This is a genomic window from Williamsia sp. 1138 (genome assembly GCF_002095435.2).
Lineage (GTDB): Bacteria > Actinomycetota > Actinomycetes > Mycobacteriales > Mycobacteriaceae > Williamsia.
In genome coordinates, this window is sequence record NZ_MJEJ02000028.1 from 1 (window position 1) to 57,216 (window position 57,216).

Below are 57,216 nucleotides of genomic sequence, written 5' to 3' on the forward strand. Positions count from 1 at the left end.
TGCGGGTAGTGCAACTCGAACGCAGGCCGCTCCGACCGAATGCGCGGGAGCTCGGTGAAGTTGTGTCGCGGCGGCGGGCAGCTGGTCGCCCACTCCAGCGAGTTACCGAAGCCCCACGGGTCGTCGACGGTCACGACCTCGCCGTAGCGGTAGCTCTTGAACACGTTCCACAGGAACGGCAGCGTCGAGGCACCGAGGATGAACGCACCCACTGTCGACACGATGTTCAACGTGGTGAACCCGTCCGACGACAGATAGTCGGCGTAGCGACGCGGCATGCCCTCGTTACCGACCCAGTGCTGCACCAGGAACGTGGTGTGGAAGCCGATCATCGTCAGCCAGAAGTGCATCTTGCCCAGCCGCTCGTCGAGCATGCGTCCGGTCATCTTCGGGAACCAGAAGTAGATACCGGCGTAAGTCGCGAACACGATGGTGCCGAAGAGCACGTAGTGGAAGTGCGCGACGACGAAGTAGCTGTCGGACAGGTGGAAGTCCAGCGGCGGGCTCGCGAGCAGGACGCCGGTCAGACCACCGAAGAGGAACGTGATGATGAAGCCGACGGAAAAGAGCATGGGTGTCTCAAAGGTCATATGACCTTTCCACATCGTGCCTATCCAGTTGAAGAACTTCACACCCGTGGGCACCGCGATCAAGAACGTCATGAACGAGAAGAACGGCAACAGGACCGCGCCGGTGGCATACATGTGGTGCGCCCACACCGCCACCGACAACGCAGCGATCGCCAGGGTTGCGTAGACCAGACCGCTGTAACCGAAGATGGGCTTGCGGCTGAAGACGGGGAAGATCTCCGAGACGATGCCGAAGAACGGCAGCGCGATGATGTAGACCTCGGGGTGACCGAAGAACCAGAACAGGTGCTGCCACAAGATCACGCCACCGTTGGCCGGATCGTAGAGCTGGGCGCCGAATTGTCGGTCGACCTCCAGACCCATCAGAGCGGCGGTCAGCAACGGGAACGCCAGCAGGATCAGGACGCTGGTGACCAGGATGTTCCAGGTGAAGATCGGCATCCGGAACATCGTCATGCCGGGAGCGCGCAGGCAGACCACGGTGGTGATCATGTTGACCGCACCCAGAATGGTGCCCAGACCGGAGACGGCCAGGCCGAGGATCCACATGTCGGCGCCCGCACCCGGAGAGTGCACGGCGTCGGTCAATGGGGTGTAGGCGGTCCAGCCGAAGTCAGCGGCGCCGCCGGGGGTGATGAATCCGGCCACGGCCACTGTCGAGCCGAACACGAACAGCCAGAAGCTGAAGGCATTCAACCGCGGGAACGCCACGTCCGGGGCGCCGATCTGAAGCGGGAGCACGACGTTGGCGAAACCGATGACGATCGGCGTCGCGTACATCAGCAGCATCACGGTGCCGTGCATGGTGAACAGCTGGTTGTACTGCTCGGTCGACAGGAACTGCAGACCCGGAACGGTCAGCTCAGAGCGCATCAGCAGTGCCATCAGGCCACCGATGAGGAAGAACGCGAAGCAGGCAACCAAGTACATGATGCCGAGCAGTTTGTGGTCGGTGGTCGTCAACATCTTGTAGATGAACGACCCCTTGGCCCCCGTGCGCTCGGGGTAAGGCCGTACCGGAGCCACCTGAGTAGTGGGCTGGTCTACCGCGGTCACTGATCCTCCTACCTGCGTGGCCACTCCGGAACGCCGCCGGGCGAGATGCTCTCCCGCCCACGACATGAGGGCACGGCGATGAATGTGCGCTGTGGACGATCGTATCCCCTCGCGAGAGCGCCGTTTGAGTGGGTCCTACGAAGTGTCGTATTTGTTTTGGGCAACGACCTGGGCACGTCGGAGCCTGGGCGGTCGGCGTGCTCGCGAGTGCTAGTTTGTTCGAGAATTCAACCCGTGTCCGGCTGCCCGCAGAACCGAAAGAGTCCTCCAGTGAGCTATGTGATCCGCCGTCCGCGCGGCTGGGCGGCTGTGGTCCTTGCCGCGCTGGTCAGCGTGGCCGCCAGTGGGTGTATCGACTCCGAGGTTCCCGGTGGCGAAGGCACGATCACCACGACGACCACCCGGATCGCATCGGTCGACCTGGTCGATCCGGCGCGAGACACCAACCTCACGTGTCAGCCGACCGCACTCGCCGACGCCGGTGCTCCCGATCCAAAGCGGATTGTGGTCGCCGACCCGAATCTGCTGGATGCCCTGTGCGCCTTGGGTCTGCAAACCCGGGTGGTGGCGAGCACCACGATCGGGGGCTCGTTGCCGACTTTCATGGGCGATGCGGTGCACGACCTCCCGACCATCGGCGAGAAGAGCCGGCCGAATGTGGCCATGGCGACGGCGGCGAACCCGGACCTGGTGCTCAGCACCGGCGACTCCCCCCTCGATGGCGCCATGGGGTCCGTCGAGGTCGTCTCGATCGATCCCGCACAGGATTGGGAGAAGCGCTTTTCGGCCGTCGCTGCAGCGGTGGGCCGGACGGGCGCGGGCAAAGAACGACTCCAGGCCTACCTCGACGGGTCCAGGGCGGTCGGTGACCGTATCGGTGCCCGCTATTCGCAGGCATCCCTGGTTCGTTTCGCCAAGGATTCCGAGATCGTGGCGGGCACCGACGCTTTTGCGGCCCAGGTCCTCACCGACATCGGGGTCCAGCGGCCTCCGGGGCAGCGTGAACCCGAACCCACGATCATCGACGACAAGAACTTCGAGATCGCTGACGGCGACGTCGTCTACGTCAGTTTCCAGGGCGCCGCCGGCGAGAAGTACGGCACGTCTGTGATGGAGAGCGACCGTTGGCTGGACATGGGCGCCCCGAGCTGGCGTCGAGTGCTGATCGTTGCCGACGAGGTCTGGTACAGCGCGGGCGGCCTTTCGGCTGCGAACGTCATCCTGGGGAATGTCCGCGACTCCCTGAACTGATCCGCAGATCATTCATTCGCCGTTGCCGGGACACCGGATGGGGTTGGAATCACCCTGAGGCCAACCCTGTGCCCCTTCTGATGCGCCCATGAGCATGAGTGCATGACTGTCACCGACGAATACCTGGAGAACAACCGCGCCTACGCGGCGCAGTTCTCCGGCCCTTTACCCCTTCCGCCGAGCCGCCATGTAGCAGTTGTCGCGTGCATGGACGCCCGCCTCGACGTCTACCGCATTCTCGGGCTCAAGGATGGTGAAGCGCACGTCATCCGCAACGCAGGTGGCGTCGTCACCGACGACGAGATCCGCTCGCTCGCCATCAGTCAGCGCCTTCTCGGCACCACCGAGATCATCCTGATCCACCACACCGACTGCGGAATGCTGACGTTCACCGACGACGAGTTCAAGCGCGGCATCCAGGACGAGCTCGGGGTCAAGCCGCCGTGGTCGGCCGAATCGTTCCCCGACCTTCACGAGGACGTCAAACAGTCACTCGCCCGCATCGAGAACTCCCCGTTCGTCACCAAGACCACGTCGTTGCGCGGCTTCATCTTCGATGTGGCCACCGGAAAGCTCGACGAGGTCGCTGCCTGAGCTACTCCCCCAACAGAATTCGCGCCACCTACGACGAAACGCGCCAGTTGCAACTGGCGCGTTTCGCTGAAGGTGGCGCGAATTCTCGGGCTGGCTAGAAGTCCCAGTCCTCGTCTTCGGTGTTGATGGCCTTGCCGATGACGTAGGAGCTGCCCGATCCCGAGAAGAAGTCGTGGTTCTCGTCGGCGTTCGGTGAGAGCGCCGACAGGATTGCCGGGTTCACGTCCGTCTCGTCGCGCGGGAACATCGCCTCGTAGCCGAGGTTCATCAGCGCCTTGTTGGCGTTGTAGCGCAAGAACTTCTTGACGTCTTCACTGAGGCCGACGTCGTCATAGAGCGCCTCGGTGTAGTCGGTCTCGTTGTCATAGAGCTCGAACAGCAGCTCGAAGGTGTAGTCCTTCAGTTCTTGACGACGCTCGGCCGATTGGGTCTCCAACGCGCGCTGGTACTTGTAGCCGATGTAGTACCCGTGCACGGCCTCGTCGCGGATGATCAACCGGATCAGGTCGGCGGTGTTGGTGAGCTTCGCGCGCGACGACCAGTACATCGGCAGATAGAAACCGCTGTAGAAGAGGAACGACTCGAGCAGCGTCGAGGCGATCTTCCGCTTGAGCGGGTCGTCGCCCCGGTAGTAGTCCATGACGATGCGGGCCTTGGTCTGCAGCTGCTCGTTCTCCTCGGACCACCGGAACGCCTCGTCGATGTCCTTGGTGGAGCACAGCGTCGAGAAGATCGAGCTGTAGCTCTTGGCGTGCACCGACTCCATGAACGCAATGTTGGTCAGCACCGCCTCTTCGTGCGGGGTGCTCGCGTCAGGGATGAGGCTGACGGCACCGACGGTGCCCTGAATGGTGTCGAGCAGCGTCAAGCCGGTGAAGACCCGCATGGTGAGCTGCTTCTCGACCTCGGTGAGCGTGCCCCACGACGGGATGTCGTTGGACACCGGCACCTTTTCCGGCAACCAGAAGTTGCCGGTCAGGCGATCCCAGACCTCGGCATCCTTCTCGTCGGGGACGCGGTTCCAGTTGATCGCCGAGACCCGGCTGACCAGCTTGATCGGCGCGCCGTCGGCCGGACTGTGCGGGATTGATGAAGTCGTCATTCGGGTTCCCAACATTAGAGGCGGTGGTGGCTAACTCGAGATCAGTCCACCGCGGCCGGCACTGGACGACCCGCCTTGATGAGACCAATCATGCCGCCCGGGGCAATATCTGAGCAGCCATGTTTACGATCTGGCTAAAAGATACATGACTGTTATTCAGAAGACCGAGAGTTGGCCGAGAACACGCGCACGAAATATCGACGAGACTTGCTGAAACACAACGAAAGTGGCGACGAGACGAATCTCGCCGCCACTGGGCAGGTGATAAATCACTCAGGTAAGTGCAATCCCTCACCTTCACGTAGAGATTGACTCCTGCGGTTCCACTTCTACCCCGCCAATTCGTTCCCGAGCTGGCGCGTAACGAAGCGTGTGAACATCGCCAGCAGATTGTCCGAGTTGGCAATCGCTCGGTACGTAACATTCAGATTGGTCAACCGGCCGCGCTCCAGGCCGGGCTGGCGCTTGAGCAGCCGCTTTGGAGTCGTGTGCAACTTCCCGTCTGACGCGTAGACCGCCTGTTCCGCCTGCGCGTACGTAAGTAATGTTGTCTCGTAGTAGCGGCCTGCAGACATCAACGTTGATCGACGCGCCCATTGCGTCGGCACCAGGAGGAGTGGCTCATCATCAACTACGGGAAGGTTGACTGTAACGATCATCCATTCGCGCCGGTCCACGTCCCAGACCTGCCGTCGTACCGCTTCAACCCTGTTCGATCCTGCCGTGAATTCAGGGTGAGCGAGAACCATCTCATTCGTGAACTCGACGAGAATCGAATAGACAATCCGCGTGGTGATGTCCGACGTGATGTCGTTCCCGATGCCCTCGATGAACAGGGGCAGCTCCTCCAGACGCCCAAGTACCCCCAGATTCAGCAGTGCGTTGAGGTCGTTAGTCAACGCACTCCAAATCCACGCGCCAACGTCGCTGGCACCACCATGCCCGCGAAAGCCTGACTCCGCCATACCGAGTCGCGTCTCGAACGGTTCAGCAAACTGGCGGAGCAATCCCGCTCCGCGCGCACGGTCTGCGGCAGATGCAGACATCGCACAACTGGCTACAGTCCCGAAGAAGGTGTCCAGACAGTCGACGGCCGTGGCGGCGTGAACGGAATTTGATCCGACGACGCGGATCGCGCACGGATCGACATAGATTCGATTGTCACTCTCGACGTCGATATCGAGAAAATCGACGTGACCTGCGATTCCATAGTGCTCAGTAATAGTTGGCATAGCACAATCCCTTCGGTTGGGGCCCGAAGAAAGGATTGAGGCAAGATGCCTCAGATGAATCCGGTACGATTGAGTCGACTGCTGAAGTCACTCCGCGCCTTCGGGCCGGGTGGGCCTGGCCCCGTTACAGCGGGGTCAGGCCCAAACATTCGGTCGTTCTAATCAGCTCACAGCATGCATGAGACGCAGTTCTCCACTTCTGTCCCCTCGAGCGCCATCTGACGCAAGCGGATGTAGTAGAGCGTCTTGATTCCCTTGCGCCACGCGTAGATCTGCGCTTTGTTCACGTCGCGGGTGGTGGCGGTGTCCTTGAAGAACAGCGTCAAGCTCAGGCCTTGATCAACGTGCTGAGTGGCCGCGGCGTAGGTGTCGATGATCTTCTCGTAGCCGATCTCGTACGCATCCTGGTAGTAGCCCAGATTGTCGTTGTCCATGAAGGGCGCCGGGTAGTAGACGCGACCGATCTTGCCCTCTTTACGGATCTCGATCTTGGCGGCCACCGGGTGGATCGAGCTCGTCGAGTGGTTGATGTAGCTGATTGAACCGGTCGGCGGCACGGCCTGCAGGTTCTGGTTGTAGATGCCGTGTTCCTGCACGCTCGCCGTGAGCTCACGCCATTCGTCCTGCGTCGGGATCGCGATCCCGGCCTGCCCGAACAGGTCCCGAACCTTGTCGGTCTCGGGCTCCCAGGTCTTCTCGATGTACTTGTCGAAGAACTCACCGGTGGCATACTTGGACCGCTCGAAACCACCGAACGCCTTGCCGCGTTCCTTGGCGATCCGGTTCGAGGCCCGCAGGGCATAGAACAGCACCGTGTAGAAGTAGATGTTCGTGAAGTCGATGCCCTCTTCGGATCCGTAGTAGATCCGCTCACGAGCGAGGTATCCGTGCAGGTTCATCTGGCCGAGGCCGATGGCGTGCGAGGAGTCGTTGCCCTCCTGGATCGACGGCACCGAGGTGATCGCGGTCTGATCCGACACCGCGGTCAATCCGCGGATGGCGGTCTCGATGGTGTGGGCGATGTCCGGGGAGTCCATCGTCTTGGCGATGTTGAGTGACCCCAGGTTGCACGAGATGTCCTTGCCCACATGCGAGTAGGTCAGGTCATCGTTGAACGTCGAAGCGGTCGAGACCTGGAGGATCTCCGAGCACAGGTTGGAGTGGGTGATCTTGCCGTCGATCGGGTTGGCGTTGTTCACCGTGTCCTCGAACATGATGTACGGGTAGCCCGACTCGAACTGCAGTTCCGCGAGGGTCTGGAAGAACTCGCGTGCCTTGATCTTGGTCTTGCGGATCCGCCGATCCTCGACCATCTCGTGGTACTTCTCGGAGACGCTGATGTCGGCGAACGGCACGCCGTAGATGCGCTCGACGTCGTACGGGCTGAACAGGTACATGTCATCGTTGCGCTTGGCGAGCTCAAACGTGATGTCCGGGATCACGACGCCGAGCGAGAGCGTCTTGATCCGGATCTTCTCGTCGGCGTTCTCACGCTTGGTGTCGAGGAAGCGGTAGATGTCGGGGTGGTGCGCATGCAGGTAGACCGCGCCCGCACCCTGACGGGCCCCGAGCTGATTGGCATAGCTGAACGAGTCCTCGAGGAGCTTCATGATCGGGATGACACCCGAGCTCTGGTTCTCGATCTTCTTGATCGGCGCACCGTGCTCACGGATGTTGCTCAGCAGCAGCGCAACTCCGCCGCCGCGCTTGGACAGCTGCAACGCCGAGTTGATCGAGCGACCGATCGATTCCATGTTGTCTTCGATGCGCAGCAAGAAGCACGACACGGGCTCCCCGCGCTGCTTCTTGCCGGAGTTCAGGAACGTCGGGGTGGCCGGCTGGAAGCGGCCTTCGATGATCTCGTCGACGAGGTTGCGAGCCAGTGCGGTGTCGCCGTCGGCGAGGGTCAGCGCCACCATCGACACCCGATCCTCGAACCGCTCGAGGTAGCGCTTGCCGTCGAACGTCTTCAGCGTGTACGAGGTGTAGTACTTGAACGCGCCGAGGAAGGTCGGGAAGCGGAACTTCTTGCTGTAGGCGTGGTCGAAGAGTCCCTTGACGAACTCGCGGTCGTACTTCGCCAAAACCTCTGGCTCGTAATAGTTTTCCTCGACGAGATACTTGAGCTTCTCTTCCAGGTTGTGGAAGAAGACGGTGTTCTGGTTGACGTGCTGCAGGAAGTACTGGTTCGCTGCTTCGCGATCCTTCTCGAACTGGATCTTGCCGTCGGCGTCGTACAGGTTGAGCATCGCGTTGAGTGAGTGGTAATCCATCTCACCCGGGTCACGCCCGGACGGGTCGGCGTGCGTCCCGGACTTACTGCCCGACGCGTCGACTCGCACATCGGTTACTGGGGTTGCGGTTGGCGACACTGTGCTGGCTCCTGTGCGAGTTGATCATGTGCGAATTGGCGGAGTCCGGTCTGGACTCGCTCGACGTCCTCGGTGTCACCCATCAGTTCGAACCGATAGAGATAAGGCACCTGACATTTGGCCGAGATGATGTTGCCGGCGAAGCAGAACTCTTCACCGAAGTTGGTGTTCCCCGCCGCTATGACTGCGGTGATCAAGGAACGGTTGTGTGGGTTGTTCAGGAACTTGATGACCTGCTTCGGGACGAAGCCACCGGGTTCGCCCGAGGCTTTACCGCCGCCATAGGTGGGGCAGATCAGCACATAAGGCTCATCGACGGTGAAACTGCCGTCATGGTCGATCAGCGGGATCCGGCACGCTCGCACACCGAGCTTCTCGACGAATCGGTGCGTGTTCTCCGAAACGCTCGAGAAGTAGACGATCAGCGGCGCCTCGGAGAACCCTGCGGGTGTGGTGTGTCCGGGAATCTTCCCCATATCCCGACCTCCACGATGTTGCTGACGGGTAGAGCTGAGAACGATGGATCAGGCAGCTGCTGTGACGAGCGCCTTGATGCGATCGGGGCGGAAACCCGACCAGTGGCTGTCACCGGTGACGACAACAGGTGCCTGCAGGTAGCCGAGGGCCATGACGTAATCGCGGGCATCGGAGTCTTCGGTGATGTCGACGATCTCGTACGCGAGACCGTTCTTGTCGAGGGCCTTGTACGTGGCGTTGCACTGCACGCACGCGGGCTTGGTGTAGACGGTGATCGTTGCGGTGGCCGAAGTTGTCATATCCCCAGAACTCCCTCTTGACGTGCCGATAGTCGGTTGACGCGACCTGCTCAAATGTGTTTCAAATCTTGATTCTGTCGGCTTGTCGGTGCTGTTCCTCAGGTTCAACCCCTGGCGGCCGTTCAGTGTTCCAAACACTACACCTAGTGCCTGACATTCGGGAACAACACAACACGTTGCGAATGACATTCATGAAAGTCCCAGGTCGCGTGTGTGCACCAGCGTGAATTCCGGCGTGTCTCGGCGTGTCGTGCGTCACATATGCAGGAGCCGCATGATGCGGCGGACACAAACGTCCCCGCCAGTGGTGTCCGAGGACGAATTTCCTCGGACGCCACTGACGGGGACGGCTGTGGGGTGGCTCAGGCAGACACCTCGGCGGTTGCGGCAGCGAGCACCGCGACAGCCTGGCGCAACTGCTCGACGACCTCGGGAACGTCGGTGACAGGCCGACCCTCGAGCCGCCCGATCGGGAGGTGCAGTTCGATGTCCTCGACCACACGGCCGCCGGCGATACCCACCGAGCGACTGGTGTCGTCGTGGGACCATTTGCCGCCGAACTGCGCCAGCGCAGCACCCAGGACGCCGACGGGCTTACGCGTGATCGCACCTGCACCGTAAGGACGGGAGAGCCAGTCGATCGCGTTCTTCAACACCGCCGGAATCGTCCCGTTGTATTCGGGGGTCGAGATCAGCACGGCATCGGCGTCCCCGACGGCCTCGCGCAACCGGACGACCTCGGCAGGCACCGGTTCGACGTCGATGTCCTCGTTGTAGAAGGGCAGCAACTCCAGGCCCGCATACAGGCCGACCTCGACGCCGGCAGGAGCGTTGACCGCAGCCACCTGCGCGAGAGAGCGGTTGATCGAGTCCTTCCGCAGACTGCCGACCAGCACCAGGATCTTCGTGTTGTTGTTGTCGTCCATGACTGCTTCTCCTTCGTCAGGGGCCGTTGAGCTCCCGGTCCTCATACATCTATCACTTGACACGAATCTAAACGGACCGTGGTCCGAATCTATTCCCGGTTTTGGCACCCGTTACAGTCAGGGTTGTGTCAACGCCCTCTCGGCACCCGTCGCAGGGTGTGAACCCCCAGCAGACCGACGACAGCCCTACGCTGCCGGTCTTCGGTCTCGGATCACCCACACCCGCCACCGCGCCCCCCGCCGCAACCGACAGGGCGCTGCCTCTGTCGAATGTGCATCAGCATGTGTTCCCGCTCCCCGAGTCAGGTGAATCCGAGCGTGCCGACGCCGCCCGCAACCGTCAACTACTCATGGAGGCCGCAACCCGCCTGATCGAATCGCAGGGGGCCTCGGCCGTGACCATGGACGCGGTCGCCCGCGAGGCCGGCGTCGGCAAAGGCACCGTCTTCCGTAGGTTCGGCAACCGGACCGGCCTGATGCTCGCACTGCTCAACCACTCCGAAACGCAGTTGCAGCAGGCGTTCTTGACCGGGCCCGCGCCGCTGGGTCCCGGGGCGCCCGGCGAGCGGGTCGACCCGCTCGATCGGTTGATAGCGTTCGGACGAGCACGTCTGGCGACGGCGTCGGCACACCTCGACATCCTGCTCGAGGCCGAGGACACCGGCCCCCAACGCTTCACCCATCCCACCCGCACCGTTGTTGTCATGCACACCCGAATGCTGCTGACGCAGATGGGTTTCCGCGGAAACCTCGAGGTGATGTGCATGGCCGTGCTGGCGCCGCTGGAGGCACCTTCGATCCACCATATGCGCACCAACGACAGAATGTCCGTGGACGAGATCGGCGACCACTGGGAGAACCTGGTCCGCGCGCTACGCCCTCCCCCCTGACCCGTCGTTCAGGTCGGCGGTTCGATTCGGCTGCCGGCCAGGTCCGGCGCCATGCCATCGTGCGACACCAGGGCATTGTCCCGGGACAGGGTGGGTCCGGCTGCGAGCAGCGATACGATCGACCACGGCGCCGGGGCCGGGGTGTCCCCGAGCCCGATGGTCGCGGCCGTGTCCAGATCCGCGATCCCGTAGCGGACACCTGAATCATTGACATAGAAAAGCGATTCCGCGCGGGTGCTGTCCGGCTCGGATCCGGTGACCTGGATGAGATGCCCGCGCCCCGGTTCGACGAAGACCGCGTCCAGGCCCGGTCCGGCACCGTCGGCGCCGGCCAGAACCACCGGGACCTCGCGCGTACCCAACGGCAGGGTCGACCCGAGCAGCAACCGCGCGTCCGCCTCGTGATCGTCGGCGGACCTCGACCACGCGTGACACAGCACGGGATCGGCCTCGACGTCGGTCCACTGCGGCGCCTTGGCCGGGAACTCGTCCACCGGGAGAAGGCTCACCGTCTCGACACCGGTCAACTCTGCCGGACTCACGGTCGGGACGCTGTCGGCCCCGGTGGGATCGGCCTGTCGAATGATCTCGGCCGCGACCTCCCCGATCGGCTGCACGCCCTGCGCCAGAGCGACGTAGAACGTCGACTCCCCCGTCAGCGTCTTGGCGTTGATCACCGCACCGATGGGGATGTCGCGACCCAACGCCGAGGGGGCACCCCGATTCGGTATGGACGGCACCACCAGCGGATCGATCTCCGGCAGCGCGTTGAGCACACCGGGGCTGATGGGTCGTACGTCTACTTCGTCGATGTCCAGGGCGCGCCGCACCGGGACGCTGCCGACGTCGACGCGAGACCGCGAGCCTCCCGCGACGAGAAACACCTCATCACCCGCAGACACCAACACCGCTTCCCCACCGCCTGCCGCCCGGATCCGGTCGCCGAGCTCGGGCGCGGTGGTCGCGGCGACCGTGCTCACCTGTCCGGCCACCACGGTGTCGCAGACCGTCCAGTTCGACTGCTCCTTGTCCGCGGGGCCGGGCAGAGCAACAGGCGCGCCCGGGATACCCAGGAGCGGACCCCGGGGATACCCGGTGAGCTTCTTCTCGCTCACCGATTTCGGCGAAGCGTCGCTACCGGTGATCAACCGGGCAGAGGTCAAGTTGAGCACCGGATGCAGACGACCGTCGACGACGACATACGTCGCGCCCGCCTTCTTGCTCACGATGATCTTTGAATCCCCCACCGCGCCCTGCGGTTTGATCAACCCGTAGACACCGAATCCGGCCACCACGAGTACCGCGAGCACCAGACCGACCATCAGTGAACGCATCTGCGAACGCATCGGGTCGTGCAGCATCCTCACGTCGCGCCGGATCAGCGCATGCTCGAGTCGGCGCAGTAAAAAGCGATAGCCGTTGACCTGAGCCTTTGTCGTCAATTGAGCCGGCACAGCCGTACCCCCCGTCCTCCCGCGGTGTAGCGTATAGCAGCATCGCGGGGGACGATGGGTGTGGGGGATTTCATGAAGATCGTGGTCGCGATCGAGTTGTTGATCGCGGGGGCGCTGATGCTGTCGTACGACGCCGGCGCCCTGTGGTGGTGTGCCATGGCACTCGCAGTCCTACTGTCGCTGCTGCTGATCGCACTGCCCGGACGGATGTCGGGGGCACGGCGCATCGGCCTTCGCCTGGGTCTGTGGCGTCGTCAGGTGTTCGGGTCGCCCGAGTCCGACGGCTCCAAGCCCGATCAGGCCCCTTTCGACATCCCGGTTCCCGAGGCGGGTCCGATCGGCGCGCGCTGGGACGGCGCGTGCATGGTGACAGTCGTGCGTATCGACACTCCCGCACCGGGTTTGAGCTTCCTCGACCCCGCTGGATGCACCGGCGGCCCCTCCGTACCCCTGTCGACCCTGGCAGATTGCGTCGAACAATTCGACATCGCCCTGGAATCCATCGATGTGATCAGTCACGGGATCCGCACCCACGGCACGGGTCGGGTGGCACAGGTGTACCGACGCACCCTGGGACCGCTTCCCGCCACCGCGTACCGGTCGGTGCTGGTGGTGCTGCGGCTCGACCCCACGCGGTGTCCCGATGCCGTCGCCCGCCGCGGCGGCGGTTCCGAGGGTGCACTGCGTACCGCCATCGTCGCCACCCGGAGGGTCGCGAACCGGATCGCCGAACGCGGACTGTCGGTGAGCATCCTCTCCGCGGCCCAGATCACCGCGGCGACAACACAATTGGCTCACGGGGCCGACTCCGGCGCCGCCAGGGAGGATTGGGACTCGGTCACCACGGACCGACTCCGGATGCGGACCTACGCGGTCGATCCCGAGCATCTGGCGACGACCCTCGGCTCGGTGTGGGCGGTCCCCTCACTCTCGACCACCCTCACCCTCAGGCTGAGGTCAGCGGGCGACGGCACGACGTCGCTCCGTACGCTCGTCCGCTTCAACACGCTCGGCGACGACGAGCCGGCCATCGACGGACTGATCGACCTCGTCGGCCGTCAGCGTGCCGCCCTCGCCGCGAGCCTTCCGGTCGGTGCAGCGGACACATTGCCGTCCGTCGGCGAACAGACGCACACCCTCGAATCGCTGGCTGCCCTGCGCTTGTCGGCAGCCGGCTGCGGCCAGCTCATCGGTGCCGATCACGGTGGCCGCGCCGTCGCCGTCGACCTGCTCGGCGGCGGTCCACACAACGTCGCCATCAGTGGCGGTCTGCATCTGGCCCAGCAGGTGCTGCTGCGGGCGATCGCGGTGGGCGCCCGCGTGCTGGTCCACACCGACGATCCCGCGGAGTGGCACCAGTTCGTGACGGCGGTCGGCGACCCCGGATTGTTGACCCTCGCCGGTGGCCGGGTCCCGCCGGGACATTTCACGGTGGCGGTCTTCCACGGGATGACACCTGTCGCGGTGGACGCGCCCACGATCATCACGCTGTTGCCGCCAGGAGTCGACGGCGCAGAGGCCGACGTTCGGCTGCAGCAGAACCACGCAGCACCACAGGACATCTGGATCGGCACGCCCAGCGGTTCGACGATGGTGACCATGGTCGCCACGCCAGACGAGATCGGATTCATCGGGCACAGCCTCCCATCGATGGCACGCCAGGGCTGACCAGCCGGGCCCCGGCCCGATCACACCTGAGGGTCTGAACCCGGTCGACGTGACCTCGACGGAGAAATGTCAGAAGTTCCCGGGCACGAGAGTGCGGAAGAATGTCGAGTGGGCCGAAGCCGCGTGCACCACGACGTCGGGTTCATCGTCGCCGATCCAGGCCGCAGATCCCTGCGGTACGAGTAGATGCTTGGCCGATCCGCGCAGTTCGATCGAGCCCGAGGTACACAGCAGGATCTGGGGGCCGGGGACATCGAACAAGATCGACGACGGCCGGCGCATACCGGTTCCGTCCAACTCCACCTTGGACAGCCGGAACTCCGAAGCCGGTGCCTGATAGATCAATTCGGTGTTGACGGTGTGCACAGTCGGCGCGATGTCCGCCGGGGCGACCGGAGTGAAATCGAGCACGCGAAGCAGTTCCGGGACGTCGACGTGCTTCGGTGTCAACCCGCCGCGTAAGACGTTGTCGGAGTTGGCCATCACCTCGATGGCAGTACCACCGAGGTATGCGTGGAGATTTCCCGCCGGGAGGAAGAGTCCCTGCCCAGGCTTCAACGCGACCCGGTTCAGCAGCAGCACGGCGAGAACACCGGGATCCGTCGGATAGTTCTCACCGATCTCGAGAATGGTCCGGGCCACCAGCGCGAAGTGCGTCTGCCCTGATTCGAGGTAGCGGATCGCCCCGGCCAGGACAGCCGGGATCAGCACGGACAACGCCGATTCCGGAAGGGTGATCCAGGTCGTGAACAAAGCACGAAGTCCCTGCGGATCAGGTTGCCCCGCAAGCATGCCCAGATGGCTGTCCAACTCGGGTACCTGCAAGACCCGCAGCAACTCGACGGTGTCGGCGATGTCACGGAAACCCGCGAGCGCATCGAAATCGGTGAGCGCAACGACGAGTTCCGGTTTGTGGTTGTCGTCGCGGTAATTGCGGTTTGCGGCACCCAGCTCGATCCCCCGCGCGTTCTCGCGGGCGAATCCCTCCTTCGCCTGCTCCAGGCTGGGATGCGCCTGCAGGGACAGCGGTTCTTCTGCAGCGAGTACCTTCAGCAAGAACGGCAGCCGACCGCCGAACCGGTCAGCACACTGTGCGCCGAGCTGACCCGCGGGATCGGCGTCGATCACCTCGAGCAGCGTCGCGATGGAATCGCCGTCGTGCGCGGGCGCCGGCGCGGCCGGGTGCGCTCCGAACCACAACTCCGCTTCGGGGTGGGCACTCGGGGTCGGCAGTCCACGCAGATCGGCCAGCGCTGTTCGCGACCCCCACGCATACGGTCTGACCACGCCGTCGAGCAGGCGCATCAGCGTTCCCCCACCAGTCGCAGATAGGCACCGGCCATGTCGGCCCGTAGCGCGAGGATCATCAGTGGCACAAGGTCTCCCAATCCAGGCGGGCCCGACGGCGGCGCCTGCCCGGTCGGCGCTGCGGCGGGACCGCTGATCTGAATGTCGACCTCTGGCAGGGTCGCGGTGAGGCGGCGGGCAAGCCATTCCCGGTCGGGGGTGGTGAGCACTTGGACTCGTACCGGTTCGGCGGCAGGGCCGTCGATCTGCGCATCGTGGAAGATCGGATCGTAGTCGACGGGCGATTCCGTGCGGTGCAGCAGCGGCCCTGCGGCCACCACGTCGTGCACATCCGTTGCCACACCGATACTTCCAGCGCTCGCGAAGAACGTCCGTGCCGCGTGTGACGCCACGGCCATACCGGCCGGGGTCTCGGCGGTCCACACGGTCGGTCTGCCGACCACACGGGCTGCGAGTTCCTTCGCCGCGTTGTGGAACATCTCGTTACCGGGGTGGTTGCCCGCCGCTTCCCGGTCGAGTTCGTCGGCCAGCTCAGGCAGCTTCGCCCGCTCGCCGGACATGCGGACCGCGTCCAAGCTGTCGAGCACTGCGACGAGCACCGACACGTAGTGCGCGAAACGGAAACGTTCGAGCACGCGTATCCGCGGGGACATGTCGAGCACCGGCCCGCCCAACGATTCCCGCAACGGTCCCTCGAGCGGCCCGGCGACGACGACCTCGGCTTGTCTGCGACCTGCTCTCGACGCGGCCTCCGCAAGACGCGGATCACCCGCGTCGTCGCCGGCGACGACCACCACATCCAACGGCCCGATCCACGACGGCATGGCGGCCGTCTTGATGAGCGGCACATCGATGTGCGGGCCGACCAGGGCGAGCACCAGATCCGTCGCGCGCCCGGCAGTCCCGTCGCCGCAGACGACGACGACCGCGCGAGGCCGCAGATGCCGCAACGGCTCGAGCGTGCCCTCCTCGCGCGCCGCGACAACAGCACGCACCTGCGCTCCGGCCAGCGCGGACGCGGGCAGCAGACCTTCGACGTCGGCATCCGTCAGGGCGGCGACATCGTCGAGATCGGGAGCTCCGGTCAGCATGTCACCAGCCTAGTGCTCCAAGCCGATCAGGCGGCGTCTCACACGCATTGCCACCGGCCGTCGAGGTCTGCCCGGCGACGATCTGCTCTCAACCCCGGACCACCCCGAGGATTCGCTCCACCAGCGTATTCACCCTCGACGGCGACGCCGCTTCCACATTGAGACGCAGCAGCGGCTCAGTGTTCGAGGCGCGCAGATTGAACCACGATCCATCGGTCAGGTCGACCGTCACGCCGTCCATCCTGGTGGTGCCCGCGGTCTCGTCGGCGAAATCCGCCAGCACCGCCGCGGTGCGGGCCGCCTGGTCGTCGACCGTGGAATTGATCTCGCCCGAGTTCGAATACCGCTCGTAGCGGGCCATCATCTTCGACAGCGGCTCGTCGGAGGCACCGAGGGCGGCCAATACGTGGAGCGCGGCGAGCAGACCTGAGTCGGCACCCCAGAATTCGCGGAAATAGTAATGGGCCGAATGCTCCCCGCCGAAGACCGCGCCCGTCTCGGCCATCTGTTGCTTGATGAACGAATGACCAACTCGCGTGACCACCGGCGTACCGCCCAACTCGCGGACGAGTTCGGGAACCGCCCGTGAGGTGATCAGATTGTGGATCACGGAGGCGCCGGGGTTCTTCGCGAGTTCGCGCTCGGCCACGAGCGCGGTCACCGCCGACGGCGACACCGGTTCGCCCAGCTCATCGACCACAAAGCAGCGGTCCGCGTCACCATCGAACGCCAACCCGATGTCGGCGCCCGTCTCTGTGACATAGGCCTGCAGGTCGATCAGATTCTTGGGATCGAGTGGATTCGCCTCATGGTTGGGAAAGGTTCCGTCGAGCTCGAAGTAGAGTGGCCGTACGGTGAACACCTCGCAACCGCCGAGGACCACCGGAACTGTGTGACCTCCCATGCCATTGCCCGCATCGACGGCGACCGTCAAGTGCCGCAGACCGGAAAGATCGACGAGCTTGTGCAGAAACGCCGCATAGTCCGCGAGTACGTCGCGCTCGGTGAGGGTTCCCCTGGTGACCTCCGGCGCGGATACTCCATTGACCAGTTCCGCCGAGATGGTGGCGAGACCGGAGTCCTGGCCGACCGGTTTGGCGCCTGCCCGACACAACTTGATGCCGTTGTAACTCGCGGGGTTGTGACTCGCGGTGAACATCGCTCCGGGTCGGTCGAGATCGCCCGATGCGAAGTAGAGCTGATCGGTGGAAGCCAGACCGATCATCGTCACGTCCAGCCCCTCGGCCAGCGCGCCATCGGCAAACGCCGCGGCGAGTACCGGCGACGACTCACGCATGTCGTGACCGATCACCAGGGCGCTCTGTCCTTCGGCCCGCATCAGACGCGCGAACGAAGCGCCCACCGCACTGACGAAATCCTCGTCGATCTGACTCCCGACCAGTCCACGCACGTCGTAGGCCTTGATGACAGCGCTCACGAGCTCGGAACTGAAGACCTTGGCGGGACCACTCACAGGTTGGCTCCTTCTTGTCATGTGCGGGTGCGTGATCGGGGACTCGAAGAGTCCCGCACGTGTTCAACCCTAGTCGGGTCGGGGTCCGCTTTCAGTGCCGCGCGAGAGATCGCGGGCAGCGGAGTCGCCGGACAACCATGACCGAACTGCAAAGTCAGCACACCGAGGACCCGACGCCATCCTGGTACTCCCGGGTGCGTTTCGCCGAGTTCACCGCGGCGCGCTTCGGGGCCACCAAACTCAACCTGGTCCTCGTGCGCCGGGTGACCGTGACGATCTGGGCGCTCACGCTCCTGGTACTGCTCAGCACCAGGACGATGTCGTTCAGCAGGTCGTACGTCCTGCTCGCCATCGCGATCGGACTCGCGGCAGCCTCGATCGGGCGCCGCAACATCTTGTCTGTCGTCCGCGACTGGCTACCGTTCGGCATCCTCCTGGCGATCTACGACTCCACCCGTGGCATCGCGGCATTCCTGGGGATGCCGACGCAGTGGGCATGGCCGGTCGATGCGGATCGCTGGATGTTCGGTGTCGTGCCGACCGTCTGGTTGCAAGAACACCTCAAGATGTCCGAGCCCCAGTGGTGGGAAGTCATCACCAGCGCCGTCTACATGTCGTATTTCATCGTCCCGTACGCGTTGGCCGGCTACCTCTGGCTACGCGATCGGATTCAGTGGAAGAAGTTCGTCCTGCGCTTCATCGCGATCTTCTTCCTGGGGCTGATCGGGTACATCATGGTCCCCGCGGCGCCACCATGGGCCGCGGCGAAGTGCACCACGGCAGAAGTCGTGGACGGCCCGGCCTTTCCGCCGTGCATCACCGAGCCGGTCCAGGACGCTCCCGGCGGCGGACTCCTCGGCCCGGTGGAGCCGACCAACCCCGGCGCGGCGCCCTACACCGAACGGATCTCGAGCCGCGGCTGGGATGTCTTGCACTTCGGCCCGGTCCGGACAGTTCTCGAACAGGGGCAGGAGAAGTCCAACCAGGTGGCGGCGATCCCGTCGCTGCATGCGGGTGTGACCGCGCTGCTCGCGATGTTCATGTGGTCACGCACCAAGACCCTCGGCCGGACGCTGTTCACCGGCTATGCGCTCATCATGGCGTTCACGCTCGTCTATTCGGCGGAGCACTATGTGATCGACGTGCTGCTCGGCTGGGGCCTGGCCGCTCTGGTGATGATCGGCAGCAACTATGGCGAAAAAGCGTGGTACCGGCGTAAGGCCAGGAAAGCCGTCGACAAGCCGGAGGCCGGGATGGTCGAGCTGGCAACCGCTGCGATGAGGACGCCGGGTGAACTCAGTCGACCGGATCAGGCAGGACTCGAAGATGTCCCCGGCGGCCGGGTCGTGGGCGGGGAAGCGGATCGGGCCCGCTGAGGGACTCCTCGCGACGACCGTGTGAGCGGATGCGCGGTCCGGATGCGTCGGACGAGGCGACCGGAGCCGACCGCGGAACCAAACCGCCGCCCGAGGCCTCACGCACGACGTCGGCCAACGCGGTCAGATCGTCCTCGTCGCGTAGCGGCGGGGCGAACCCGCCCTCGCTGCGCAGCATCTCCCAGCCCCGCGGAACGGTGATCCGCGTTGCGTGGGTATCGCACAGATCCCAGGAGTGCGGTTCGGCCGATGTGGCCAGCGGCCCGACGACAGCGGTGGAATCTGAATACACAAAAGTCAGGGTTGCCACAGCCGGATTGGCGCAGCCGGGCCTGGAACACTGACGTGGGAGCCTCACGGTAGGAAGATTATCCCGACCACGCGGCGGGTCGAAGCAGGACACACCGCAGCCGACTGCTTAGACTTGCGGTCTATGGCTCACATTCGACCTCCGCAGGCCCGCCCACGGCGTCGCCGTAGTGGTCGCGGTGTTCCGCGGGTCAGGGATCGTCGTGGTCGTGGGTTGCGGTCGACTCTGCTCCCGCCGCATGTGCCCGCGTGGACGAGTCGGGCCCAGAGCTTCGACGCGATGGTTCTCGAGGCATTCGCCGAGATCGATGCCCGGTGGCACAGTCGGCTGACCGGATTGGACCTGGCTGTCGACGACGTGCCGCGAATGTTGCCGAGGGATCCGGACACGGTTCAGTGGCCCGCGGAGGTCACCGCAGATGGACCCATCCCCCTTGCCAGGCTCATCCCGTCCGGCATGGACTCGGCGGGCAGGGCCACGAAGGCACGGATTCTGCTGTTTCGCAGACCGCTGGAGAGCCGCGCGACGAAGGGTGCAGATTTGCTGGACCTGATCCATGAGGTGCTGGTCCAGCAGGTGGCAGCACACCTGGGTGTCGACGAAGACACCATCGACCCGCCACAATGACGTAGCGGGGATGAGTGCCGCACGCTCAAGAGTTGTTGCGGTACAACGAGTTCAGACTTCGAAAATCAAACGATGCCGCGCTTGATACGCCGGCGCTCGCGTTCGGACAACCCGCCCCAGATACCGAACCGCTCGTCCTTGTGCAGGGCGTACTCGAGGCATTCCGAACGCACCTCGCAGCCCTGGCAGATGCGTTTTGCTTCCCGCGTCGATCCACCCTTTTCCGGGAAGAAGGCCTCCGGGTCGGTCTGTGCGCACAGCGCACGATCCTGCCACTGATCTTCGATGTCTTCGAACATATCGTCGAATGCGGAAGTGACCAGGCTCAGGCGAGGTCGATCATCTAGTTGGTCTTCGGTTGCGTTCGATTGCGAATCGACTTGCGGTTCAAGGCTGTTGGTAGCCACGTGTTCAAGAGCCATCGTCCCGCCTCCTCATCTCACTTCGAATTGTGCAGTTGGTCAATCTGATTCGAACAAGTGATCGATCACCAAGTCCTGCAACAATTCTCGCTGTCAAAACTTGGAATGACACTGATGTGATTAGACACGGTTTCAGGTGCCCAGGTCAAGCTCAGCGGGAAATTGCTTTATCACCCTCGCTGCCGATTCCTGAGTCTCGACACGGGGTTGATGCACAAATCGCCACCGAAAAGTGCACCCAAGAGTATCGAACAGTTCGAACACACCCCGAACTCCGGTCGTACTCCCGACACCCCTGTGGTCAACGTTACGTGTAGTCGGCTCGGTGCGAGGCACTTCGGAAGACCGCCTACCCTGGTTCCCTGTGAAGGTGACGGTTCTCGTCGGTGGCGTCGGTGGCGCCCGGTTTTTACAAGGGGTACGCGAGCTTTTGGGACCCACCGCATTCCCAGAGGTGCTCGCGTCCGGACGCGTCCCGTCTCCGCATGAGGTGACGGCGATCGTGAACGTCGGCGATGACGCGTGGATGCACGGGGTGAGGATCTGTCCTGACCTCGACACCTGCATGTACACCCTCGGTGACGGCATCGACCCCGAGCGGGGCTGGGGCCGGCGGGCGGAAACCTGGCACGCCAAGGAGGAATTGGCCGCCTACGGCGCTGATCCGGATTGGTTCGGCCTGGGCGACCGCGATCTGGCCACCCACCTCATCCGGACCCAGATGCTCGACGCGGGATACCGCCTCAGCGACATCACCGCCGCACTGTGCAAACGATGGGATCCAGGTGTGCGACTGCTGCCGGCCACCGACGACCGCCACGAGACGCACGTGGTCGTGACCCGGCCGGGCAGCGGCGACGCCGCAACCGAAGAAAAGGTGGCCATCCATTTTCAGGAGTGGTGGGTTCGGTACCGCGCCCAGATACCGACCGACGGTTTCGCCCAGGTGGGTTCTGACGACGCGAAGGCCGCCCCCGGCGTGCTCGAGGCGATCGCCGACGCCGACATCATCCTGATGGCGCCGTCGAACCCTGTCGTGAGCGTGGGCGCCATCCTGTCGGTTCCCGGTGTGCGCGGCGCGTTGCGGACCACGAGCGCGCCCGTGGTCGGCATCTCCCCCATCATCGACAATCGTCCACTGCGCGGCATGGCCGATGAATGTCTGTCGGTCATAGGTGTCGAGACGACGGCCGAAGCGGTCGGGCGGCACTACGGCGCCCGGTCGGAGAACGGGGTGCTCGACGGCTGGCTCATCGCCACCGGCGACACCGCCGACGTGCCCGGTGTCGCGGTACAGTCCGTACCCCTGCTGATGACCGATCCGGCCACGACCGCCCAGATGGTCCGCGCGGCCTGCGATCTCGTCGGTGTGTCCTATGAGTGAGAACACCGCAGATCTCGGGGACCACGCTGCTCCCGGCACCCTGGAGATCCTTCCCATCACGGGCCTGCCCCGTTTCCGCAAAGGCGACGACCTCGCCGGTGCGCTGGCATCCGCGGCGAGCTGGCTGCGCGACGACGACATCCTGGTGGTGACGAGCAAGATCATCTCCAAGGTCGAAGGTCGCATGGTGCCTGCGCCGACCGACCCCGACGCCCGCGATGCCGCCCGGCGCGCACTCGTCGACTCCGAGGCGGTCCGCGTGGTGGCCCGCAAAGGCCGGACCCTGATCACCGAGAATCGGCTCGGCATCGTGCAGGCCGCATCTGGTGTCGACGGCTCCAACGTCGACGGTGACGAGTTGGCGCTGCTGCCCGTCGATCCCGACGCGAGCGCCGCAGCGTTGCGCTCAGCGCTGCGAGAGCTCCTCTCGGTGGAGGTGGCCGTGTTGATCACCGACACGATGGGACGGGCCTGGCGAGTCGGACAGACCGACCAGACGATCGGGGCCTCTGGCATCGCCGTGACGCACCCGTACGAAGGCTCGGTCGACGAGTACGGCAACGCGCTCATCGTGACCGACATCGCGGTCGTCGATGAGCTCGCCGCCGCCGCCGATCTGGTCAAAGGCAAGCTCGGAGAGATACCGGTCGCCGTGGTGCGGGGTCTGCGCCCCCGCGAAAATGGCACCACAGCAAGGGATCTCGTCCGTCCCGGAGCTGAGGATCTGTTCTGGCTCGGAACCACAGAGGCCATCGACCTCGGTCGCAGACAAGCCCAGTTGATGCGCAGATCGGTCCGCCGTTACGCCAGGGCCCGGGTGCCGGCCGACGTCATGAACGAAGCCTTCGCCGAGGCTCTGACCGCACCTGCTCCCCACCACAGCCATCCGGTGCGGTTCGTCTGGCTCCGCGACCGCGATCGCCGCGTGCGACTGCTCGACGCGATGTCGGCGCGCTGGCGTGCCGATCTGACCGCCGACGAAAAGTCGGCCGAGTCGATCGACAAGCGCGTGGCCAGGGGCCAATTGCTCTACGACGCACCCGAGGTGGTCATCCCGATTCTCACCTCCGACGGCCGGCACGAGTATCCTGATGCAGTCCGCAACACCGCCGAGCACACCATGTTCACCGTCGCCGCCGGTGCAGCGGTCCAAGGGCTGCTGGTCTCGCTGGCAGTGCGTTCGGTGGGTAGCTGCTGGGTCGGTTCGACGATCTTCGCACCGGATCTGGTCCGCAGCGAACTGCAACTACCTGCGGACTGGGAGCCTCTGGGCGCCATCGCCGTCGGATATCCCGATTCCCCCGATGACGGGCCGCGGCCGCCGGCCGAGATCGAGAACCTGGTGGTCGAGCTGTGAGCGCGGAATCACTGCACCAGTCGGCCACGGAGCTGCTCACCACGTGGGCCACGTCGGATCCCCACCAGGACTCGCTGCGGCACACCGTATTGGCGTTCCTCGCAGCGGCACCCCTCGGATGTCTGCGGGCGTGCGAGGCCGGACACATCACGGCGTCGACCATCGTGCTCAACACCGCCCGGACCCATGTCCTGCTGACGTTGCATCCGCGAGTGGGTAAGTGGATTCAGCTCGGCGGCCACTGCGAGGAGTCCGACGCCTCGATCGTCGCAGCGGCCACCCGCGAGGCGCAGGAAGAATCCGGCATCGCCGATCTGGTCGCCGAACCGCAACTGGTGCAGGTGCACACGCATCCCATCACCTGCTCGCTGGGTATTCCGACGCGCCACCTCGATCTGCGGTTCGTCGCAGTGGCGGCAGACGGTCCCGAAGGCGCGCTGCCCGACTTCGTCCGCAGCGAGGAGTCGGTCGATCTGGCCTGGTGGCCGATCGACGCACTCCCCGAGAACACCGAAGTGCCGGCAATTCCCGACCTGATCGCCGCCGCTCTAGCACTCGCCTGACGGCGCAATCAGGGCACGCTCAACGGTCGAAAGGGCACGCTCAACGGTCAGAAGGGCACGCTCGACGGTCGAAAGGGCACGCTCGGCGCTCGAAAGGGCACGCTCGACGGAAGGCCACCTGGGGGCGGTGAGTAGGACGAACGCGCCCCGCCCGCGTGCGGCCCGCGTGTTCTGGACGAGGGAGCGAGGGAGCGCAGCGACTGAGTCGACTGAGGAAGAGCACGCGATAAAGGGCCGCACGCCCCGCGTAGCGAAGCGGAGCGAAAAAACACAGCGGCGACCCGACTACGAAACTAGACCACGCCGACCCGTTAGACCCTGACACCCTTACCGATGGCAACGACGCCGCCACTGCTGATGGCGAAGCGTTCTCGGTCGCGTTCCTCGTCGACTCCGATGATCTGACCGGGAGATATCACGACGTTCTTGTCCAGGATCGCTTTGCGTACGACGGCGCCTTTGCCGATCCGGACGCCGGGCATCAGGACGCTGCCCTCGACGGTGGCGCCTTCTTCGATCATCACGTTCGAGGAGAGCACGGAGTTGCGGACGGTTGCTGCGGAGACGATGCTTCCCGAGCCGACCATGGACTCCTGTGCCAGGCCGCCTTTGACGAACTTCGCCGGGGCCACCAGGTAGTCGGCGGACCCGTGGATCGGCCAGCGGCGGTTGTAGAGGTTGAAGATCGGGTGCACCGACACCAGGTCCATATGGGCGTCGTAGAAGGCGTCGAGGGTTCCGACGTCTCGCCAGTACCCGCGGTCACGGTCCGTGGCACCCGGGACCTGGTTGTCCTTGAAGTCGTAGACGAATGCCTGATTGCGCTCGACGAAGGCCGGGATGATGTCGCCGCCCATGTCGTGGTCGGAGTCGGGATTGTCGGCATCGGCCTTGATCGCGGCCACCAGAGCGTCTGCGGTGAACACGTAGTTGCCCATGGACGCGAATGTCGCGTTCGGGTCGTCCGGGGTGCCCGGCGGGTCGGCGGGCTTCTCGAGGAACTGGGTGATGCGGCCACTGTCGTCGGAGTCGATGCAGCCGAAGGCGGTGGCCTCCTCCCGTGGAACGCGGATACCCGCGACGGTGCATTCGGCACCGGAGGCGATGTGCGCTTCGACCATCTGCTCCGGGTCCATCCGGTAGACGTGGTCGGCGCCGAACACGACGATGTACTCGGGTTCTTCGTCGTAGACGAGGTTCAGCGACTGGAAGATCGCGTCGGCGCTACCGGTGTACCAGCGCGGGCCCAGGCGCTGTTGCGCGGGGACGGGGGTGATGTACTCGCCGTTGAAACCGGACGGCCGCCACGTCTGCGAGATGTGCCTGTCGAGTGAGTGCGACTTGTACTGGGTGAGTACACACAGGCGCGAGTAACCGGCGTTGACCAGGTTGCTCAGTACGAAGTCGATCAGTCGGTATCCACCACCAAACGGAACCGCAGGTTTGGCACGGTCCATCGTCAAGGGAAAGAGTCGTTTTCCCTCGCCGCCGGCGAGGACTATCCCGAGCACGTGGCGCTGTGAAATCACCCCTTAAACCTATCCGGCATCCGACGTCGCGGCCATAGGACCGGCCGATCCATCGAAATCGCTTGCCACGTCGGAACAATTCTTTGAGATTGTGTCGAGGCAATTTTGCCGCGCACTTGGCGCCGACACCACCGGCCCACTAGCGTTTGGAGTATGCGCGTGGCAATGATGACCAGGGAATATCCGCCCGAGGTGTACGGCGGCGCCGGCGTACACGTCACCGAATTGGTCGCTCACCTGCGTCAGCTCGCCACGGTGGACGTGCATTGCATGGGTGCTCCCCGCGAGGACGCACACGTCTACGGGGTGGACCCGGAACTCGTCGGCGCCAACCCCGCGATCACGACGCTGTCGTCGGATCTGCGGATGGCCGTCGCGGCCGAGGGCGCCCAGGTGGCTCATTCACACACTTGGTACACCGGGATGGCCGGTCATCTCGCGGGGCAGCTGCACGGTATACCCCATGTCCTGACCGCACATTCACTCGAGCCCCGCAGGCCGTGGAAGGCCGAGCAGCTCGGCGGCGGGTACCGGGTGTCGAGCTGGGTGGAGAAGAACGCCGTCGAGTACGCCGACGCGGTGATCGCCGTCAGCTCGGGCATGCGGATCGATGTCTGCGACGCCTATCCCCGCCTGGACCCCGACAAGGTCCACGTGGTTCGCAACGGCATCGACACCGTGAAGTGGCGGCCCTCGAAGGCGCCCGACGAGGCGACGTCGGTGTTGCGCGAGATCGGCGTCGACCCTGATCGCCCGATCGCGGTGTTCGTCGGCCGGATCACGCGGCAGAAGGGCGTTCGTCACCTCGTCGCCGCAGCCCATCACATGGATCCCGAGCTACAGCTCGTCCTGTGCGCCGGAGCTCCGGACACCCCGGAGATCGGGGCCGAGATCGCTGAGGCGGTCGACCGACTCTCCAGTGCCCGCGACGGTGTCTTCTGGGTGCGTGAGATGCTCCCCCTGGAAAAGATCCGCGAAATACTCTCGGCTGCAGACGTTTTTGTCTGCCCGTCCATCTACGAGCCGCTCGGCATCGTCAATCTCGAGGCAATGGCCTGCGGGACGGCGGTCGTCGCCTCGGACGTGGGCGGCATACCCGAGGTGGTTCGCGACGAGGTCACCGGGCTCCTGGTGCACTACGACGAAGACAAGACCGACGACTTCGAACGCGACCTCGCGACGGCGGTCAACCGGGTCGTCGCCGACCCCACACTGGCCACCGCCATGGGCGTCGCCGGGCGAGAACGTGCGATTGCCGAGTTCTCGTGGGATTCCATCGCCGAACAGACCATGAAGATCTACGAGTCGGTCACCGAATCGGGTTGATACACCGCGGCCGTGACCGATACCGTGACCGTCATCGGGTCGGCGTGACCGGTCAACCGTGAGGTCACATCTTGTTCGGTCAGGTGGAATGCCGACGGGCCCATCAGCACCACGTCGACAACCTGGTTGTGGGACAACGTGATCGGATATTCCAGTAACGATCGTGCGGTACGGGTGAAGTGACCGGCCATGCTGTTCCCGATCCGCACCGACTTGTCCTTGTCCACGCCGATCATCCCGACGGCTCCGACGATCTCCGTCAGGTGGCGCGGCGTGGGAGACACCACCACCAGTCGCCCGCCGGGGGCGAGGACACGGGCGAACTCGGCCACGTTACGCGGCGAGAAAACAGACAACGCAACGTCGATCACGCCGTCGGCGATCGGTAATGGTTGCCAGGCGTCGGCGACGATCGCACCGATCGGGCCTTCGAGTCGACTGATCTGCCTCGCGGCGAGCTTGGAAAGGTCTACCCCTACCCCGCGCCCACCGCCGTGGCGCACCGCGGCAGCGAGGTAATGCCCGGTGCCCGCGCCGACGTCGAGGACGGTGGCCCCGTCTGCACACTCGGCGCCGACCGCGCGCAGGATGGGGTCGAAGAATCCGCCGTCGAGGAATCGCGTACGGGCGGCGAGCATTTCGGTGGTATCCGAGTGAAAACTGTTGCCGGCGCCGCCCAACAGGGTGACATACCCCTGCCTGGCCAGGTCGAAGTTATGCCCCTGGCCACACCAGAGCGTGCGATCAGCAAGCTCCAACGGGGCCCGGCACACCGGACAACACAACAGATCGACCACTGCGGAAAGCACGGTCGATCGTCTCCTTCTTGTTGATCTGACTCCGCTACGAGGCGGTGGTCACCCCACGCAATTCCTCACCCAGTGCAGCTGCCTCATCGGCCGTCAGCTCGACTACCAGTCGGCCGCCGCCCTCGATAGGTATGCGCACGACGATTCCTCGCCCTTCCTTGGCTGCTTCAAGGGGACCGTCCCCGGTCCGTGGCTTCATCGCCGCCATCTCTGCTCCCTTCAGATTCGCTGCCGCAGTCGGCGTCGAAGTCTGATCTTATTAGGTTGGTGCCATCAATCGTTGGACACCGCGCGGTTCGCATTGCTTTGATTCGGATTCCATACTACGGACCCGGCTCAGGTTATTCTGCCTCTTGCGCTGGGCTTTCGATCTCGTCCCGCGCCTGCAGGTCGTGCAGGGCGGTCCGTAATTCGTCGATCTCGCGTGCCAACTTCTCGAGCGCCCAGTCCACCTCACCGGCCTTGTAACCCCGGGTCACCTGTGCGAAGCGAAGTCCTCGGACGTCGTCGCCGGTGATACCCGCCCTTGGCAGCCGCGTCAGTGTCGTCCCTTTTTCCAGCGGTGGCAGATCCTCCGAGCGTCCGAAAACCCGCCAGACCACCGCAAACACGACCCCGATCACCGCCACCATGATCACCAGGTACAGAAGTAGAGTCAGCACCCGACCACTATCCCACGATGGGCGCTCGCGAGTGTCAGCTCATTGTCGCGAAGCGTCAGCTCCCGTTCACGACCTCGGCATCCTCGAATGTCATCTCGATCTTCCCCACGGAGGACGTCATCAGTGCGTGGCGTGAGAGCCCGAACCTCCGCAGCTCATCGGCGATGGGATGTGAGCCCAACTGCAACTGCGCACCGCCGAGTCGGGTGCGGGTGTCCGCCGTGTTGTTCAGCACCCAGGGAGTCTCGCGGGTGACCCCGTCGAGGTGCGAATACGCCCGCAGGACCGCCGACGCGGGTGAATCGGGCACTTTGACACCCGGTCGCACGGTCAGCGCGGCGATCATCTGACCGCCCTCGCTGACGACACCACGTTTGGTCCGGCTCTGGTGATCGACGTCGAAGTCGGCGAGCGTCTTGGGGAATCCCCAGATCCCGCGCCCTGCCGCGAGCGTGAACTCACCGTCGACCGGCAACCGGTGTACCAACGCCCTGGCCTGTCCGCCGGCGAGGTCCTTGAGGTTGCGCACCATCGACTGCCCGGGCCGTTCGCGGTCGGCGACCAGCACACAGACGCCGAACTCGTTGTAGGGGCCGAGATCACCGTCGACGTAGTCGACGAAGACGAGCATGCACATCGCCCGGCCCGGCCTGATGCGCAGGACTTCCAGGCCGGTGTCGTCGATGGCGGCCTGGACGGCACTCGCCGATGCCGTGAACCCGGCGACGAAGCAGCTGGCGTGCCGGATCCGAACCGGCATCTCGACCGCGGTGCCCAGCACGTCGTGGGCGGTCACGATGCCGCCACCTCGTCGGAGGTCTGTCCGTCCGGGACGGCCACCACACCGCGCAGCCCTTCCGCACCGAACAGCGGTTCGAGCATCGAACTGAAATCCGGTCCGCGACGCAGCATCTGACCACCGTCGACGTTGATCACCTGTCCGGTGATCCAGGTGGACTCCTCGCCGAGCAGGAACAGCGCCAGGCCCGCGATGTCCTCGACCTCTCCGACTCTTTGCAGCGGTGTGCTGACCCGGTAGTCCTCGCTCAGCGCGGGATCCTGGGTGATCATCCCGACGAGTTCGGTGCGGGTCAGCCCCGGCCGGATGCCGTTGACACGAACATTGCTCGCGCCCAGCTCATCTGCGGCCAATGCCACCAGATGGTCGACCCCGGATTTCGTGACGCCGTAAGCGCCGAACCACCGGTGGGTGTTGCTGGCCGCGATGGACGAGATGGCGACGATCGCGCCGCCGCCACCGCGAACGAGCTCTCGTGCACCGTGTTTGATCGTGAACATGGTGCCGTTGAGATTGAGGTCCAAGGTCCGCTTCCAGGCCTCGGTGTCCATCTGGGTGATCGGCCCGATCGTCTCGCTGCCGCCCGCGCAGGCGACGATGCCGTCGAGCCGGCCGGTGCGCGCGGTGGCCACCGCGATCGCCTTCGCAACCTGATCCTCGTCGGTGATGTCGGCGGCATGCCCCAGCACCGATGTCCCGCCGGCCGCGGCGTTGAGCTTCTCGGCGACCGCATCCAGCCGCTCGGCATTGCGTCCCAGGATGGTGACCTGGGCACCACGTTCGGCGAGCAGCGCAGCAATCCCCTCACCGATTCCGCTGCCACCTCCGGTGACCAGAACTGATTTCCCCGACATCGAACCCGACATTGACAACTCCCGTAGCTAGAACATGTTCTAGTTTCTACGATAGCGTGCCGACCCGAAGGGCGAGCCGGATATACGAAGACGAGCCGCCTGTCGGCGGCCCGTCGTCGTAGAAGTGGATCGTGTGGAGCTAGGAAGCGCGGCGGCTGCGCTCAGCGACCGTGGGCCGCAGGGTGTTCATCGCCGGCCGATCGGTGAGATACACGTCGGTGGTCTTCGGTGAGAAGGTGCCGTCCGGCTGGATCTTGAACTGGGTCAGTCCGACGCCCGAGTCCTCGATGCCGCACCTGCCCATCAGGGTTCCGACGATCTGCCTGCTCATCACACCGAGCTCCACCAGAGGGCGGTTTCGGTGTGTCCGCACCCCCAGGTTGACCTGGCCGATGCCGGCCATGCCATAGCGGTCGTATGTGTCGACCAGCAGGCCGATCTCCACCCCGTACCCGGGAGCGAACGGCACCGCGCACAGCAACTCCCGCGTTCCCGCGTATTCGCCCCCCAATGGCTGGAGCACCGCGGTGAGGTCGGGCTTGAACGACGCCAGCAGCGGTCGGGCGACGAGCTCGGTGACCCTGCCTCCCCCGTTCGCGTCTTCCGTCTGCCCGGTCCGAAGCGGCCGACGATAGAAGCCCTTGACCAGCTGGATCTCTTCGTTGATGAGAAGCGGGCCGAGAAGTTTGGGAACGAACATCGGATCCGGATCTATCAGGTCGGAGTCGACGAACGCGATCAGGTCGCCGGTGGTGGCCGCGAGCGAGCGCCAGAGCACTTCGCCCTTGCCTCGCACCGGCTCGATCTCGGGTACGGCTTCCTCACGGGTGATGACCTGAGCGCCCGCCGCGATGGCGCGTTCGGCGGTGGCATCGGTGGAGCCGGAGTCGAGCACGATCAACTCGTCGACAAGGGTGCCGAGGAGCGGACGGATCGACGCGATGACGTCGGCCACGGTCTCTTCTTCGTTGAGTGCGGGCAACACCACCGACACGGTGCGGCCGTTCTTCGCCGCGACGAGCTCGTCGACGGTCCAGTCGGGGCGATCCCAACTGTGATCGGCCGCCCACATGGATTGAGGCGAATTCTCGGGTGCAGACGCAATCGGCGTCCAGGCACGGTCGGACTTTCCAGTGACTTGCTTCCCAGCGGTCATGCCAAACCCCTTACTGTTCGGGTGGGTGGTCTGGTTCCGTTCACTGCGGCAACCATATCGACCACCCTTCGAGTGGCGGCAACCTCGTGTACGCGAAACACGCGAGCCCCGGCGGAGGCGGCAAGTGCGGTCGCGGCGAGAGTCCCCTCCAGCCGATCTTCCAGGCCTACACCCAGAGTCTCCCCTACAAAATCCTTGTTGCTGAGCGCCATCAGCACTGGCCAACCGGTATTAACCAGAACGTTCACGTGGCGTAACAATGCGAGCCCGTGATGAGTGTTCTTCCCGAAATCATGAGTGGGATCGATGACGATCGAATCCTCGCGCACACCGCTGGCCAACGCGTGATCGGCAGCACGGGTGAGTTCGGTGTGCACATCCGCGACCACGTCCGGGTACCGCACCCGGTGTGGGCGGGTGCGGGGGACGGCCCCACCGGTATGCGAGCAGACGATGCCCGCCGACATCTCGGCGGCCACGGCCACCAACTCTGGATCGGCACCCGACCAGGTGTCGTTGATCAGGTCGGCGCCGGCCGCGACGGTCGCACGGGCCACCTCGGCGCGCCAGGTGTCGATGCTGATGATCAGATCGGGATGTCTGCCCCGGATCCACTCGATCATCGGCAGCACCCGGCGGGTCTCCTCGGCGGCGTCGACGTCGGCGCCGGGCCCGGCCTTCACCCCACCGATGTCGACGATGTCCGCGCCTTCGGCCACCACCTGGTCCACCCGCGATTTCGCTGCGTCGTCGGTGAAGCTCGATCCGCGATCGTAGAAGGAGTCCGGGGTGCGATTGACGATGGCCATGACCAGGGCACGGTCGGTGGCGACGGGACGGCCACACAGGGTCGCCGAGACGGACGGTCCGGCGGGGCTGCGCTGGGGCAGCGTCATGTGAGCCGGGCCCCTATCCGCGGGGGACCTTCGCCGCGGCGACATCCTGTGGATAGTCGTCGTAGAACTCGACATATCCGTCGGCGCTGCCCTTGAGAACGTAGAGCTTGTCGTCTCCGACGTCGTCGAAACCCTCGTCGCGCAACTCGACCTTGCGATTCTTGAACGTCGAGGTCTGCTCGAGCTCGGAAACCACCCGGACGAACAGCGGCACCGCGTACGCCGGGAGCGAGTCGTAGAGCTGCTTGCCGAGCGCTTTCGGGTCCAGCTCCTGGCCGTCGCGCAGGGTGACCGCTGCCATTCCGGCCTTGCCGTCGGTATCGGGCACCTCGACGCCGTAGACGACGCAGTGATCGATCGCGTCGACGCCGCCGAGTTCGGCTTCCACCTCCGTGGTGGCGACGTTCTCGCCCTTCCACCGAAATGTGTCCCCGAGCCGATCGACGAACGCGATGTGGTGCATCCCGAGATCCCGGACCAGATCACCCGAGTTGAACCAGCGGTCCCCGGACTTGAACGCATCCTTGATGATCTTCTTGTTCGAGGCCTCTTCATCGGTGTATCCGTCGAACGGGACGCGATCGGAGATCTCTGAGATCAGCAGTCCGGAGCCACCTTTCGGTACCGTCGTCAATCTGCCCTTCTCGTTGCGCTCGGGTTCACCGGTCTCGGCGTCGTATTCGACGATCTTGAACGGAAGCGGACAGAACCCTGCCGTCTTCGTGAGGTTGAAGACGTTGATGAAGGCTAGGTTCAGTTCGGAGGCCCCGTAGAACTCGACCACCCGCTCGATGCCGAAACGCTTGGTGAAGTCGTCCCAGATCTCCGAGCGCATGCCGTTGCCGACGATGATGTTCACACCGTGGCTGCGGTCGGTGGATTTCTCGGGCTGCGCCAAGAGGTACCGGCACAACTCCCCGATGTAACAGAACGCGGTGGCCCGGTTGAGGATGATGTCGTCCCAGAACTTCGAGGCCGAGAACGACTTGCCGATCGCCAGGCATGCGCCCGAGGCGAGCACCGACGACAGCGCGACCGTCAGCGCATTGTTGTGGTAGAGCGGCAGGGCGGAATACATGGTGTCGCTGTGCCGCAACCGCACACCCATACCGCCGATGCCGTCCATGCTCGTCATCCACCGGTAGTGGGACATGATGCTGGCTTTGGGCATTCCGGTGGTGCCCGAGGTGAAGATGTAGAACGCCTTGGTGGATGCCGGCAGGCCTGCGGTCACCGACGGATTCTCTTCACTCAGCCCCTCGGACGCATCCTCGAGTTCTGCGAAATCAACCGTGACGTCGGGGGCTTCGGCCCTGTCGATGGAATCGAGGGCTTCCTTGGCATCCGGGTCCACCACGAGCACGGTTGCGTCGAGGATGCCGAGGCTGTGGCTCAGCACCTGGCCGCGCTGGTTGTAATTGAGCATCCCCGCGATCGCACCGAGCTTGACCGTGGCGAGCATGACGAGCAGGGTCTGGGGCTTGTTCTTGGCGAGCACGCCGACGACATCACCGACGCCGACCCCGTTCTTGCTGAAGAACGCGGCATACCGATTGATCTGCCGATTGGCCTCGCCATAGGTGATCGACTTGCCCTCGAAGCGGAGGAAAGGACGTTCGGGGTGCTTGGCGACGAGGCCGTCGAACACCGAGCCGATCGTGGCCTCGGCTTTCGGGCGACGCAGGATCAGTCCGGGCGCGTGCCGAATGACCCCCGGAAGGTCCGGAACCATGCCCAGGGCGCCTTTGGCGACGTCGAGAAGTCCAACACTGTTCCGGGTTTCGTTCGCCACGTAAGCTCCGATGCTTGTGAGTTGTGCCACGGTTAAATTTAGTCGAACTCCGCCCCGGTCAACCTCGCCCCGTCGCGGTCGCGTTGAAGAGGTTACCGACATTCACAGATAAATACCGCACCCTGCCAGTGCATCGGGCACCGTACGCGTCACGAGCAACCGGGCGAGCGCCGATCGCGACACGAAACCGGTGCCTGCGAGAGTGTCCAACCACTGCAGCAGTGGCTCATAGTGCCCGTCCGGGTCGAGCAGCACGACCGGTTTGTCATGCATGCCCAGATACCCGGCGGTCCACGTCTCAAACAGTTCTTCCAGGGTGCCGATCCCTCCAGGAAGGGTGATGAAGGCATCCGCGCGGTCGTCCATCTGCTGTTTGCGTTCCCGCATGGTGTCGGTGACCACCAGCTCGTCCGCATCGACGTCGGCGACTTCCCTGTGTACCAGCGCCTTTGGGATGATCCCGACCGTCTGCCCACCGGCTTTTCGGGTTGCGGCCGCGATCGCGCCCATCATCGAGACGTTTCCCCCACCGGAGACCAGGGAGTGGCCCGCGGCCCCGATGGCGGTGCCGAGTTCGGTGGCCAGTGCGAGGTGGTGGTCGGCCACCGGGCCGGACGCGCAGTAGACACAGATCGCAGTCATCGCAGGCCCTCCCCCTCTTGTCGCTGTCGTGACTGACCGATGATCGTCACCGCGTCGGCGACCGAATCGGTCACCTGTAGCAATTCGACGTCGGCGGGTGAGACGAAACCCTGCTCGACGAGGGTGCCGCGGACCCAATCGAGCAGTGGACCCCAGAACTGCGTGCCCAGCAGGACGATCGGGAACTGGGTGACTTTTCGGGTCTGCACCAGCGTCAATGCCTCGAACAACTCGTCGAGGGTGCCGAAACCACCCGGGAGGCAGACGAAGGCCTGCGCGTACTTCACGAACATCGTCTTGCGGACGAAGAAGTATCGGAAATTGATCCCGAGATCGACCCACTGGTTCAGATTCTGCTCGAACGGCAACTCGATGCCCAAACCGATGGAGTAGCCGCCTGCCTCGCAGGCCCCGCGGTTGACCGCCTCCATCAGCCCCGGACCGCCGCCGGTCATCACCGGATACCCGGCGCCGGCGAGCGCACCACCGAGTTCGCGGCCGAGGTCGTAGTAGGGGGTGTCCGGAGCGATGCGCGCCGATCCGAAGACGGTCACCGCGCCCGAGACCGTGGCCAGGTTGTCGAAACCCTCGACGAACTCGGATTGGATGCGCAGTACCCGCCAGGGGTCGCGCTCGGAGTCGGCCGACCGCAGCAGCCGCTGGTCGGTGGTCTGAGTCGGCGTGGTCTGGTCTTCGCGGATCCGCGCTGCGCCGCGGTAGCTGAGTCTGGTGTCGCGGTCGGGTGGAGGCATGCCACGACGCTAGCCGAGCAGGACGCTAGCTCAGCAGATAACGCCGCAGGATGTCGGTCACCTCGGTGATCTGCGCGGTGGGTACCCGCTCGTCGCGTTTGTGCGCGAGGTTGGGGTCGCCCGGACCCAGGTTGACCGCCGGGATACCGAGGGCCGAGAACCGGGAGACGTCGGTCCAGCCGAACTTGGCCCGGAACCTGCCACCGGCCGCGGCGACGAGCGCGGCTGCCGCCGGGTCGGACAATCCTGGCAGCGCCCCGCCTGCCGCATCGGTGATCTCGAAGGTGACCGCGCCCGAATCGATTGCGCCGGCGAAGACCTCACGGACGTGCTCGGTGGCCTGCTCGACGGAACGATCCGGGGCGAACCGGAAGTTCACGTCGACGCTCGCGGCGTCGGGCACGACGTTTCCTGCCACGCCACCGTCGATGCGCACCGCCGAGAGCCCCTCTCGGTATTCGCAGCCGTCGATGTCGACGCGTCGTGGGCTGTAGTCGGCCAAGGTCTGCAGCACCGATCCGAGCTTGTGGATCGCGTTGTCGCCCTTCCACGACCGGGCCGAGTGTGACCGCACTCCGGATGCGGTGAGCCGCGCCCGCAGCGTGCCCTGGCAACCGGCCTCGATCTGGCCCGCGGTGGGTTCGCCGAGGATCGCGACATCGGCGCGCAACCATTCCGGCAGCTCACGCTCGATGAAGCCCAGCCCGTTGTACCGGGCGGCGATCTCCTCGCAGTCGTAGAAGATCAACGTCAGATCGCAGGCGGGGTCCTCGAGCGTCGCGGCAAGATGCAGGAACACCGCGTCGCCGGATTTCATGTCCACCGTGCCGCAACCATGCAGCACGTCGCCCTCGGCACTGTCGCGTTCTCTTCGGCTCGGCACGTTGTCGGTGATGGGCACCGTGTCCAGGTGCCCGGCGAGCATCACCCGCCGGCCCTTCCCGAAGTCGGTGCGGGCCAACACCCGATTGCCGTGGCGCACGACCTCGAAGCCGGAGGTCTGCTCGCGGAGCGCGGCTTCGACGGCGTCCGCGATGAGGGATTCGTCGTGGCTCTCGCTGGGAATGTCGACCAGCGCCGCCGTCAGGTCGATCGGGTCGGAGTGCAGGTCCAATGCGGGAATGCTCACGGTGTTCACCGTAGCGCCCGAAGCACGGCAGTCGTCAGCCTTGCCCCGACATCTGGCGCGCAAGCACTTCCGTCCCGGGACCGGTGGTGTCCGCCAATGCGCAACCGCGCCCGGTCAGGATCAGCATCAGAGATACGGCCGGCCCCTCGACCACCGGTCCGTCGCCCTGGCTCCAGGCGAGGTCTGTCGCCTGCCAGCGCACGCTGTCGATCGGCTTCGAGAACGGCGTATCTCCGGAATAGCCGGTGAGGAAGTCCAGCACAGCAACCTGCCTGTGCTCAGGTATCACGTAGGCGAGGTTCAGCGGCCGTCGAATGTCTTGTCCGTGCACAAGGATGTCGGCCAGTGGAGCCAGCGGCCCCTTCCCCGGTGGGGTGAATGTGCTGTGTGCCTTCGCGGCCAGCAGCTCGGGCAGATTGTCGCCGTGTTCGATGCGGGTGCGCCGGGTGATGTGCTGATTGGCCCGGTCGAAGTTTCCGCGATATCGAGCCATCGTCAATCCGAACTTCCAGAGCGGAGTGACCAGGGGCATCACCAGATGGGCCGCGACATCACGGACCGTCCAGGCGTCGCACAGCGACTGGGTGTCCCACTGTTCGGTGGTCAGCGTCGCGAGGGTGTCTGCCATGATGCGCCGTTCCTCGGCTATCTCGGCAAAGATCGCGTCGTTCGACTCGGGTCTCATGGATGCTCCTCTGAGATTGGCGCCGGGGCTCGCCCTGAGAACGTCCCCATTTCAAGGGTCGCCCGGCATATCGCCAGGCGACCACCCGAAACGGGACGATCTCAGGGCAACCCCAGGTACACCAGACTTCAGAACTGTCCGAAATGTTCATGCCACCGGGACTGCCACGCCGATAGCGTCGCCTGCATGACATCTCCCACCCCGAACCTGAATGCCCTGTCGATCGTCGTCGACGACATGGCCGAGTCGCTGGCATTCTATCGCACCTGCGGTCTGGATTTCCCCGAAAATGCCGCCGCCCCGCATGCCGAAGCCACTGCTACAGGCGGATTCCGGATCTTGCTCGACACCGCCGCGAGCGTCGCGACCTTCGATCCGGACTGGCGTCCCGCGACGGGTGGCCAGCGGATCTCACTCGCCTTCGAGTGCGCTGCTCCCGCCGACGTCGACGCCCGCTACGAGGCGGTGACCGCTGCCGGACACGCCGGGCACCTCGCACCGTTCGATGCAGTGTGGGGTCAGCGATACGCCACGGTCACCGATCCGAACGGCAACACCGTCGACTTTTACGCCGCGCTCCCCTGATCCCCGGAAATGGGTTGTTCTGGCGAGGAAAAGCCCTGGTCGGCTCCGCCAGAACAACCCATCATCGGAGGACGGAAGTCGGCGGGTGGGCGGCCGGTCACGGATCGGAAGTCGCGGAACATGTGAGCGTAATCCGCATATCCGCAGTGGTGTGCCGTGTCGACGGCCGAACGGCCCGTCCGCAGATCGGCCATCGCCGCGTTCACCCGGAGTATCCGCTGCAACGCCTTCGCGCCGTAGCCGTAGTGATGCCGCGACCAGCGCTGCAGCTGCCGCGGACTGGCACTGATCTGATCGGCGACGCTCGCCACCTGATGACCCGCCGACAGCAGTGAGGTGGCCGGATGAAGCCATCGCGGAGGTGGGCTCCGGTCGACTTGCGCGGCCGCGAAACGCTCCAGGACATCTCCCGGTTCTCCGGCGGCGGCCTGCTCGGACAGGCAACGGGCCTGCGCCGACCCCGCGATGTCGGCGAAGTCGACGCGGCCGTTGACCATCTCCTCGGCCGGTACTCCGAGTACCGACGGTGCGACGCCGGGATCGAACCGCAACGCCACCATGTCGCCGGAGCCCGTCGCGGTGACCGGCCCCGTGTCGGGCCCGGCGATCAGCAGCCCGGTGCCCGTCCAGATCAAATCCATGCAGCCGTCCGGCAAGATCTCCGCAGGCGCAACCGGGCCCTGACGACGCCAGACCGTCGCCGGGACCAGCGTCGATCGCTGCTCGGAGTAACCCACACGCTCCATTGTCCTGGGTCGGGTCGCCCCGCGTAAACTCCAGACCCGTGACCAACGCATCTGGAGCCTCCGCAATCGGCATCGCCACCATCACCGACTCGGGCGCAGTGCTCGACACCTGGTATCCCTCCCCTGAATTGACCGACGCAGGCGGATCCGGGACCACCGAACTCGACGCTGCCGACACCCCCGCCGAACTATCGTCGCTGGTGGGCACCGATTCAGACCGCGGCGTCCGGACCGTGGCGGTACGCACCTCGATCGTGCTGGCCGACGCTCCCGCCGACGCCCATGACGCGTACCTGCGTCTGCATCTGCTCTCGCACCGCCTCGTCATCCCGCACGGCGCCAACATGGATGGCGTCTTCGGCAAGCTGTCCAACGTGGTCTGGACGAACTTCGGTCCGTGTGCGGTCGACGGCTTCGAGGTGACCCGCGCCAAGCTCAAGAGCCGCGGCGCGGTGACCGTCTACGGCATCGACAAGTTCCCTCGAATGGTGGATTACGTTGTGCCGAGCGGAGTCCGGATCGCCGACGCCGGCCGCGTCCGCCTGGGCGCACACCTCGCCGACGGCACCACCGTCATGCATGAGGGTTTCGTGAACTTCAACGCGGGCACGCTGGGCCACTCGATGATCGAGGGACGCATCTCGGCAGGCGTCATCGTCGGAGACGGTTCCGACGTCGGCGGCGGCGCATCGACGATGGGGACGTTGTCCGGCGGCGGCAAAGAGATCATCTCCCTCGGCAAGCGATGCCTGCTCGGCGCCAACTCCGGCTGCGGCATCGCGCTCGGCGACGATTGCGTGATCGAGGCCGGGCTCTACATCACCGCCGGCACCAAGGTCACCGGACCGGACGGCACCGTCGTCAAGGCCCGCGACCTCTCCGGCAAGAGCAACATCCTGTTCCGTCGCAACAGCACCACCGGTGCGGTCGAGGTCGTGCCGTGGAAGGGCGACGGTATCGAGCTGAACGCCGCGCTGCACGCCAACTGAATCGGGCGGTTCCACCGCTGCTCCACCCGAGTTTGCGCCGCCCACCGGTAATTGCCGGTGGGCGGCGCGAATTCGGGTGGGTGGTGGAGCCTGTGATGGCTGGCTGCTCTGTGGTTGATCAGTCCCCTCCGCCGCCTCCACCGCAGCCCGAGCCACACGAGGAAGAGCTGCTGCACGACGACCCGGAGCTGCACGAGTTGCCTGAACCGCAGCTGTTGTTGCCATGGTGGTGCCCCGAATCCCAGGTGTCACCGGACGAACCGCTCCAGTGGCCACCGGTCCCGCCGGAATCATTCCGGTATCGGTCGGCCGCCCTGGATGAATGCGATCCCACGACCGCGATCAGGGCGATCACCGCCCCACCCGCCACACATGCCAGTATCACCACGAGAACTGTCATTGCCTCACCCTCCTACCCGCCGCTGCTTCCACAACCACCACCACCGCCGCCACCGGAGGATCCTCCCCCGCAACCGCTTCCGCACGAACTCCCGCAGGAGCCCCCACCACCGCCATCCCCGCCTCCGCTGCCGTCTCCGACCCAGCCGCCCGGACGCCGGCGGCGGGCCCTGTCCGTTCCAGAGTTGCTGTAGAAGGCCCTCGTCGAGAAGAGCACCGCTGCGCTCACGACGATCACAATCACCGCAATGGTCATGACAATCCCTCCCTCTCGTCTTCCCGTGGTCGTGAAACAGCCAGATGCCAAGTGGTCGAACCGATCCCGATGATCCACACGCGCCTACCGCGACAACGCACCCACGCAGACCGTGCGGCGCCGGCGTAGACCTTTTCGACGCGCACCCAGTCCCGTGTCACGCGGTCGACGTCGGAGCGCGTTCCGAGCCACCGTGTGAACGCCGCGACATCGTCATGCGCACATCCGCTGACCGCGACCTCCCGTCCGTACTCGGCGAACCAGCGCCGCCACTGCGGCAGGGCGCCGAGTTGCGGTGCTGCCCGCAGGGCCGCTGATGCGCGTTTTCCGATCAGGATGTCGCTGGTCACCGCGGAGCCCACCGGATCGAACCCGTCCGGCACGCGGCCGGCCAGCAACTCGGTGACCACCGCGTGCTGCCTCGCTGCGAGCGCCGCCCGGGCGCCGTCACGTGCTGGGTTCGAGATCACGCGATCCCACCTCCCGGCCAGACGTTGCCGCGCTAATGATGTGGTCGATGACCTCCAGGTCGGCGGCCACCGCTGCTGAGGTGACGTCGCTGTCACGCTCGAGCATGATCCCCGGGAGCGGCAGACCGCCTTCGTCGCAGTGCTCGACGAACACTGTGAGCATCGACCCGACCTCCTCGATCATCGGATCTTCGTGGGTGTCGATGTACATTCCCTCCCGGAAGCGCCCACCGGCCGTATGGACATACGCAGCGTGCGCCAACGGGAACCGCCGGAGATCAGCCACCGGGTCGCCACCTCGGGCGGTTGCACTGGCGTAGAGGTTGGCCACATCGAGAACGAGTCGCACACCCGTGCGGCGGACGATCTCGGTCAGGTAGTCGGGTTCGTCGAACTCGTCTTCTGGCCAGCCGATCAGCGCCGCGACGTTCTCGAGCGCCAACGGCACCCCCAGCACGTCCTGAGCGCGGGAGATGTTGTCGCACAGAATTTCCAAAGCCTGGTGCGTCCGCGGTGGCGGCAGCAGGTGTCCGGCCTCGAGCACATCCCCGTGCATGGGGTCCGGCGACCCGGCGGCCCGGACGAAGGCGATGTGCTCGCTGACCAGCGGCGACTCCAGTTCGCGTGCCAACGCCGCGAGATGTGCCAGCCGGTCCGGGTCCGGTAGGTCCGCTCCAGCGAGACCGAGCCCCACCCCGTGCGGGATCACCACCACTCCCCGCGCCCGCAGTTCCTCGATCCCGCCGGGCAGCCGGCCGGGGGTCATGTTCTCGGCGACGACCTCGGTGAAGGTCAGCGATCCGGCGTCGGCGAGCCCGACGAGCATTTCCGAGATGGCCGGGCGCCACGCGATGGATGAGCCCGAGACTTGTGCCCTCATATGCGCGTCCTTTCACTCGCTCACGAGTGGACGCCGTTGGCCACATTCGAATCCGTTGTCCGAGTTACAGATTCGCAGTCACTTCTGTTCCTTGTCCACAGTTTCACCGAAACTTCGAGGCGTGGGGTAACGGACTGGTCTCAGATTGGACACAGCTGGAACGACGCAGGTCAGGAGGCCAGACGACTCGCCGCTTGCGCGATTCTCTCATCGGTGGCGGTCAAAGCCATCCGAACGTGCCGCACTCCGCGAGGTCCATAGAAGTCGCCGGGTGCGGCGAGGATTCCGCGGTCGGAGAGCCAGGCGACGGTCTCGCGACACGGTTCGTCCCGGGTGACCCACAGGTACAACCCGGCGGCCGACTCATCGATCCGGAAGCCGGCGCCGGTCACCGCGTCCCGCAGGATCTCGCGGCGTCGGCGGTAGCGTTCCCGCTGGACGCTCGCGTGCCCGTCATCGCCGAGCGCAGCTGCCATCGCGGCTTGGATCGGGAACGGAACGATCATCCCGGCGTGCTTACGTACCGCCAGCAGTTCACCGATCAGCGCGGGATCACCGGCAAGGAACCCGGCACGGTAACTCGCGAGGTTGGACGTCTTCGACAGCGAATGCACCGCGAGCAGACCGGTGTTGTCTCCGTCGGTCACCCGGGGGTCGAGAATCGAGACCGGCTCGTCGTCCCACGCCAGGCCGAGGTAACACTCATCCGACACGACGACCGTGCCACGCTCGCGCGCCCAGGAGACGACTTTGCGCAGATGCTCTACCGGCAGCACCTTGCCCGTCGGATTCGACGGCGAGTTCAGGTAGATCATCGCGGGTGCGGCCGGACCGATCTGGGTGAGCGAATCCGCCCGGAGAACATCTGCACCGGCCAGCAGAGCGCCGACCTCATACGTCGGGTAGGCGACCTCGGGTATCACGACCTGGTCACCCACGCCGAGCCCGAGGGTCGACGGCAATCCGGCGATGGCCTCCTTGGTGCCGATCACCGGAAGGATCATCGAGAGGTCCAGACCATCGATCCCGAACCTGCGCTGCAACGCATCGATCGCCGCCCTGCGCACCTCGGGGGTACCGATGGTCGTCGGATACCCGGGAAAGTCGGATGCCGCCGACAGGGCGTCGCGGATCAGCGGATCAACCGGATCCACCGGCGTCCCGACCGAGAGGTCGACGATCCCGCCGGGGTGGGCAGCCGCGCGCTCCTTTGCATCGAGCAACGTGTCCCAGGGAAAATCCGGGAGTCGCCTCGACACCGGCGCTCGGCCGCGCAGCACAGACATCGGCGTCGTCAGTCCTCGGTGTTCATCGGAGGCAACGCCTTCACGAACGGCGAGTCGTGGTCGACCTTGCCGAGTTTGCTGGCTCCACCCGGGGACCCGAGATCGTCGAAGAAATCGACGTTCGCGTTGTAATATCCGGCCCACTCGTCGGGCACGTCATCTTCGTAGAAAATGGCCTCGACCGGGCACACCGGCTCGCACGCACCGCAGTCGACGCATTCGTCGGGATGGATGTAGAGCATCCGCCCACCCTCGTAGATGCAGTCGACTGGGCATTCCTCGACACATGCCTTGTCCAGGACATCAACGCAAGGCTCAGCGATGATATAGGTCACCGGCCACCCTCCTCACAATCACGGTTCACTCACGCGTGGGCTGCACGCGCTCGAAAGCGGGCCTGCCTTTGTGGATTGAAGGTCGCCCAGCCTGCCCGCTTGTTGCCTCCCAGTATCCGCGTACTGCATTCCAAGTCAAAACCCGGGTCACCTCTCTCCCCGGCGCCTCCCCAGGTCAACGCGATCGACGCCGGCGGCAAACGTCTGACCACTGCTTTCAAATCAGTCAGGTCCTAAACCTGTGCGCAAAGCCTCAGTGGGGGCAGTATCTGTTCCGTGACCGTGCGACCGAACCCCCTGTGGAACCGAATGTGTTGTTGCTGACCTCTGGCAACCAACACCAATCGATCCATCAGGAGTACCTCGCATGACCTCCACTCTTTCGCGGCCCGCCACTGTCGGCGCGTCCACACAGCACCTGTCCAGCCGCACCCCGACGCCCACCCATCACCTGCCGACGCGTCTGCGTCCCGCGGACCTGTTGCGGCTGACCGATCAGGGTGCATCCGACGTCCTCGACGGTCGCCACGACGACCTGCTGCCCAGGTACTGGGACCGGGAGAAGCGCTGGGCCACCCGCCTCCACTACGACGACGATGTCGATGTGTGGCTGATCAGCTGGACCCCCGACGAGTCCACGGATCTCCACGACCACGCCGGTTCCCTGGGCGCCCTGACCGTGCTGTCGGGCGCACTCACCGAATACCGATGGACCGGTAGTCAGCTACGTGCCCGCACCCTGCATGAAGGTGATCAGGCGTCGTTCCCGCTGGGCTGGGTCCATGACGTCGTCCGCAGCCCGAGCCGGGTCGTGACGAGCGAGCCGACCCTGAGCGTCCACGCCTACTCCCCACCTCTGACTGCGATGTCCTACTACGAAGTCACCGACAGCCAGTCGCTACGACGCACCAAGACGGTGCTCACCGACGGTGGCGCGGCATGAGTTCGGGGCGACGCACCAAGACCGTGCTCACCGACGGTGGTTCGGCGTGAGCGAACGACCCAAGACCATCGACGAGGTACTCCTCGAGGCCCGCGCCGGACTCGACCGGCTCGCAGCGCAGGACGTACCGGCCGCGTTGGAACACGGTGGCATTCTCGTCGACATTAGGCCTGCCGCCCAGCGCGCCGAGGAGGGTGAGCACCCCGGCGCCCTGGTGATCGAGCGCAACGTCCTGGAATGGCGCACCGATCCGACCTCCGACGCCAAGATTCCCGAGGCCGTCGACCACGACGTCGCGTGGATCATCCTGTGCTCGCAGGGGTACACCTCGAGCCTGGCCGCTGCCGCGCTGCAGAACATCGGATTACACCGCGCCACCGACGTCATCGGCGGATATGAGGCACTGATTCAAGCAGGACTGGTCTGACCGCACCCATCGCGGGAATGATCCGCTCAGCGGATGTTCTTCACCGCGTTGTCGGCCGCCCGACGCAGCGCGCCGGTCTCCCCGATGTAATCCGCTGCGGCACCGATGAGCGGTAGCGCCCCGAGCAATCGCCAGGGCTGCCGTGACGACGGTCTCCGGGCGAGTTCGGAGAGGATCGCGCGCGACTTGCCGATCCCGTTCCAGGCCCCACGGGCGAGGTCCGTGGACGAGTGCTCGTCCTTGCCCGTATCAGGGGTGCTCAGCACGGCTTTCGAGTCCAGATTCCGGTTGAGGAGCACGCGTGCGAGCAAGTCCACATGGCGATGGCGATCGTCGACGCCATAAGCGCGGGCAACCGCGCACAGGAGTACGGCCTGCTGGGCGAAGCCGATGACGGTCTGCAGCGGAAGCCGATCGGCGATGACCCCGAAGACACCGGGATACGCCACAGCCAGGGTGCTGATCGGTCCGACCCGCTTGATCCACCAGTCCCGACGCTCTTCTGCGGTCCATCCCGCCCACTTCGCAGTGCCGGGCAGACCGGCGCTGTCGGACGCCCAGATCAGCGAATCATCAACGGCACCGAGGACCTTGGTGACGAGTGCCTCGGACGACATCGCCTGGTTCGCCTGTTGTTCCACGGTGCCGAACGTGCGCCGTTTGATGCCCAACGGGTCGAGGTGCTCGACCGCGGACAGCGTCGGGTCGATCACACCCGTCAGGGTGTACAGCAGTTTGGCGACGTCGCGGTCGGTCAGCGCCTGAACGGGTGGGAGCAGCATCAGCGCGCCTGTGTGGTCGAGGCGGGTGACGCCGGTGCTGCGTTCTCGTGCCACGGCGTGCCGGTCGGGTTGACGTCGACTGCGAGCCCGGTGTCCGGGTCGGCGAGCGCATGTACGTGCGCACTGATCCGTTCATCGATCCAGGGCGCACCGGTCAGCACGTATCGCGGTTGCGCCGCGACACGTTCGGTGAGTACGTAGCCGGTTCCGGCCGTGATCTGTGCCAGCGCATCGAGATTGGGCCATGGCCGCTCGGGGTTGACGTGGTCCGGTGTCAGCGGCGATACACCGCCCCAGTCATCTACTCCGGCACTGACCAGTGACGCACATTCTTCCGGCGACACGAGATTCGGCGGGGCCTGGATCCGGATGTGGGGTCCGAGTACGAGGCGCGCCACCGCGACGGCGGCAAGGAACTCGTCGAACTCCGCGTCGGCGACCCCACGCATCGCGGTGTCGGGCTTTGACCGGAAGTTCTGCACGATGACCTCTTGCAGATGCCCGAACTCGTTGTGCACCTTGGCCATCTCGAACAGCGAGTCAGCACGCTCTGCCCGGTTCTCCCCGATCCCCACGAGGATCCCGGTCGTGAACGGCACCGCGTTCTTGCCTGCATCGACGAGCACCTGTTTGCGGACCTCGGGGTCCTTGTCCGGACTCCCATAGTGGGCGTTGCCCTTGTCGGTGAACAACCTGCGGGCGGTGGTCTCGAGCATCATTCCCATCGACGGGGCAACGGGTTTGAGCCATGCCATCTCATCACTGGTCATCACACCGGGGTTCAGGTGTGGCAGCAGCCCGGTCTCCTCGAGCACGCGGATCGCGGCGGCGCGGACGTAGTCGAGAGTCGACGCGTATCCATGGTCGTCGAGCCATGCCCTCGCTTCCGGCCAGCGATCCTCCGGACGATCACCCAATGTGAAAAGCGCCTCTTTACAACCCATTTCGGCGCCACGGCGAGCGATGTCAAGTACTTCGTCGATCTCCAGGTACATACCTTTGCCCGCCCGGGCGAGCTTGCCGGGGACGGTGACGAAGGTGCAGTAGTGGCAGCGGTCGCGGCACAGTGTGGTCAGCGGGATGAACACCTTGCGCGAGTAACTGATCTGCCCGCCGCGTCCCTCGGCCTCGAGTCCGGCGTCGCGGACCCGACCCGCATAGGTGCACAGCTCGGCGAGATCGTCGCCCCGCACACCGAGCAGGACGGTGGCCTCGTCCAGGTCGATCGACTCTCCGGCGCGCACCCGATCGAGCGCGCGCGCCACGTCAGCGGGTTCGGGTGGCTCATCGGACGGGTTCACGGCCCCGGGCATAGCCGGATCGGGCAGCAGCGTCGTCTCGGAGGTCACCATCAGATAATGCTCCCTGGTAGCCGGTTCATTCCCTGCCACCCTTGCTCGGGTGCACCGGCGCCGCCTCCGACGCAGGTAGCAGGCCCGCGTAACCCGCGAACATCGGTGCCGCGACACCCAGGGCCAGCAGCACGAACGAACGCCAGTCCTGCGGGATCACCGCGTCGCCGCCGGGACCGCCCGCAGCTGAGACGAAGAAGGCAACCGCGAACGCGACGAGCGCTCCGAACTTCGCAGGCCCTGCGGTCAGGGTCGCGCTGAACCACAGCAATACGTAGTTCGCGAGCCCCGCCGCCAGCGCGCTGATCGGGAACGCCACCGAACCGATGGACAGTTGCAGGAACGCGACGCCGAGGATGCCGACGAGAAAGCCATCGATCCACAGGAACCCGAGAAGGACCTTGCGCATCACCTCGCCCTGCATCACAGCCCTCCGAAAAGATCGGTTTCCCGCCCTACCGGGCCGAGCGGACCGGGTGCGCCGGCCACCAGCATGTAGTGTTCCTCGGCGAATATGGGCTGAATGATGTTGTTCGACAGAGCATATTCGGTGCCGGATGGTGCCACCGTGACCTGCGTCGCGTGTGCAGCCAGGGCCCGGACCTTGCGGTCGTAGACCTCACGGACGTCGATGGCGGTGGTGATCTCGCCGTCACGATGGCTGGGCAGTTCGCCGATCGCCGGCATCCGCCAGCCGGCAGGGACGCGGGTCTGTGCAGAAGCCAGACCGTCGGACAGCGCCGACTCCTCGGTGACCGTCCAATAGTGCTTGGACACCGCCCAGGCGTTGTCGGCGGCAGCGGCGATGTCGATCGCCTCGGCACAGATCGCGTGCACCTGGATGTGGTCCGGATGTCCGTAGCTGCCGACCGGGTCGTAGCCGACCAACACCTGTGGGCGCAGTTCGACGATCAGCTCCGCGAGAACCTCCGCGGGCGCCCGCGACCCTGCTCCGATGAACGCGCGTGGATGGTCGTTCGACGGTGCGCCGGCCATGCCTGAATCACGCCAACGACCGGCACCGCCCAGAAAATGCGGTTCGAGCGGTGTCGCCGGATCGGGGCTGAGCGCCACCAGCGCTTCGGTGAGTTCGCCGATCCGATACCCACCGAGCTGATCGGCGCCTCCGTCGGCCACGAGGCCGCCCCATCGCGCACCGATGACCTCGCCCTCTTCTCCGAGGGTGCAGGTGACCACGGTGACCTCGGCGCCGGCCGCCAGATACTTCGCGATGGTGCCGCCGGTGGTGATGGTCTCGTCGTCGGGGTGGGCATGCACGAGCAGCAAACGGTTCATCGTCTCGATTCGCTTTCAGTTACCGGTCTGCTGCTGCCAGGCCGCGGATCCACCGAAGATACCGGTCTGCACCGGGCCGGTCACCGCGGCTCCGGTGACCAGTGGCGAGACCGCGGTCGTCAAGACGTCTTGGTAGACGGGCAGGTAGACCGACCGTTCGTCGAGCAGTCGCTGTGCTGTCCGCAGATTGTCGGTGGGGTCGTCTTCGGAGATCGCGCGGGTCGCGAGATCTTCCAGTTCGGGGTCGCACAGTCCGGAGACGTTGCTCGTGTACCGCGGCTCGCTTCGCTCGGCGTCGGGAGCCTGCGACGGAGTCGCGCTCGGTGCCGACTCGGGTGCGGTCGTCGGGGTCTCGGTCGTCGGGGTCTGGGTCGTCGGGCTCTGGGAGGTGCTCGGTGTCTCGGACACCCCGGGCACTTCGGTGCTCAGGCATTCGGTGTTCGAGGCGAGGGCGGTGGCCGGGGACTCCCCTGCCCGGCTCCAGCCGACCACGAGGTCGACCCGGCGGCCGGTGAGCGCTGAGCTGTACAACTCGGCGGTCGACAGCGTCACGGCCTCGGCCCGGATGCCGGACCGCCGGAGCTGATCGACGATGTTCGCCGCAGCGGCCCCGGTCCGCGGATCGCCGGTCACCGACGCCACCCGGACGACCAGTGCGTCGCCGTCGCTTTCCTCGACTTCCTGCGCGCCGGCGGGCAGCGGCGGCAGGCTGCTGTTCTCCGATCCGGGCGTGCCCTCCTCGCCCGACGCGGGCGCCTCGGTCGTGGTGGTGGTGGTCGTCGCGCCGGGGGTGCTCTGCGCGGGGGTGGGAGCCGGCTCCACCGGTCCGCGCTGGTATCCCGCCGACGTCAGCCATTGCTCGATCTGTTCAGGTGTCACGGCGGGCCGGGGCACCGGGTAGTAACCCGGGTCGGACGGCGCATACACCGAGTTCTCGGCGGGCAGCACCTCGGTGTCGTCTGCCCCTGCAAAGGTGACGAGCCGGGTGTCGATCGACGCCAGGACCGCGCGCCTGAGGTCGAAGTTGGACATCGACTCGGTCCGCGTGTTGACGGTGACACCGAGCGTGCGTGACTGCGGGACGTTCCCGGTCTGCACGCCGCCGATACTGCCGAGGTTGGCGGCCAGGGCAGGTCCGCCGCTGACCGCGGCCACCCTGGTATCGCCCGAGCGCATCGAGTCGGAGAGCTGACTGGTGGTCCCGGCGCGCCGCAGGGTCATCCGGTCCAGCAGCGCCGGGGTGAGCCAGAACCTGTCATTACGGATGAGCCGGACTTCGTCTCGACTGTGGTCGATGCCGCTGATGGTGAACGGACCGCCCGATGCCGGGAAGCCACTGTCCATACCTGATTGGAAACCGCCGGGTGCGCCTTTGAGGACGTGGGAGGGCAGCAGATCGTTGAACAGTTCGCGCCATGCCGGGTAGGGCGCCGCGAACGTCGCCGTGACCTCTTTGCCTCCTGCGCCACTGCGGACGTCGGTGATCAGGCGGTAGCCGGCCGGGGCCGTCACGTTCGGCTGGCGGCTCATCTGCTGCCAGAGGTAGATGAAGTCTTCCGCGGTGATCGGCAGTCCGTCCGACCACTGCGCATCTTCATGGATGCGATAGGTGACGGTGAACGGCGCCGTACCGGAGACGTCCGCGCTGGTCAGCAGCGCGTTGTCCATCGTCCACACCACGCGTCCGCCCTCGTTCACCGGCCGGAACGAACTGGGCAAGGTCATCGCCGCGACTGCTGTGGTCACCGCGGACTGGTCCGCGGCGAGATGCGGGTTGAACCCGATACCGATCGAGTCGGTCGCCACGTACAGGACCTGCCCGGACGGTTCGGCAGGTTCAGGCGGGACCGAGTTGGTCTGCTGCACGGGGGGCGGCGGATCCGCGACGCAGCCGGTGAGGACGAGCAGGCACGACAACGTCAGCGCGAAAATCCATCGTTTGCCCAATTGCCCGCTTTCCCCTGTCCTACCCGTCGCCGCCGCGGCCCGGTTCACCCGTCAGGGCTGGCGACCTTTCTACCCGAAAGCGTCCCCGGGGCGTCGCCGCCCCGGGTCCGCCGCAGATCAGCTGACGCTCTGGTTGCGAGCCTTGGTCTTCGACCGCTCGCGGGCACGGGTGTTGGAGTCGAGGTTGACCTTGCGCACCCGGACCACCTGAGGGGTGACCTCGACACATTCGTCGTCGGTACAGAACTCCATCGCCGCTTCGAGTTCGAGCTTGATGGGCTTGGCGAGGGTCTCCATCACGTCGGCGGAGGACTGACGCATGTTGGTCAGCTTCTTCTCCTTGGTGACGTTGATGTCGAGGTCCTCCATGCGCGGGTTGATGCCCACGACCATGCCCTCGTAGGTGTCCGCACCGGGCTCGACGAAGAAGGTTCCGCGATCGGCCAGTTGGATCATGGCGAACGGGGTGACTGTTCCCGCGCGGTCGGAGACCAGCGAGCCGGTGTGGCGGGCGCGGATCTCGCCGGCCCACGGGGCGTAGCCGTCGAACACCGCGTTGGCGATACCGGTACCGCGGGTCTCGGTGAGGAAGTCGGTTCGGAATCCGATCAGGCCACGCGAGGGCACGATGAACTCCATCCGGACCCAGCCACTGCCGTGATTGGTCATGTCGCCCATACGGCCCTTACGGGCGGCCAGCAGCTGCGTGACCGCACCGAGGTACTCCTCGGGAACGTCGATCGTCAGGTGCTCGAACGGCTCGTGGAGCTTGCCGTCGACCTGCTTGGTGACCACCTGGGGCTTTCCGACGGTGAGCTCGAAGCCTTCGCGGCGCATCTGCTCGACGAGGATGGCCAGCGCGAGTTCGCCACGACCCTGGACCTCCCAGGCGTCCGGACGCCCGATGTCGAGGACGCGCAGCGAGACGTTACCGACGAGCTCACTGTCGAGGCGGTCCTTGACCATGCGAGAGGTGAGCTTGTGGCCCTTGACCCGGCCGACCAGCGGCGAGGTGTTGGTGCCGATCGTCACCGAGATCGCCGGCTCGTCGACCGTGATCCGGGGCAGGGCGATCGGATGGTCGACGTCGGCGAGGGTGTCACCGATCATGATCTCCGGCATACCGGCCACGGCCACGATGTCGCCCGCGACGGCGACCTCACCGGGGGTCCGCTCGACACCTACGGTGATCAGGAGCTCGGTGATCTTGGCGCGCTCGGTGACGGGCTGGCCATCCACCTCACGCAACCAGGCCACGGTCTGACCCTTCTTCAAGGTTCCCGCGTAGAGACGGACCAGCGCGAGGCGGCCGAGGAAGGCCGACGCGTCGAGGTTGGTGACGTGGGCCTGCAGAGGCGCATCGAGATCGCCCTTGGGGGCGGGAACATACGAGAGCAGTACATCGAAGAGTGCGTCGAGGTTTTCGCCCTCGGGGACGTTGCCGTTCTCGGGCGCCTTCGTGCTGGCTATGCCGGCGCGACCGGAGGCGTAGAGGACGGGCAGGTCGAGAGCGAGCTCAGCGGCCTCGGCGGCTTCGTCGTCGACGTCCGAAGCGAGGTCGAGCAGCAGATCGTGGCTCTCCTCGACGACCTCGGCGATACGGGCGTCGGGGCGGTCGGTCTTGTTGACCAGCAGGATCACGGGCAGCGAGGCGGCAAGGGCCTTGCGCAGTACGAAACGGGTCTGCGGCAACGGCCCTTCCGAGGCGTCGACGAGGAGTACCACGCCGTCGACCATCGACAGGCCGCGCTCGACCTCGCCACCGAAGTCGGCGTGGCCGGGGGTGTCGATGACGTTGATGACGACCTCGGTGCCGTCGGGCTGACGACGGTGCACAGCGGTGTTCTTGGCGAGGATCGTGATGCCTTTTTCCCGCTCGAGGTCACCGGAGTCCATGACGCGATCGACGAGTTCGGCGCGTTCCTCGAAAACGCCCGATTGCCGCAGCATCGCATCAACCAGGGTGGTTTTCCCATGGTCGACGTGCGCAACGATCGCGACGTTGCGGAAATTGGGGGCAGCAGTCACTGAAGTTCTCCGGACGTGAAGTGGGCATGTCAAAACTGTCGAGCAAGTTGCTCAGACCTCTAACAGGGTATCGCGTACCTGCCTCGAGCCGCGAAGCGGAGCTGAGCCAGACTCCCCGATGAGAGCGCCGTCACAGCCGAGACCGAACCCGAATCAAGGTGATGCTAACCTCACTTTCAGCGGACACATCAGACGAGAAGGCAGGTACGTGGGCAAGAAGAAGGCGTCCAAAGTGTGTGGACTCAAGCCCAAGAAAAAATGCTGCCGCAGTTCCACGCGCTGCGTGCGCTGCCCCGTCGTGATCCACAAGATGCAGAAGCTCTCCGGTCAGGGTCTGTCGGAGAAAGAGCTCGGGAAAGCGCTGAAGAAGGTCCGCGACCGCGCCGCCTGAGCCTTTACACAGATGGCTAGGTGAGCAAGCCGGCCAGATCGTCGAGCCAGACCGCATCGGCGGGGACCAGGTCACCGTCGGCCGCCATCTGGCGCAGGGCACCTGCACCCACCCATCGCACCGCCGTGTGTTCGGTGGGCTCGGGATGCCCACCGACCACCGTTGCCAACAGCGCGACAAGCACGAGATCTGCCTTGAGCGGCACCCCGACACCGATCTGATCTCCCGCCCGCACGTCGATCCCGAGTTCCTCGGCCAGTTCCCGTTCCAGGGCCCGGGCGCGCGTCTCGCCCTCCTCGACCTTGCCTCCCGGGAGCTCCCACAAACCTGCGACCTCAGGTGGATAGCTGCGTTGGGCGAGCAACAACAGGCCGTCCGAGATCACTGCTCCGGCGACCACCTCACGCATGGGGCGCCGCCGATCCCGGTTCGGCGATGATCGCAATCCTGTTGGGATCGAGGGTGATACCCACCTCGTCGCCGACCTCCACCCGGATGTCGCTCACTGCGTCGAGTTCGATACCCGCCGTCGACAGGCGCACTCGGACACCGTCTGGCAGCGATGCGACGTGCACCGCGCGCCCGACCGGCCGGCCACTGCCCACCGGACCTGCGATCACCGCCTCGGGCCGCAGGCCCAGTCGCACCGGCCCGTCGGGCAGATCGATCGGCACCGACCCGAGCGAACTGGCGAGCACGCCCCCGCGGACCACGCCGTCGCACAGGGTGGTGCAGCCGATGAACCGCGCGACACTCTCGGTGCGCGGTGTTCGCCACAGTTTTTCGGGTACGTCGTCCTGGATGATCCGACCCGCTTCCATGACCGCGATCCGGTCGGCCATCATCGCCGCCTCGGTGTGGTCGTGCGTCACCACGATCGTGGGCGTGGCGGTGGCGGCGATGACCTCCGTGATCTGCAGCGCGAGTCGTTCGCGCAATTGCCGGTCGAGTGCCGACAGCGGTTCGTCCAACAACAGCAGCCGTGGTCGCGGCGCGAGCGCACGAGCAAGGGCAACCCGCTGTTGCTGACCGCCCGACAGTTCGGCGACCTTTCGGGACCCGAACCCGGCCAGGTCGACGAGGTCCAGCAGTTCGGAGACCCGCTCGGCGACCTCGCGTTTCGGCCGTCGTCGCACCCGCAGCCCGTAGGAGATGTTGTCGGCGACGGTCCTGCCCGGCAGCAGTTGCCCGTCCTGGAAGACGACCCCGAAGTCGCGGCGATGCACGGGGACGGGCGCCAGGTCCACGCCGTCGAACGTGATGGCTCCCCCGGACAGCGGTTCGAGCCCGGCGATCGCACGGATCAGGGTGGATTTCCCGCATCCGGACGGGCCGAGCAGCGCAGTGATCGCAGCGCCAGAGGTGCCGATCGCGAGATCGAGTTCGGTGAGCACCATCTCTGAGCGGTAACCGACTGTCACACCCGACAACTCGAGCATCAGAACTCCCCTCCTTCATCTTTGCGGACGACTTCGATCAGAGCGACCACCGCGGCGGTGACGACCAGCATCATCACCGAGCACGCCATCGCCGTCGCAAAATTCCCCGAACCGGGTTTGGCCAAGGATGAGCCGATCAGCACCGGCACAGTGGTGGTGTCGGGCCGGGCAACGAAACTGGTGGCCCCGAACTCGCCGATGGCGATGACGAATGCGAAACCCGCTGCGGCACAGAGCGCCCGTTTGATGACCGGCAGATCGACGGTCCACCACACCCGTAGCGGTCTGGCGCCGAGGGTCGCCGTCGCCTGCCGCAGCCGGTCATCGACCAGGCCCATCGCAGGGACGAGGATCCGGATCACCAACGGGCAGGCGATCAGTGCCTGTACGGCCGGGACGATGGCCGGGGAGGTACTGATCTCGCGGGGCATCCCCGTCAGGATCACCAAGTACCCTAGGCCCACCGTGACGGCGCTGACGCCCAGCGGAAGCATCGCGACGACGGTCGCCGCGCCCGCCAGCACCCCGCGCGCCCGGGAGAGCGCGAGGGCGCCGAGCAGTCCGAGCACCATCGCGATGACCATGGCCCAGGTGGCGCTGATCAACGAATATTGCATGCTCTGCCACGGCGTCTGACCGTTCACCGAGTCGAACAGCGCCCGGTAACCGTCGAGATTCCAGCTGCCGCCGACCGTGGGCCGTACCGAACGCCAGAGCAGGACGACCAGCGGCGCGATCAGGATCAGCAGGGCCACCGCGACAATCGCGACGATCGGCACCCACTGGCGCCCGTGTGGCCTGCGACGCCGCCGCGGTGCCCCGACCGCCCGTGCGCGGCGACCCAGCACCGCACTGATCGTCACCACCACCGCGACGACAACGATCTGCACCATCGACAATGCCACGGCGGCAGGCAATTTGAAGAAGCCGATGGCCTGGCGGTAGATCTCGGTCTCCAGGGTGTTGTACCGACCGGCGCCGAGGATGAGCACCACACCGAAACTGGTGGCACAGAACAGGAACACCACCGTCGCGGCCGACGCGATCGCCGGAGCGAGCGCGGGGACGGTCACGGTCCGGAGCACGCGCCACCGGTTCGCGCCCAGGGTCCGGGCTGCCTGCTCGGCCCGTGGGTCGATCTGAGCCCAGACCGATCCGACCGTCCGGACCACCACAGCGACGTTGAAGAACATGTGCGCCAGGATGATCGCCCAGAGGGAAGCGCCGATGCCCAGCCATCCCAGCGGTCCGCGGTCCCCCAGCAGCACCGAGAAGGCCACGCCGACGACGACCGTCGGCAACACGAAGGGAATGGTGACGATCACCCGGAACCCCAGCGCGCCGGGCAGTTCATAAGTGGCCAGGACCCAGGCCACGGGGAGACCGACAACCAGGGTCGCGGCTGTGGACGCCGCGGCCTGCGCGATCGTGAACCACAGGAGATCGGCCGCGTTCGCGTCGGAGAGCAGTTGCGGCAGGTTGCGGCTCTCGCCGTCGCCGAATGCCCGCACCGCGAGAGCCAACAACGGCCAGCCGAACATGACCGCAACGAACAACAGGGGTAGGACGCCCAGCAGCGCCAGGCGGGAACCACGCGGACGCCGGAGCGGGGGTCGGCCCTCGACCCGGCCTGCCGTCACCTCGGTCAGCGGCCCATGACGGTGCGCCACTCCTGCTGCCACGCCTCCCGGTTCTCCGCGATGACTCCGGCCGGCATGGAGGCCACGAACTCGGGCTCGGGTGCGTATTGCGCCCATTCAGCGGGCAGCGGTGTACCGGTCCGCACCGGATAGACGTACATCGATTCGGGCAGTGCCGCCTGCACGGGTTCGCTCAGCAGGAAGTCCACCACCTTCTGGCCACCTTCGACGTTCTCGGCGCCGCGCAGCACCCCCGCGTATTCGGTCTGCTCGAAGCAGGTGTTCAGCAAGGCCTTTGTTGTCGGCAGATAGGCGGGCGACGAGGCGTAGGAGACGACGACGGGCTTGGATCCCTTGCCCTCTCCGGCCGTGAACTCCTGGTTGTACGCCTCCGACCACCCGGGAGCGACCGCGACCTCGTTGTCGCGCAGCCGCTGCCAGTAACCTTGCCAGCCGCCTGCGGTCGAACTCGGGTACGCGGCGATGGTCGCGAGCAGGAATGCCATCCCCGGCGACGACGTCGCGGGGTCGAGAACCACGGTCAGACCCTTGTAACGGGGGTCGGCGAGATCAGCGAAGTTCTGTGGGGGTTGCTGCCCTCGCTGTGCGAACCAATCGCTGTCGACGTTCACGCAGACGTCCCCGCGATCGATCGCGGTGAGGCGGTTGGGTTCGGGCAGGGCGTGCTCGTTCGGCCCGAGACCGTTGTCAGGGCTCGTGTAGGGCTCGAGGGCGTCCGCGTCGAGTACCCGCGACGCAAAGGTGTTGTCGATGCCGTAGACGACGTCCCCGCGGGGCGATCCGGCCGTCAGCGCGATCGACGATGACAACTGACCGGCATCGGACTCCTTCACGACCTTCAGGGTCAGTCCGGTCTGATCCTCGAATGAGCTCAGCAACTCGTCGGGCAATGCAAAGGAATCATGTGTGAGCAGCACGACTTCGTCGTCGGACCCCGAGTCGCCACAGGCGCTCAGCGCAGTCGCACCGACCGCCGCAGCGATCAGGACTGCAGCGATTTGGACTCTTCGACGCATGGTGCCTCCAGATAGCGGTGTTCTTCCCTCGTTGATCTAACCAGCACGGGCGAGGTGACCCGCAGTCGAAATGTGACATCACAATTGCATCACCAGCCCCAATCACCCCACCCGTAACAGGCTATGGTCCCGGGGCGGCACCAATCCCCGTCCGAACCCGGACGAATTGTCGGCCGCACTGTTGGCGGCAGCGTCACGGAACGGTTACCGTCAGCACGGCGATACGGAACACAGGCACCTGCGACAGCGGGTTACCAACGCAAGATGGGACACCAAGAACAGTGCTACTGAGTGAGCTGACAGGTCGCGACCGCGGACGTTTCAGGGCTGGGCGCACCGCCCGCCGGACGATGACGGCTGTGGCGATCGCGGCCTGCGCAGCGCTGGCACTGCCGGCGACCGCCTCTGCCGAGCCGACCGCACCACCCGCGCCGAAGATCGATGAGGCGACCCTGCAGTCGCTGGGCGCCTTCGTGCCCGCGATCATCGGATCCGCTGCGACCCCGGGCCCCGACGGCAAGGTCAACGCCGACCTCGTGGCCAACGCCAAGACGCTCGCAGCCGACTCGGGTCTGCCACCGGATCTCGCCGAGATCTGGAACAAGGTCATCAGCTTCCTCGAAGGCACCGGCGGGGGCGGCCCCGCCATCCCCACCGGCGACGGCGCTCCGATCATCCAGCAATTCCTCTACCCCACCCTCGGCCAGGGTTGCATCCCCGGCGGCAACTCCGTCGGTACCGCACTTGCCACCGCAGGTCCGCAGAAAGCCCCCGCCCCGGGCCCCGGCAAAGGTGAAGCCGGATTCGTCTACACCAGCCTCGGTACCGGCCCCGCCCTGAACAACAACGCAGCGCCGCTCACCGTCGCGTGGATCAACGTCGACACCGGCAAGAGCGGCCAGCAGAGCCTCCAGCGCAACGAGAAGATCAACGTCGCCGAGGGCCCCGGCACGTTCACCACCATCGCGAAAACCGGTCAGGGACGAATCATCTCGGCCATCTACGGCAACGTGACCACCAAGACCGAGGGCAAGACGGTCAGCTGCACCATCATCCCGACGGTGGGACTCGCAGTCGTCTGATCGCAGACTCCACAACCACAGCAACAGGCGCCGACCACCAGGTCGGCGCCTG

Annotated in this window: 56 protein-coding genes and 1 pseudogene; 16 read left to right on the forward strand and 41 right to left on the reverse strand. The window is 65.5% G+C overall.

Annotated elements, in window-relative coordinates; genetic code table 11:
* Positions 1-1,646 (reverse strand): cytochrome c oxidase subunit I (gene ctaD, locus BH683_RS04160; protein WP_084835079.1); only part of this gene is annotated, 1,646 nt, incomplete at its 3' end.
* 270 nt (positions 1,647-1,916) lie between these two features.
* On the opposite strand from ctaD, the gene BH683_RS04165 reads away from it, so the two are divergent.
* A complete protein-coding gene (locus tag BH683_RS04165) occupies positions 1,917-2,897 on the forward strand; it encodes a hypothetical protein (protein WP_084835016.1) in 981 nt (326 codons plus the stop codon).
* Positions 2,898-2,999: 102 nt separating this feature from the next.
* Entirely contained in the window at positions 3,000-3,491 is a 492-nt protein-coding gene (locus BH683_RS04170; protein WP_084835017.1) for a carbonic anhydrase, read from the forward strand.
* A 94-nt stretch (positions 3,492-3,585) separates the two neighbouring features.
* On the opposite strand, the gene nrdF is transcribed toward BH683_RS04170, so the two are convergent.
* From nrdF to BH683_RS04200, 6 genes are all read right to left on the reverse strand, one after another.
* Positions 3,586-4,593, reverse strand: coding sequence for a class 1b ribonucleoside-diphosphate reductase subunit beta (nrdF, locus tag BH683_RS04175; RefSeq protein ID WP_084835080.1), 1,008 nt, complete (start codon positions 4,591-4,593; stop codon positions 3,586-3,588).
* Between the two features lie 329 nt (positions 4,594-4,922).
* On the reverse strand, positions 4,923-5,825 hold the full coding sequence (locus BH683_RS04180) for a hypothetical protein (RefSeq protein ID WP_084835018.1): 903 nt from the start codon (positions 5,823-5,825) through the stop codon (positions 4,923-4,925).
* A 167-nt stretch (positions 5,826-5,992) separates the two neighbouring features.
* Positions 5,993-8,197, reverse strand: a complete 2,205-nt coding sequence (gene nrdE, locus BH683_RS04185; protein WP_084835019.1) for a class 1b ribonucleoside-diphosphate reductase subunit alpha — start codon at positions 8,195-8,197, stop codon at positions 5,993-5,995.
* On the reverse strand, positions 8,173-8,673 hold the full coding sequence (gene nrdI, locus BH683_RS04190) for a class Ib ribonucleoside-diphosphate reductase assembly flavoprotein NrdI (protein ID WP_084835020.1): 501 nt from the start codon (positions 8,671-8,673) through the stop codon (positions 8,173-8,175). The genes nrdE and nrdI overlap by 25 nt, the downstream gene beginning before the upstream one ends.
* Before the next feature lie 48 nt (positions 8,674-8,721).
* The gene (locus BH683_RS04195) at positions 8,722-8,973 is read right to left on the reverse strand and encodes a redoxin NrdH (RefSeq protein WP_084835021.1); all 252 of its coding nucleotides are present in this window, start codon (positions 8,971-8,973) and stop codon (positions 8,722-8,724) included.
* Between the two features lie 362 nt (positions 8,974-9,335).
* Positions 9,336-9,899 carry an NAD(P)H-dependent oxidoreductase gene (locus BH683_RS04200; RefSeq protein WP_084835022.1) on the reverse strand — a complete coding sequence of 188 codons (564 nt, stop codon included), beginning with the start codon at positions 9,897-9,899 and terminating at the stop codon, positions 9,336-9,338.
* A 125-nt stretch (positions 9,900-10,024) separates the two neighbouring features.
* Here BH683_RS04200 and BH683_RS04205 point away from each other — a divergent pair, with 125 nt between their 5' ends.
* On the forward strand, positions 10,025-10,789 hold the full coding sequence (locus BH683_RS04205) for a helix-turn-helix domain-containing protein (protein ID WP_308203554.1): 765 nt from the start codon (positions 10,025-10,027) through the stop codon (positions 10,787-10,789).
* An 8-nt stretch (positions 10,790-10,797) separates the two neighbouring features.
* Here BH683_RS04205 and eccB read toward each other — a convergent pair whose 3' ends face one another.
* Positions 10,798-12,243 (reverse strand): type VII secretion protein EccB, encoded by a 1,446-nt coding sequence (gene eccB / locus BH683_RS04210; RefSeq protein WP_084835023.1) that lies wholly within the window; start codon positions 12,241-12,243, stop codon positions 10,798-10,800.
* Between the two features lie 72 nt (positions 12,244-12,315).
* On the opposite strand from eccB, the gene eccE reads away from it, so the two are divergent.
* Positions 12,316-13,911: a type VII secretion protein EccE gene (gene eccE, locus BH683_RS04215; protein WP_168186964.1), complete on the forward strand. Its 1,596-nt coding sequence runs from the start codon at positions 12,316-12,318 to the stop codon at positions 13,909-13,911.
* Positions 13,912-13,980: 69 nt separating this feature from the next.
* Here the strand turns inward: eccE and manA are convergent, their stop codons facing one another.
* From manA to BH683_RS04230, 3 genes are all read right to left on the reverse strand, one after another.
* Positions 13,981-15,216, reverse strand: a complete 1,236-nt coding sequence (gene manA / locus BH683_RS04220; RefSeq protein ID WP_084835025.1) for a mannose-6-phosphate isomerase, class I — start codon at positions 15,214-15,216, stop codon at positions 13,981-13,983.
* Complete coding sequence (locus tag BH683_RS04225) at positions 15,216-16,310, reverse strand: hypothetical protein (protein WP_084835026.1); 1,095 nt, start codon at positions 16,308-16,310, stop codon at positions 15,216-15,218. Before BH683_RS04225 ends, manA begins: the two co-directional genes overlap by 1 nt.
* An 88-nt stretch (positions 16,311-16,398) precedes the next feature.
* Positions 16,399-17,784 carry a phosphomannomutase/phosphoglucomutase gene (locus BH683_RS04230; RefSeq protein ID WP_246833184.1) on the reverse strand — a complete coding sequence of 462 codons (1,386 nt, stop codon included), beginning with the start codon at positions 17,782-17,784 and terminating at the stop codon, positions 16,399-16,401.
* A 137-nt stretch (positions 17,785-17,921) separates the two neighbouring features.
* Here BH683_RS04230 and BH683_RS04235 point away from each other — a divergent pair, with 137 nt between their 5' ends.
* Entirely contained in the window at positions 17,922-19,160 is a 1,239-nt protein-coding gene (locus tag BH683_RS04235) for a phosphatase PAP2 family protein (RefSeq protein WP_084835028.1), read from the forward strand.
* Here the strand turns inward: BH683_RS04235 and BH683_RS04240 are convergent.
* Positions 19,081-19,518, reverse strand: a complete 438-nt coding sequence (locus BH683_RS04240) for a DUF3499 domain-containing protein (protein WP_084835029.1) — start codon at positions 19,516-19,518, stop codon at positions 19,081-19,083. The two genes, BH683_RS04235 and BH683_RS04240, sit on opposite strands and share 80 nt — an antisense overlap.
* Positions 19,519-19,593: 75 nt before the next feature.
* Between BH683_RS04240 and BH683_RS04245 the strand changes: the two genes are divergently transcribed.
* Positions 19,594-20,097 (forward strand): metallopeptidase family protein, encoded by a 504-nt coding sequence (locus BH683_RS04245; protein WP_084835030.1) that lies wholly within the window; start codon positions 19,594-19,596, stop codon positions 20,095-20,097.
* 65 nt (positions 20,098-20,162) lie between these two features.
* On the opposite strand, the gene BH683_RS04250 is transcribed toward BH683_RS04245, so the two are convergent.
* Positions 20,163-20,396, reverse strand: a complete 234-nt coding sequence (locus BH683_RS04250) for a WhiB family transcriptional regulator (RefSeq protein WP_168186967.1) — start codon at positions 20,394-20,396, stop codon at positions 20,163-20,165.
* A 487-nt stretch (positions 20,397-20,883) separates the two neighbouring features.
* Between BH683_RS04250 and cofD the strand changes: the two genes are divergently transcribed.
* Genes cofD through BH683_RS04265 form a run of 3 tightly spaced genes read left to right on the forward strand, consistent with a single transcriptional unit; the run spans position 20,884 to position 23,823 of the window.
* Positions 20,884-21,903 (forward strand): 2-phospho-L-lactate transferase, encoded by a 1,020-nt coding sequence (gene cofD / locus BH683_RS04255; RefSeq protein WP_084835032.1) that lies wholly within the window; start codon positions 20,884-20,886, stop codon positions 21,901-21,903.
* Positions 21,896-23,260, forward strand: a complete 1,365-nt coding sequence (locus tag BH683_RS04260; protein WP_084835033.1) for a coenzyme F420-0:L-glutamate ligase — start codon at positions 21,896-21,898, stop codon at positions 23,258-23,260. Before cofD ends, BH683_RS04260 begins: the two co-directional genes overlap by 8 nt.
* The gene (locus tag BH683_RS04265) at positions 23,257-23,823 is read left to right on the forward strand and encodes an NUDIX domain-containing protein (RefSeq protein ID WP_084835034.1); all 567 of its coding nucleotides are present in this window, start codon (positions 23,257-23,259) and stop codon (positions 23,821-23,823) included. Before BH683_RS04260 ends, BH683_RS04265 begins: the two co-directional genes overlap by 4 nt.
* A gap of 311 nt (positions 23,824-24,134) precedes the next feature.
* Here the strand turns inward: BH683_RS04265 and glgC are convergent, their stop codons facing one another.
* The gene (gene glgC / locus BH683_RS04270) at positions 24,135-25,352 is read right to left on the reverse strand and encodes a glucose-1-phosphate adenylyltransferase (RefSeq protein ID WP_084835035.1); all 1,218 of its coding nucleotides are present in this window, start codon (positions 25,350-25,352) and stop codon (positions 24,135-24,137) included.
* A gap of 153 nt (positions 25,353-25,505) precedes the next feature.
* Here glgC and glgA point away from each other — a divergent pair, with 153 nt between their 5' ends.
* Complete coding sequence (gene glgA, locus BH683_RS04275; protein ID WP_210405157.1) at positions 25,506-26,678, forward strand: glycogen synthase; 1,173 nt, start codon at positions 25,506-25,508, stop codon at positions 26,676-26,678.
* Here glgA and BH683_RS04280 read toward each other — a convergent pair.
* From BH683_RS04280 to BH683_RS04335, 12 genes are all read right to left on the reverse strand, one after another.
* A complete protein-coding gene (locus tag BH683_RS04280; RefSeq protein WP_084835036.1) occupies positions 26,651-27,487 on the reverse strand; it encodes a putative RNA methyltransferase in 837 nt (278 codons plus the stop codon). The genes glgA and BH683_RS04280 overlap by 28 nt on opposite strands.
* 34 nt (positions 27,488-27,521) lie before the next feature.
* Positions 27,522-27,695, reverse strand: coding sequence for a DUF3117 domain-containing protein (locus tag BH683_RS04285; RefSeq protein WP_084835037.1), 174 nt, complete (start codon positions 27,693-27,695; stop codon positions 27,522-27,524).
* A gap of 133 nt (positions 27,696-27,828) precedes the next feature.
* On the reverse strand, positions 27,829-28,149 hold the full coding sequence (locus BH683_RS04290; RefSeq protein ID WP_094647240.1) for a DivIVA domain-containing protein: 321 nt from the start codon (positions 28,147-28,149) through the stop codon (positions 27,829-27,831).
* Positions 28,150-28,204: 55 nt separating this feature from the next.
* Positions 28,205-28,945 (reverse strand): acetoacetate decarboxylase family protein, encoded by a 741-nt coding sequence (locus BH683_RS04295; protein WP_084835038.1) that lies wholly within the window; start codon positions 28,943-28,945, stop codon positions 28,205-28,207.
* The gene (locus BH683_RS04300; RefSeq protein WP_084835039.1) at positions 28,942-29,814 is read right to left on the reverse strand and encodes an SDR family oxidoreductase; all 873 of its coding nucleotides are present in this window, start codon (positions 29,812-29,814) and stop codon (positions 28,942-28,944) included. Before BH683_RS04300 ends, BH683_RS04295 begins: the two co-directional genes overlap by 4 nt.
* A gap of 127 nt (positions 29,815-29,941) precedes the next feature.
* The gene (locus tag BH683_RS04305) at positions 29,942-30,958 is read right to left on the reverse strand and encodes a glucosyl-3-phosphoglycerate synthase (RefSeq protein WP_084835040.1); all 1,017 of its coding nucleotides are present in this window, start codon (positions 30,956-30,958) and stop codon (positions 29,942-29,944) included.
* Positions 30,955-31,854: a dihydropteroate synthase gene (folP, locus tag BH683_RS04310; RefSeq protein ID WP_094647242.1), complete on the reverse strand. Its 900-nt coding sequence runs from the start codon at positions 31,852-31,854 to the stop codon at positions 30,955-30,957. The genes BH683_RS04305 and folP overlap by 4 nt, the downstream gene beginning before the upstream one ends.
* Positions 31,855-31,867: 13 nt before the next feature.
* Complete coding sequence (locus tag BH683_RS04315; protein ID WP_281492284.1) at positions 31,868-33,646, reverse strand: long-chain-acyl-CoA synthetase; 1,779 nt, start codon at positions 33,644-33,646, stop codon at positions 31,868-31,870.
* Positions 33,647-33,748: 102 nt separating this feature from the next.
* Positions 33,749-34,288 carry a TIGR00730 family Rossman fold protein gene (locus BH683_RS04320; RefSeq protein WP_084835043.1) on the reverse strand — a complete coding sequence of 180 codons (540 nt, stop codon included), beginning with the start codon at positions 34,286-34,288 and terminating at the stop codon, positions 33,749-33,751.
* Positions 34,285-35,040, reverse strand: coding sequence for a TIGR00730 family Rossman fold protein (locus BH683_RS04325; protein ID WP_084835044.1), 756 nt, complete (start codon positions 35,038-35,040; stop codon positions 34,285-34,287). Before BH683_RS04325 ends, BH683_RS04320 begins: the two co-directional genes overlap by 4 nt.
* A gap of 25 nt (positions 35,041-35,065) precedes the next feature.
* Positions 35,066-36,163 carry a succinyl-diaminopimelate desuccinylase gene (gene dapE, locus BH683_RS04330; protein WP_084835084.1) on the reverse strand — a complete coding sequence of 366 codons (1,098 nt, stop codon included), beginning with the start codon at positions 36,161-36,163 and terminating at the stop codon, positions 35,066-35,068.
* A 40-nt stretch (positions 36,164-36,203) separates the two neighbouring features.
* Positions 36,204-36,854: a maleylpyruvate isomerase family mycothiol-dependent enzyme gene (locus BH683_RS04335; protein ID WP_084835045.1), complete on the reverse strand. Its 651-nt coding sequence runs from the start codon at positions 36,852-36,854 to the stop codon at positions 36,204-36,206.
* Positions 36,855-37,040: 186 nt separating this feature from the next.
* Here BH683_RS04335 and BH683_RS04340 point away from each other — a divergent pair, with 186 nt between their 5' ends.
* The gene (locus BH683_RS04340) at positions 37,041-37,439 is read left to right on the forward strand and encodes a VOC family protein (RefSeq protein WP_084835046.1); all 399 of its coding nucleotides are present in this window, start codon (positions 37,041-37,043) and stop codon (positions 37,437-37,439) included.
* Here BH683_RS04340 and BH683_RS04345 read toward each other — a convergent pair.
* Entirely contained in the window at positions 37,421-38,176 is a 756-nt protein-coding gene (locus tag BH683_RS04345; protein WP_168186965.1) for a helix-turn-helix domain-containing protein, read from the reverse strand. The genes BH683_RS04340 and BH683_RS04345 overlap by 19 nt on opposite strands.
* Before the next feature lie 47 nt (positions 38,177-38,223).
* Between BH683_RS04345 and dapD the strand changes: the two genes are divergently transcribed.
* Positions 38,224-39,174 carry a 2,3,4,5-tetrahydropyridine-2,6-dicarboxylate N-succinyltransferase gene (gene dapD, locus BH683_RS04350; RefSeq protein WP_084835047.1) on the forward strand — a complete coding sequence of 317 codons (951 nt, stop codon included), beginning with the start codon at positions 38,224-38,226 and terminating at the stop codon, positions 39,172-39,174.
* A gap of 651 nt (positions 39,175-39,825) precedes the next feature.
* Here dapD and BH683_RS04365 read toward each other — a convergent pair.
* The 4 genes from BH683_RS04365 to fdxA all read right to left on the reverse strand — a co-directional run bounded on the left by BH683_RS04365 (position 39,826) and on the right by fdxA (position 42,800).
* Positions 39,826-40,299 (reverse strand): hypothetical protein, encoded by a 474-nt coding sequence (locus BH683_RS04365; protein ID WP_084835050.1) that lies wholly within the window; start codon positions 40,297-40,299, stop codon positions 39,826-39,828.
* Complete coding sequence (locus tag BH683_RS04370) at positions 40,277-41,179, reverse strand: DUF692 family multinuclear iron-containing protein (RefSeq protein WP_084835051.1); 903 nt, start codon at positions 41,177-41,179, stop codon at positions 40,277-40,279. The genes BH683_RS04365 and BH683_RS04370 overlap by 23 nt, the downstream gene beginning before the upstream one ends.
* A gap of 170 nt (positions 41,180-41,349) precedes the next feature.
* Positions 41,350-42,465, reverse strand: coding sequence for a succinyldiaminopimelate transaminase (gene dapC, locus BH683_RS04375; RefSeq protein ID WP_084835052.1), 1,116 nt, complete (start codon positions 42,463-42,465; stop codon positions 41,350-41,352).
* Between the two features lie 8 nt (positions 42,466-42,473).
* A complete protein-coding gene (gene fdxA, locus BH683_RS04380) occupies positions 42,474-42,800 on the reverse strand; it encodes a ferredoxin (protein ID WP_084835053.1) in 327 nt (108 codons plus the stop codon).
* A gap of 367 nt (positions 42,801-43,167) precedes the next feature.
* On the opposite strand from fdxA, the gene BH683_RS04385 reads away from it, so the two are divergent.
* Together BH683_RS04385 and BH683_RS04390 are read left to right on the forward strand one after the other, a co-directional pair.
* Complete coding sequence (locus BH683_RS04385) at positions 43,168-43,743, forward strand: cysteine dioxygenase family protein (protein ID WP_084835054.1); 576 nt, start codon at positions 43,168-43,170, stop codon at positions 43,741-43,743.
* A gap of 46 nt (positions 43,744-43,789) precedes the next feature.
* A complete protein-coding gene (locus BH683_RS04390) occupies positions 43,790-44,170 on the forward strand; it encodes a rhodanese-like domain-containing protein (RefSeq protein ID WP_084835086.1) in 381 nt (126 codons plus the stop codon).
* 26 nt (positions 44,171-44,196) lie between these two features.
* Here the strand turns inward: BH683_RS04390 and BH683_RS04395 are convergent, their stop codons facing one another.
* From BH683_RS04395 to typA, 6 genes and pseudogenes are all read right to left on the reverse strand, one after another.
* Positions 44,197-44,952: a hypothetical protein gene (locus BH683_RS04395; protein ID WP_168186966.1), complete on the reverse strand. Its 756-nt coding sequence runs from the start codon at positions 44,950-44,952 to the stop codon at positions 44,197-44,199.
* 44 nt (positions 44,953-44,996) lie between these two features.
* Positions 44,997-46,265 (reverse strand): annotated as a pseudogene (gene cofG, locus BH683_RS04400) (7,8-didemethyl-8-hydroxy-5-deazariboflavin synthase CofG); the annotation flags it as partial.
* Between the two features lie 64 nt (positions 46,266-46,329).
* Entirely contained in the window at positions 46,330-46,728 is a 399-nt protein-coding gene (locus BH683_RS04405; protein ID WP_084835057.1) for a hypothetical protein, read from the reverse strand.
* Complete coding sequence (mshB, locus tag BH683_RS04410) at positions 46,728-47,600, reverse strand: N-acetyl-1-D-myo-inositol-2-amino-2-deoxy-alpha-D-glucopyranoside deacetylase (protein WP_084835058.1); 873 nt, start codon at positions 47,598-47,600, stop codon at positions 46,728-46,730. The genes BH683_RS04405 and mshB overlap by 1 nt, the downstream gene beginning before the upstream one ends.
* Before the next feature lie 15 nt (positions 47,601-47,615).
* On the reverse strand, positions 47,616-49,595 hold the full coding sequence (locus tag BH683_RS04415) for an ABC transporter family substrate-binding protein (RefSeq protein ID WP_348639210.1): 1,980 nt from the start codon (positions 49,593-49,595) through the stop codon (positions 47,616-47,618).
* Between the two features lie 69 nt (positions 49,596-49,664).
* Complete coding sequence (gene typA / locus BH683_RS04420; protein WP_084835059.1) at positions 49,665-51,575, reverse strand: translational GTPase TypA; 1,911 nt, start codon at positions 51,573-51,575, stop codon at positions 49,665-49,667.
* A 208-nt stretch (positions 51,576-51,783) separates the two neighbouring features.
* Between typA and BH683_RS04425 the strand changes: the two genes are divergently transcribed.
* A complete protein-coding gene (locus BH683_RS04425) occupies positions 51,784-51,966 on the forward strand; it encodes a hypothetical protein (protein WP_084835060.1) in 183 nt (60 codons plus the stop codon).
* 16 nt (positions 51,967-51,982) lie between these two features.
* Here the strand turns inward: BH683_RS04425 and BH683_RS04430 are convergent, their stop codons facing one another.
* Genes BH683_RS04430 through BH683_RS04445 form a run of 4 tightly spaced genes read right to left on the reverse strand, consistent with a single transcriptional unit; the run spans position 51,983 to position 56,082 of the window.
* Entirely contained in the window at positions 51,983-52,375 is a 393-nt protein-coding gene (locus BH683_RS04430; RefSeq protein WP_084835061.1) for an NUDIX domain-containing protein, read from the reverse strand.
* Positions 52,368-53,405: an ABC transporter ATP-binding protein gene (locus tag BH683_RS04435; protein ID WP_084835062.1), complete on the reverse strand. Its 1,038-nt coding sequence runs from the start codon at positions 53,403-53,405 to the stop codon at positions 52,368-52,370. The genes BH683_RS04430 and BH683_RS04435 overlap by 8 nt, the downstream gene beginning before the upstream one ends.
* Positions 53,405-55,087 carry an iron ABC transporter permease gene (locus BH683_RS04440; protein ID WP_348639211.1) on the reverse strand — a complete coding sequence of 561 codons (1,683 nt, stop codon included), beginning with the start codon at positions 55,085-55,087 and terminating at the stop codon, positions 53,405-53,407. Before BH683_RS04440 ends, BH683_RS04435 begins: the two co-directional genes overlap by 1 nt.
* A complete protein-coding gene (locus tag BH683_RS04445; protein ID WP_084835063.1) occupies positions 55,051-56,082 on the reverse strand; it encodes a thiamine ABC transporter substrate-binding protein in 1,032 nt (343 codons plus the stop codon). Before BH683_RS04445 ends, BH683_RS04440 begins: the two co-directional genes overlap by 37 nt.
* A 350-nt stretch (positions 56,083-56,432) precedes the next feature.
* Between BH683_RS04445 and BH683_RS04450 the strand changes: the two genes are divergently transcribed.
* Positions 56,433-57,164: a hypothetical protein gene (locus BH683_RS04450; protein ID WP_246833185.1), complete on the forward strand. Its 732-nt coding sequence runs from the start codon at positions 56,433-56,435 to the stop codon at positions 57,162-57,164.
* Positions 57,165-57,216 lie beyond the last annotated feature (52 nt).

Coding starts and splice junctions, on each gene's coding strand:
- eccE (WP_168186964.1), top strand. CDS start 12,316: ATGAAGATCGTGGTCGCGATCGAGTTGTTGATCGCGGGGGCGCTGATG.
- nrdI (WP_084835020.1), bottom strand. CDS start 8,673: ATGGGGAAGATTCCCGGACACACCACACCCGCAGGGTTCTCCGAGGCG.
- BH683_RS04260 (WP_084835033.1), top strand. CDS start 21,896: ATGAGTGAGAACACCGCAGATCTCGGGGACCACGCTGCTCCCGGCACC.
- BH683_RS04285 (WP_084835037.1), bottom strand. CDS start 27,695: ATGGCGGCGATGAAGCCACGGACCGGGGACGGTCCCCTTGAAGCAGCC.
- BH683_RS04250 (WP_168186967.1), bottom strand. CDS start 20,396: ATGTTCGAAGACATCGAAGATCAGTGGCAGGATCGTGCGCTGTGCGCA.
- manA (WP_084835025.1), bottom strand. CDS start 15,216: ATGCGCCTGCTCGACGGCGTGGTCAGACCGTATGCGTGGGGGTCGCGA.
- BH683_RS04225 (WP_084835026.1), bottom strand. CDS start 16,310: ATGCTGACCGGAGCTCCCGATCTCGACGATGTCGCCGCCCTGACGGAT.
- BH683_RS04325 (WP_084835044.1), bottom strand. CDS start 35,040: ATGCCTCCACCCGACCGCGACACCAGACTCAGCTACCGCGGCGCAGCG.
- BH683_RS04320 (WP_084835043.1), bottom strand. CDS start 34,288: ATGACTGCGATCTGTGTCTACTGCGCGTCCGGCCCGGTGGCCGACCAC.
- BH683_RS04405 (WP_084835057.1), bottom strand. CDS start 46,728: ATGCAGGGCGAGGTGATGCGCAAGGTCCTTCTCGGGTTCCTGTGGATC.
- BH683_RS04305 (WP_084835040.1), bottom strand. CDS start 30,958: ATGACCGCTGGGAAGCAAGTCACTGGAAAGTCCGACCGTGCCTGGACG.
- BH683_RS04170 (WP_084835017.1), top strand. CDS start 3,000: ATGACTGTCACCGACGAATACCTGGAGAACAACCGCGCCTACGCGGCG.
- BH683_RS04430 (WP_084835061.1), bottom strand. CDS start 52,375: ATGCGTGAGGTGGTCGCCGGAGCAGTGATCTCGGACGGCCTGTTGTTG.
- BH683_RS04180 (WP_084835018.1), bottom strand. CDS start 5,825: ATGCCAACTATTACTGAGCACTATGGAATCGCAGGTCACGTCGATTTT.
- BH683_RS04200 (WP_084835022.1), bottom strand. CDS start 9,899: ATGGACGACAACAACAACACGAAGATCCTGGTGCTGGTCGGCAGTCTG.
- BH683_RS04450 (WP_246833185.1), top strand. CDS start 56,433: ATGACGGCTGTGGCGATCGCGGCCTGCGCAGCGCTGGCACTGCCGGCG.
- BH683_RS04195 (WP_084835021.1), bottom strand. CDS start 8,973: ATGACAACTTCGGCCACCGCAACGATCACCGTCTACACCAAGCCCGCG.
- BH683_RS04435 (WP_084835062.1), bottom strand. CDS start 53,405: ATGCTCGAGTTGTCGGGTGTGACAGTCGGTTACCGCTCAGAGATGGTG.
- BH683_RS04385 (WP_084835054.1), top strand. CDS start 43,168: ATGACCTCCACTCTTTCGCGGCCCGCCACTGTCGGCGCGTCCACACAG.
- BH683_RS04235 (WP_084835028.1), top strand. CDS start 17,922: ATGACCGAACTGCAAAGTCAGCACACCGAGGACCCGACGCCATCCTGG.
- mshB (WP_084835058.1), bottom strand. CDS start 47,600: ATGAACCGTTTGCTGCTCGTGCATGCCCACCCCGACGACGAGACCATC.
- BH683_RS04370 (WP_084835051.1), bottom strand. CDS start 41,179: ATGAGGGCACAAGTCTCGGGCTCATCCATCGCGTGGCGCCCGGCCATC.
- BH683_RS04335 (WP_084835045.1), bottom strand. CDS start 36,854: ATGAGACCCGAGTCGAACGACGCGATCTTTGCCGAGATAGCCGAGGAA.
- BH683_RS04245 (WP_084835030.1), top strand. CDS start 19,594: ATGGCTCACATTCGACCTCCGCAGGCCCGCCCACGGCGTCGCCGTAGT.
- folP (WP_094647242.1), bottom strand. CDS start 31,854: ATGACGCTGCCCCAGCGCAGCCCCGCCGGACCGTCCGTCTCGGCGACC.
- BH683_RS04340 (WP_084835046.1), top strand. CDS start 37,041: ATGACATCTCCCACCCCGAACCTGAATGCCCTGTCGATCGTCGTCGAC.
- BH683_RS04445 (WP_084835063.1), bottom strand. CDS start 56,082: ATGCGTCGAAGAGTCCAAATCGCTGCAGTCCTGATCGCTGCGGCGGTC.
- BH683_RS04300 (WP_084835039.1), bottom strand. CDS start 29,814: ATGTCGGGTTCGATGTCGGGGAAATCAGTTCTGGTCACCGGAGGTGGC.
- dapC (WP_084835052.1), bottom strand. CDS start 42,465: ATGTCTGTGCTGCGCGGCCGAGCGCCGGTGTCGAGGCGACTCCCGGAT.
- glgA (WP_210405157.1), top strand. CDS start 25,506: ATGCGCGTGGCAATGATGACCAGGGAATATCCGCCCGAGGTGTACGGC.
- nrdF (WP_084835080.1), bottom strand. CDS start 4,593: ATGACGACTTCATCAATCCCGCACAGTCCGGCCGACGGCGCGCCGATC.
- BH683_RS04395 (WP_168186966.1), bottom strand. CDS start 44,952: ATGCTGCTCCCACCCGTTCAGGCGCTGACCGACCGCGACGTCGCCAAA.